Origin of the sequence: Pseudomonas sp. NY15372, assembly GCF_048068215.1 — a bacterium.
Lineage (GTDB): Bacteria > Pseudomonadota > Gammaproteobacteria > Pseudomonadales > Pseudomonadaceae > Aquipseudomonas > Aquipseudomonas guariconensis_A.
In genome coordinates, this window is record NZ_JBLUPY010000023.1 from 1 (window position 1) to 57671 (window position 57671).

General features: G+C 59.3%; 50 protein-coding genes and 1 pseudogene (1 of these 51 running past the window's edge). 17 read left to right on the forward strand and 34 right to left on the reverse strand.

Annotation, left to right across the window (positions count from 1 at the left end):
- The first annotated feature begins 264 nt into the window (after window positions 1–264).
- Both ACNFG0_RS15840 and ACNFG0_RS15845 read left to right on the forward strand, forming a co-directional pair.
- Window positions 265–1227: an alpha/beta hydrolase gene (locus tag ACNFG0_RS15840; RefSeq protein WP_416765548.1), complete on the forward strand. Its 963-nt coding sequence runs from the start codon at window positions 265–267 to the stop codon at window positions 1225–1227.
- A 201-nt stretch (window positions 1228–1428) separates the two neighbouring features.
- The gene (locus ACNFG0_RS15845; protein WP_196145783.1) at window positions 1429–2217 is read left to right on the forward strand and encodes a hypothetical protein; all 789 of its coding nucleotides are present in this window, start codon (window positions 1429–1431) and stop codon (window positions 2215–2217) included.
- An 89-nt stretch (window positions 2218–2306) separates the two neighbouring features.
- Here ACNFG0_RS15845 and prmB read toward each other — a convergent pair whose 3' ends face one another.
- Entirely contained in the window at window positions 2307–3215 is a 909-nt protein-coding gene (gene prmB, locus ACNFG0_RS15850) for a 50S ribosomal protein L3 N(5)-glutamine methyltransferase (protein ID WP_196155906.1), read from the reverse strand.
- A gap of 178 nt (window positions 3216–3393) precedes the next feature.
- Here prmB and ACNFG0_RS15855 point away from each other — a divergent pair, with 178 nt between their 5' ends.
- The 5 genes from ACNFG0_RS15855 to ACNFG0_RS15875 all read left to right on the forward strand — a co-directional run bounded on the left by ACNFG0_RS15855 (window position 3394) and on the right by ACNFG0_RS15875 (window position 6017).
- The gene (locus ACNFG0_RS15855) at window positions 3394–3984 is read left to right on the forward strand and encodes a cysteine hydrolase family protein (RefSeq protein ID WP_416765549.1); all 591 of its coding nucleotides are present in this window, start codon (window positions 3394–3396) and stop codon (window positions 3982–3984) included.
- 58 nt (window positions 3985–4042) lie between these two features.
- Entirely contained in the window at window positions 4043–4363 is a 321-nt protein-coding gene (locus ACNFG0_RS15860) for a hypothetical protein (RefSeq protein WP_084854952.1), read from the forward strand.
- 43 nt (window positions 4364–4406) lie between these two features.
- On the forward strand, window positions 4407–4967 hold the full coding sequence (locus ACNFG0_RS15865) for a Smr/MutS family protein (RefSeq protein WP_196145780.1): 561 nt from the start codon (window positions 4407–4409) through the stop codon (window positions 4965–4967).
- A gap of 70 nt (window positions 4968–5037) precedes the next feature.
- Window positions 5038–5583, forward strand: coding sequence for a GTP cyclohydrolase I FolE (gene folE, locus ACNFG0_RS15870; protein ID WP_196145779.1), 546 nt, complete (start codon window positions 5038–5040; stop codon window positions 5581–5583).
- Between the two features lie 62 nt (window positions 5584–5645).
- Window positions 5646–6017 carry a glutaredoxin family protein gene (locus ACNFG0_RS15875; RefSeq protein ID WP_416765550.1) on the forward strand — a complete coding sequence of 124 codons (372 nt, stop codon included), beginning with the start codon at window positions 5646–5648 and terminating at the stop codon, window positions 6015–6017.
- Between the two features lie 411 nt (window positions 6018–6428).
- Here the strand turns inward: ACNFG0_RS15875 and ACNFG0_RS15880 are convergent, their stop codons facing one another.
- Window positions 6429–7031, reverse strand: coding sequence for a glutathione S-transferase family protein (locus tag ACNFG0_RS15880; RefSeq protein WP_196145778.1), 603 nt, complete (start codon window positions 7029–7031; stop codon window positions 6429–6431).
- A gap of 144 nt (window positions 7032–7175) precedes the next feature.
- Between ACNFG0_RS15880 and ACNFG0_RS15885 the strand changes: the two genes are divergently transcribed.
- Entirely contained in the window at window positions 7176–8366 is a 1191-nt protein-coding gene (locus tag ACNFG0_RS15885; protein ID WP_416765552.1) for a benzoate/H(+) symporter BenE family transporter, read from the forward strand.
- A gap of 123 nt (window positions 8367–8489) precedes the next feature.
- On the opposite strand, the gene ACNFG0_RS15890 is transcribed toward ACNFG0_RS15885, so the two are convergent.
- The 3 genes and pseudogenes from ACNFG0_RS15890 to ACNFG0_RS15900 all read right to left on the reverse strand — a co-directional run bounded on the left by ACNFG0_RS15890 (window position 8490) and on the right by ACNFG0_RS15900 (window position 12038).
- Window positions 8490–9362: a methyl-accepting chemotaxis protein gene (locus tag ACNFG0_RS15890; protein ID WP_416765594.1), complete on the reverse strand. Its 873-nt coding sequence runs from the start codon at window positions 9360–9362 to the stop codon at window positions 8490–8492.
- Window positions 9351–10430: pseudogene (locus ACNFG0_RS15895) on the reverse strand (HAMP domain-containing protein); the annotation flags it as partial. The pseudogene ACNFG0_RS15895 and the gene ACNFG0_RS15890, both read right to left, overlap by 12 nt.
- 210 nt (window positions 10431–10640) lie before the next feature.
- Window positions 10641–12038, reverse strand: a complete 1398-nt coding sequence (locus ACNFG0_RS15900; RefSeq protein ID WP_416765554.1) for a PLP-dependent aminotransferase family protein — start codon at window positions 12036–12038, stop codon at window positions 10641–10643.
- 415 nt (window positions 12039–12453) lie between these two features.
- On the opposite strand from ACNFG0_RS15900, the gene ACNFG0_RS15905 reads away from it, so the two are divergent.
- Window positions 12454–13701, forward strand: a complete 1248-nt coding sequence (locus ACNFG0_RS15905) for an MFS transporter (RefSeq protein ID WP_416765555.1) — start codon at window positions 12454–12456, stop codon at window positions 13699–13701.
- A 94-nt stretch (window positions 13702–13795) separates the two neighbouring features.
- A complete protein-coding gene (locus ACNFG0_RS15910; protein ID WP_416765557.1) occupies window positions 13796–14641 on the forward strand; it encodes a lipopolysaccharide kinase InaA family protein in 846 nt (281 codons plus the stop codon).
- Between the two features lie 3 nt (window positions 14642–14644).
- Here the strand turns inward: ACNFG0_RS15910 and ACNFG0_RS15915 are convergent, their stop codons facing one another.
- Complete coding sequence (locus ACNFG0_RS15915; protein WP_196145772.1) at window positions 14645–15406, reverse strand: SDR family oxidoreductase; 762 nt, start codon at window positions 15404–15406, stop codon at window positions 14645–14647.
- Window positions 15407–15676: 270 nt separating this feature from the next.
- Here ACNFG0_RS15915 and ACNFG0_RS15920 point away from each other — a divergent pair, with 270 nt between their 5' ends.
- Complete coding sequence (locus tag ACNFG0_RS15920) at window positions 15677–16678, forward strand: NADP-dependent oxidoreductase (RefSeq protein WP_196145771.1); 1002 nt, start codon at window positions 15677–15679, stop codon at window positions 16676–16678.
- 398 nt (window positions 16679–17076) lie between these two features.
- On the opposite strand, the gene pyrF is transcribed toward ACNFG0_RS15920, so the two are convergent.
- The gene (gene pyrF / locus ACNFG0_RS15925; RefSeq protein WP_196155914.1) at window positions 17077–17778 is read right to left on the reverse strand and encodes an orotidine-5'-phosphate decarboxylase; all 702 of its coding nucleotides are present in this window, start codon (window positions 17776–17778) and stop codon (window positions 17077–17079) included.
- 182 nt (window positions 17779–17960) lie between these two features.
- Between pyrF and ACNFG0_RS15930 the strand changes: the two genes are divergently transcribed.
- A complete protein-coding gene (locus ACNFG0_RS15930) occupies window positions 17961–18128 on the forward strand; it encodes a DUF2897 family protein (protein WP_084854939.1) in 168 nt (55 codons plus the stop codon).
- 46 nt (window positions 18129–18174) lie between these two features.
- Here ACNFG0_RS15930 and ACNFG0_RS15935 read toward each other — a convergent pair whose 3' ends face one another.
- From ACNFG0_RS15935 to ihfB, 18 genes are all read right to left on the reverse strand, one after another.
- The gene (locus ACNFG0_RS15935) at window positions 18175–18522 is read right to left on the reverse strand and encodes a ComEA family DNA-binding protein (protein ID WP_196145769.1); all 348 of its coding nucleotides are present in this window, start codon (window positions 18520–18522) and stop codon (window positions 18175–18177) included.
- Between the two features lie 186 nt (window positions 18523–18708).
- A complete protein-coding gene (gene rfbA / locus ACNFG0_RS15940; protein ID WP_416765559.1) occupies window positions 18709–19590 on the reverse strand; it encodes a glucose-1-phosphate thymidylyltransferase RfbA in 882 nt (293 codons plus the stop codon).
- A gap of 5 nt (window positions 19591–19595) precedes the next feature.
- Entirely contained in the window at window positions 19596–20492 is an 897-nt protein-coding gene (gene rfbD / locus ACNFG0_RS15945; RefSeq protein ID WP_416765560.1) for a dTDP-4-dehydrorhamnose reductase, read from the reverse strand.
- The gene (gene rfbB, locus ACNFG0_RS15950; RefSeq protein WP_416765561.1) at window positions 20489–21559 is read right to left on the reverse strand and encodes a dTDP-glucose 4,6-dehydratase; all 1071 of its coding nucleotides are present in this window, start codon (window positions 21557–21559) and stop codon (window positions 20489–20491) included. Before rfbB ends, rfbD begins: the two co-directional genes overlap by 4 nt.
- A gap of 289 nt (window positions 21560–21848) precedes the next feature.
- Entirely contained in the window at window positions 21849–22394 is a 546-nt protein-coding gene (gene rfbC / locus ACNFG0_RS15955; RefSeq protein ID WP_416765563.1) for a dTDP-4-dehydrorhamnose 3,5-epimerase, read from the reverse strand.
- Between the two features lie 136 nt (window positions 22395–22530).
- A complete protein-coding gene (locus ACNFG0_RS15960; RefSeq protein ID WP_416765565.1) occupies window positions 22531–23769 on the reverse strand; it encodes an O-antigen ligase family protein in 1239 nt (412 codons plus the stop codon).
- A 22-nt stretch (window positions 23770–23791) separates the two neighbouring features.
- Window positions 23792–25177: an undecaprenyl-phosphate glucose phosphotransferase gene (locus tag ACNFG0_RS15965; protein ID WP_416765567.1), complete on the reverse strand. Its 1386-nt coding sequence runs from the start codon at window positions 25175–25177 to the stop codon at window positions 23792–23794.
- Between the two features lie 1026 nt (window positions 25178–26203).
- Window positions 26204–27118 carry a glycosyltransferase gene (locus tag ACNFG0_RS15970; RefSeq protein ID WP_416765569.1) on the reverse strand — a complete coding sequence of 305 codons (915 nt, stop codon included), beginning with the start codon at window positions 27116–27118 and terminating at the stop codon, window positions 26204–26206.
- An 18-nt stretch (window positions 27119–27136) separates the two neighbouring features.
- On the reverse strand, window positions 27137–28363 hold the full coding sequence (locus tag ACNFG0_RS15975) for a glycosyltransferase family 4 protein (RefSeq protein WP_416765570.1): 1227 nt from the start codon (window positions 28361–28363) through the stop codon (window positions 27137–27139).
- A 4-nt stretch (window positions 28364–28367) separates the two neighbouring features.
- Window positions 28368–29630 (reverse strand): hypothetical protein, encoded by a 1263-nt coding sequence (locus ACNFG0_RS15980; protein WP_416765571.1) that lies wholly within the window; start codon window positions 29628–29630, stop codon window positions 28368–28370.
- Window positions 29623–30729, reverse strand: a complete 1107-nt coding sequence (locus tag ACNFG0_RS15985; protein WP_416765572.1) for a polysaccharide pyruvyl transferase family protein — start codon at window positions 30727–30729, stop codon at window positions 29623–29625. The genes ACNFG0_RS15980 and ACNFG0_RS15985 overlap by 8 nt, the downstream gene beginning before the upstream one ends.
- A 1-nt stretch (window position 30730) precedes the next feature.
- A complete protein-coding gene (locus ACNFG0_RS15990; protein ID WP_416765573.1) occupies window positions 30731–31816 on the reverse strand; it encodes a UDP-N-acetylmuramate dehydrogenase in 1086 nt (361 codons plus the stop codon).
- Window positions 31806–33089 carry a flippase gene (locus ACNFG0_RS15995; protein WP_416765575.1) on the reverse strand — a complete coding sequence of 428 codons (1284 nt, stop codon included), beginning with the start codon at window positions 33087–33089 and terminating at the stop codon, window positions 31806–31808. The genes ACNFG0_RS15990 and ACNFG0_RS15995 overlap by 11 nt, the downstream gene beginning before the upstream one ends.
- A gap of 147 nt (window positions 33090–33236) precedes the next feature.
- Window positions 33237–34559 carry a Wzz/FepE/Etk N-terminal domain-containing protein gene (locus ACNFG0_RS16000; protein WP_416765576.1) on the reverse strand — a complete coding sequence of 441 codons (1323 nt, stop codon included), beginning with the start codon at window positions 34557–34559 and terminating at the stop codon, window positions 33237–33239.
- A 196-nt stretch (window positions 34560–34755) separates the two neighbouring features.
- Window positions 34756–35805, reverse strand: coding sequence for an LPS O-antigen chain length determinant protein WzzB (locus tag ACNFG0_RS16005; RefSeq protein ID WP_416765577.1), 1050 nt, complete (start codon window positions 35803–35805; stop codon window positions 34756–34758).
- 198 nt (window positions 35806–36003) lie between these two features.
- Entirely contained in the window at window positions 36004–37461 is a 1458-nt protein-coding gene (locus ACNFG0_RS16010; protein ID WP_416765578.1) for an MBL fold metallo-hydrolase RNA specificity domain-containing protein, read from the reverse strand.
- A 559-nt stretch (window positions 37462–38020) separates the two neighbouring features.
- Window positions 38021–38284, reverse strand: coding sequence for a LapA family protein (locus ACNFG0_RS16015; protein WP_196145753.1), 264 nt, complete (start codon window positions 38282–38284; stop codon window positions 38021–38023).
- Window positions 38285–38304: 20 nt separating this feature from the next.
- On the reverse strand, window positions 38305–38607 hold the full coding sequence (gene ihfB, locus ACNFG0_RS16020; RefSeq protein WP_196145752.1) for an integration host factor subunit beta: 303 nt from the start codon (window positions 38605–38607) through the stop codon (window positions 38305–38307).
- A 618-nt stretch (window positions 38608–39225) separates the two neighbouring features.
- On the opposite strand from ihfB, the gene ACNFG0_RS16025 reads away from it, so the two are divergent.
- A complete protein-coding gene (locus ACNFG0_RS16025; protein ID WP_416765580.1) occupies window positions 39226–39681 on the forward strand; it encodes an REP-associated tyrosine transposase in 456 nt (151 codons plus the stop codon).
- Between the two features lie 456 nt (window positions 39682–40137).
- Here the strand turns inward: ACNFG0_RS16025 and rpsA are convergent, their stop codons facing one another.
- The 7 genes from rpsA to mtnA form a co-directional block, all read right to left on the reverse strand.
- Complete coding sequence (gene rpsA / locus ACNFG0_RS16030) at window positions 40138–41814, reverse strand: 30S ribosomal protein S1 (RefSeq protein ID WP_084854918.1); 1677 nt, start codon at window positions 41812–41814, stop codon at window positions 40138–40140.
- Between the two features lie 124 nt (window positions 41815–41938).
- A complete protein-coding gene (cmk, locus tag ACNFG0_RS16035; protein ID WP_196145751.1) occupies window positions 41939–42625 on the reverse strand; it encodes a (d)CMP kinase in 687 nt (228 codons plus the stop codon).
- On the reverse strand, window positions 42622–44829 hold the full coding sequence (locus tag ACNFG0_RS16040; protein ID WP_328311697.1) for a bifunctional prephenate dehydrogenase/3-phosphoshikimate 1-carboxyvinyltransferase: 2208 nt from the start codon (window positions 44827–44829) through the stop codon (window positions 42622–42624). Before ACNFG0_RS16040 ends, cmk begins: the two co-directional genes overlap by 4 nt.
- 612 nt (window positions 44830–45441) lie before the next feature.
- Window positions 45442–46536, reverse strand: coding sequence for a prephenate dehydratase (pheA, locus tag ACNFG0_RS16045; protein WP_084854915.1), 1095 nt, complete (start codon window positions 46534–46536; stop codon window positions 45442–45444).
- Window positions 46536–47621, reverse strand: a complete 1086-nt coding sequence (gene serC / locus ACNFG0_RS16050; protein ID WP_196145749.1) for a 3-phosphoserine/phosphohydroxythreonine transaminase — start codon at window positions 47619–47621, stop codon at window positions 46536–46538. Before serC ends, pheA begins: the two co-directional genes overlap by 1 nt.
- Window positions 47622–47863: 242 nt before the next feature.
- Window positions 47864–50632, reverse strand: coding sequence for a DNA gyrase subunit A (gene gyrA / locus ACNFG0_RS16055; RefSeq protein WP_416765582.1), 2769 nt, complete (start codon window positions 50630–50632; stop codon window positions 47864–47866).
- A gap of 289 nt (window positions 50633–50921) precedes the next feature.
- Window positions 50922–51998, reverse strand: a complete 1077-nt coding sequence (mtnA, locus tag ACNFG0_RS16060; protein WP_196155930.1) for an S-methyl-5-thioribose-1-phosphate isomerase — start codon at window positions 51996–51998, stop codon at window positions 50922–50924.
- A gap of 109 nt (window positions 51999–52107) precedes the next feature.
- Between mtnA and ACNFG0_RS16065 the strand changes: the two genes are divergently transcribed.
- The 4 genes from ACNFG0_RS16065 (at window position 52108) to ACNFG0_RS16080 (ending at window position 55668) form a co-directional block, all read left to right on the forward strand.
- Complete coding sequence (locus ACNFG0_RS16065) at window positions 52108–53430, forward strand: TRZ/ATZ family hydrolase (protein WP_416765584.1); 1323 nt, start codon at window positions 52108–52110, stop codon at window positions 53428–53430.
- A 61-nt stretch (window positions 53431–53491) separates the two neighbouring features.
- Window positions 53492–54190 carry a bifunctional 2-polyprenyl-6-hydroxyphenol methylase/3-demethylubiquinol 3-O-methyltransferase UbiG gene (ubiG, locus tag ACNFG0_RS16070; RefSeq protein WP_416765585.1) on the forward strand — a complete coding sequence of 233 codons (699 nt, stop codon included), beginning with the start codon at window positions 53492–53494 and terminating at the stop codon, window positions 54188–54190.
- Window positions 54191–54192: 2 nt separating this feature from the next.
- Entirely contained in the window at window positions 54193–54864 is a 672-nt protein-coding gene (gene mupP / locus ACNFG0_RS16075; RefSeq protein WP_196145744.1) for an N-acetylmuramic acid 6-phosphate phosphatase MupP, read from the forward strand.
- Between the two features lie 63 nt (window positions 54865–54927).
- Window positions 54928–55668 carry a YciK family oxidoreductase gene (locus ACNFG0_RS16080; RefSeq protein WP_196155932.1) on the forward strand — a complete coding sequence of 247 codons (741 nt, stop codon included), beginning with the start codon at window positions 54928–54930 and terminating at the stop codon, window positions 55666–55668.
- A 99-nt stretch (window positions 55669–55767) separates the two neighbouring features.
- Here ACNFG0_RS16080 and ACNFG0_RS16085 read toward each other — a convergent pair whose 3' ends face one another.
- Complete coding sequence (locus ACNFG0_RS16085) at window positions 55768–56553, reverse strand: TenA family transcriptional regulator (protein ID WP_196145742.1); 786 nt, start codon at window positions 56551–56553, stop codon at window positions 55768–55770.
- Window positions 56554–56596: 43 nt separating this feature from the next.
- Window positions 56597–57671: the 3' end of an EAL domain-containing protein gene (locus ACNFG0_RS16090; RefSeq protein ID WP_416765587.1), read on the reverse strand. The gene runs 1382 nt beyond the window's last position; 1075 of the gene's 2457 nt are visible here — the last part of the coding sequence; the start codon falls outside the window, past its right edge; it ends in the stop codon at window positions 56597–56599.

Here is a 57671-nt window from a genome sequence, read left to right on the forward strand (position 1 = left end):
CGGATAGGTTGCCTGTACTGGCCCAATCGCCGGCCAGCCGGCGCCCCCATTCAGCCAGCAGGGGGCTGGTGGGGGCCGGCGTGCCGGCGCCGTCAGGGAGCCTGCACGGGCGCGGGGGGTGCCGGGTTGCCGGCTCCTTTAGTCAGCCTGCAGGGGCGGGGTGGGAGCCGGCTTGCCGGCTATTGGGCCAGTGGCTTGGAACCCACTTGCCGAACCTTCCACCGCCCCCCCGGTCCAACCGACATCCCTCCAAGTAGTAGCCCAATGATGTTGCGCTTCGCCGCCCTGCTCTTGCTGCTGTGCGCCAGCCTCGCCCAGGCCGCCGCCCCTACCGTTCTACAACGCCCCATCGACCTGGACACCGGCCAAGGCGTACTGCATGGCAGCCTGTTGCTGCCCCAGGAAGACACCCCGCCCCCGGTGGTGCTGATCATCGCCGGCTCCGGCCCCACCGACCGCAACGGCAACAATCCCGCCAGCGGCCGCCTGGACAACCTCAGGCGCCTGGCCCTGCTGTTGGCCGGTGAGCACATCGCCAGCGTGCGCTTCGACAAGCGCGGGGTGGCCGCCAGCCAACCGGCCACCCCGGACGAGCGCGACCTCAGCGTCGAGCGCTACGTGGCCGACGTCGTGGCCTGGGGGCGCAAGCTCAAGGCCGACTCGCGCTTCGGCCCATTGATCCTGCTCGGGCACAGCGAAGGCGCACTGATCGCCAGCCTGGCTGCCGAACAGGCCGGAGCCAGTGCGGTAATCACCGTGGCCGGCAGCGGCCGGCCGGTGGCGGATGTGCTGCGCGAACAACTGGCCCAGCGCCTGCCACCTGCGCAGCTGGCACGGGGCAATGCGGTGATCGACCGCCTGCAGGCCGGGCAGACCACCCTCGACGTGCCCGCCCCGCTGCGCGAGGTGTTCCGCCCTAGCGTGCAGCCGTACCTGATCTCGCTGTTGCGCCAGGACCCGGCGGCGGCCTTTGCCCGCCTGCCGATGCCGGCACTGATCCTCCAGGGCCGCAACGACGTGCAGGTGGACGTGGCCGACGCCGAGCGCCTGAAGGCGGCCAAGCCCGATGCGCAGCTGGTGCTGATCGAGGGCATGAACCACATGCTGCGCATAAGCCCGCGGGGCATGAGCCAGCAACGCGACAGCTACCGCAACCCGGAGCTGCCGCTGGCCCGGGAGCTGGGGGAGCGGATCGTCGCATTCGTTCGTCAGGTGGCACGGGAATAGATCGGGCTCAGGAAGTCGTTTTCGCTGCCGATAACGGGAGTTATCGAGGCGGTAATCGGTGTACAGGGGCCGCTTTGCGGCCCAATCGCGGGCAAGCCCGCTCCCACAGGGGCTGGTTGTGGGAGCGGGCTTGCCCGCGATTGGGCTGCACCGCAGCCCCTGTACGCCAACGCGCCCGCCGTGCATTCGAGGATACCCCTGATGACCGACGCCCCCGCTGCCGTTGAGGCGGACGAAGAGCCACACGCCCCGGAAAGCGCCCCGCTGCCGTGGGAAGACCTGGCCCCCGAACACTTCCAGCTGCTGCGCCTGGCGCCCTTGCCTACCGAGCGCACCAGCGGCGCCCGGCCTCTGCGCTTCGTCGAATTTGGCCATGCCGAACGCCACAGCAAGGAACACAGCCTGTTGCGCCTGGTGATCCGCCTGCCAGGGCAAAAGGTGCGCAAGGAGCAGAACCACTTGGACGTCCGTGTCGACCACGAGCAGCGCCTGGTGCGCATCGGCGGCGACAGCGGGCTGCAGCTCGAGCCGCTGAACCGCGGCCTGGGCCGCTTTTTGCTCGGCCAGGCGGTGCAATGGCTGCAGCGGCGCTGGTCGCATTACCAGGTGGAAGGCATGAGCCTGCCGAGCAAGGACGCCCTCAACGAAGACAGCCGCCTGCGCCGTGATCACGTGCTGCGCGGCGTGGGCCTGGACGTGGAATACGCCGACGGGCAACTGCTCAAGGCCCGGACCGTGGAAACCCCGGTGGGCCAGCTCAAGGGCGGCTGGAACGGCGAGAAGGTACAGCGCGTCGACATTATCGAGGCCGCGGGCATGCTGCAGCAGGCCGAACAGCAGCTGCTGGAAAAGGAAGCGCAACTGCGCGAACGCGATGAGCGGGTGGCCAAGTACCGGCGCGAGGACAGCGGGTTGCGCTTTACCATTACCTGCCTGGTGGCGTTTGCGGTGTTCCAGGCCGGGTTGTTGATTTGGATTGCCACGCGGTGAGCGTTTGGCCAAGGGGCCGCGTTGCGGCCCTTTCGCGGCGCAAGGCCGCTCCTACAGGGGGTTGCGCGCCGCTGTAGGCGCGCGCTTGATCAAACCCTGGAACGGAACAGCTCCCGATGCTGCCGGCACTGCTCGGCCGTCAGCATGAACACGCCGTGCCCGCCGCGCTCGAATTCCAGCCAGGCGAAGTCCACCTCAGGGTACAGCGCCTCGACATGCACCTGGCTGTTGCCCACTTCGACGATCAACAAGCCCTTCTCGGTCAGGTGCTCGGCCGCTTCGGCGAGCATGCGCCGCACCAGGTCCAGGCCGTCGTTGCCGCAGGCCAGGCCCAGCTCGGGTTCGTGGTGGTACTCGGCCGGCATGTCGGCGAAATCTTCGGCATCGACATAGGGCGGGTTGGACAGGATCAGGTCGAAACGCTGCCCCGGCAACCCGGCGAAGCCGTCGCCCTGCACGGTATAGACCCGCTCCTCCAGGCCATGGCGTTCGATGTTCTGGTTGGCCACCTCCAACGCCTCGAAGGACAGGTCGGCCAGCACCACCTCGGCCTCGGGGAACACGTCGGCGGCGACGATGCCGATGCACCCGGAGCCGGTGCACAGGTCGAGGATGCGCGCAGGTTCAGCCGCGAGCCAGGGTTCCAAGCGCTTCTCGAGCAGCTCGCCAATGGGCGAACGGGGCACCAGCACGCGCTCGTCGACCAGAAACGACATACCGCAGAACCATGCCTCGCCCAGCAGGTAGGCGGTCGGCACGCGGTCTTCGATACGGCGCTTGAGCAGGTGCTGCAGGCGCACCCGCTCGTCATCTTCCAACTGGCAATCCAGGTAGCTGTCGGCCACTTCCCACGGCAAGTGCACGGCACCCAGCACCAGCAGGCGGGCTTCGTCCCAGGCGTTGTCGGCACCGTGGCCGAAGAACAACTCGTGCTCATGGAAGCGGCTGACCGCCCAGCGGATATGGTCGCGCAGGGTGCGCAGACGGGATGTGATCACGGGGGACTCCTTTTCAGACAGGACAAAAGTCTAACAGCCCACCGCCACAAATGTTCCCCCCGAATCCCCCGCCGGTAGCCAGAAGCCAGTAACCATGCCGTCTGCAATGTCAACCATTCACATTGTCGCCGTTGCAGGGGAGAATAGGTATACAAAAGCCCTACCCAAGGAGCCCTTGATGTCCGTTCCAACCACGATGTTCCGCCTCAGCGGCCGCGACTACCCGCCGGCCAAGCTGGGCCAAGCCAGCCTGATCATCATCGATGCGCAAAAGGAGTACCTCAGCGGTCCCCTGGCGCTCTCGGGCATGGACGAGGCCGTGGCCAACATCGCCCGGTTGCTCGACGCCGCACGCAAAGCCGGCCGTCCGATCATCCACGTCCGCCACCTGGGCACCGTTGGCGGCCTGTTCGACCCCCAGGGCGCCCGTGGCGAGTTCATCCCGGGCCTGGAGCCGCGCGAAGGCGAGATCATCATCGAAAAGCGCATGCCCAACGCGTTCAAGAACACCAAGCTGCACGAGACGCTGCAGGAGCTGGGCCACTTGGACCTGATCGTCTGCGGCTTCATGAGCCACTCCAGCGTCAGCACCACCGTGCGCCGCGCCAAGGACTATGGTTATCGTTGCACCCTGGTCGAGGATGCCTCCACCACCCGCGATCTGGCCCTCAAGGACACGGTCATCCCGGCCGCGCAGATCCACCAGTGCGAAATGGCCGTGATGGCCGACAACTTCGCCTGCGTCGCCCCGACCGCCAGCCTGATCTGAGGCGGAACCCAAGGGCCGACCCCAGGTCGAATTCCGGATACCCACAGAGGACATCGGAATGAAGCTCAAAGGCAGTTTCGACGCCAAGCGCCTGCGCCAGCGCGAGCCGCGCAACTGGGGTGCGCGCCTGGCGGCCGGCCTGTCCGCCCTGGTGGCGACCCTGGGCATCCTTTTGGCCATGGCCGGCATTGCCGGCCTGTTGGGCAACTACGATGCCCTGGCCGAACTCAACGCCAACCGCCCCCTGGCCGTGACCCTCACGGTCGGGGGGCTGGTGTTGCTGTACCTGGGCGTGCGCTTCTGGCGCCGCAGCCGTATCCGCCTGCGCCGTGGGCACGGGCTGAACCTGGCGCCGCATCTGATGAAGAAGCACGACTGACGGCCCACACTCGCGTAAACTACGCCGCCCACGTGGAGGCAGCATGCAAGACGACGACTTTTCCCTGTTCCAGGCCGAGATCCGCGGCGTGAAACCGATCAAGCACGACCGCGCCGATGTCGGCAAGCCCAAGGCTGACCGCAAGCAGTTGGCCGGCCTGCGCCAGGCCGCGACGGTGCGCAGCGACCAGCCCCTGGTGATCGACGGCTTGTCCGACCAGTTCGTCATCGACGTCGGCGCCGAAGACGAGCTGATGTGGCGTCGCGACGGCGTGCAGGAAAGCCAGATCCGCAAGCTCAAGCTGGGCCAGATCCCGTTCGAGGGCAGCCTCGACCTGCACGGCATGACCGTGGAGCGGGCTCGCGAGACCCTCTGGGACTTCATCGCCGAAGCCACCAAGCTCGAAGTGCGCTGCGTGCGCGTCACCCACGGCAAGGCCGCGCGCCTGGACGGCAAGCGCCCGATGATCAAGAGCCACGTCAACACCTGGCTGCGCCAGCACCCGCAGGTGCTCGGCTTCGCCTCCTGCCAGGCCCGCCACGGCGGCACGGGTGCGGTGTACGTGATGCTCAAGCGGACCATGCTCGAAGGCCGCGACGAGTGACGCCGCGCTTGCAGCATGGCCCTGGCCGCCGTACCCTTCGTCTTTGCGATTAATCCCCACAGGTAGATCCATGTCCCTGGAACAGAACTACACCGAGATCCTCAGCCAGCTCGGCGAGGACGTCTCCCGCGAAGGGCTGCTCGATACGCCCAAGCGGGCCGCAAAGGCCATGAAGTACCTTTGCCGCGGTTATGAACAAACCCTGGAAGAAGTCACCAACGGCGCGCTGTTCACCTCCGACAACAGCGAGATGGTGCTGGTCCGGGACATCGAGCTGTATTCGATGTGCGAACACCACATGCTGCCGTTCATCGGCAAGGCCCACGTGGCCTACCTGCCCCAGGGCAAGGTGCTGGGCCTGTCGAAGGTCGCCCGCATCGTCGACATGTATGCCCGTCGCCTGCAGATCCAGGAAAACCTCAGCCGCCAGATCGCCGAGGCCGTGGAAAAAGTCACCGGCGCCGCCGGCGTGGCCGTGGTGATCGAGGCCAAGCACATGTGCATGATGATGCGCGGTGTGGAAAAACAGAACTCGACCATGATCACCTCGGTGATGCTCGGCGCATTCCGCAGCAATGCAGCGACCCGCAGCGAGTTCCTCAGCCTGATCAAGTGATCGGCCGATGATTGCGAGCCGACCCTTGGGGGTCGGCTTTTTCATGTCTTCAGGAGTTGCCCATGATCGTCAAAGCCTTGCGGGTCGGCCTCGGCCAGCTCATCGTGTTCGGCGACTGGATCAGCCGCCCGGCCAAGCGCAAGCGCGACGCCGCGGCCCAGGCGCGTGTCGAGCAGGAGGCCAAGGGCCTCGCGCTGTACCAGTTCCACGCCTGCCCGTTTTGCGTCAAGACCCGTCGCACCCTGCACCGCCTGAATGTGCCGGTGCAATTGCGCGATGCGAAGAACGACCCGGCGCACCGCCAGGCCCTGCTCGAAGGTGGCGGCCGGGTGAAGGTGCCGTGCCTGCGAATCGAGGAAGCGGGCAAGGTGACCTGGATGTACGAGTCCAAGGACATCATCGCCTACCTGGACAAGCGGTTCTCGGCGATCTGACCAGCCTGCGAAGGCCTACACCGGCCCAATCGCCGGCAAGCCGGCTCTCATAGAACAACGCATAACTATTTGATTTTGCAGGCCTTGTGGGAGGGGGGGGGGGGGGTGCGTGTGGGGGGGGGGGGGGGGCCGGGGTTTGGGCGGGCCCTTATAACCCGGGGGCGTGGCACGGGGTCCCCCTTTGATCGCGGGACAAGCCCGCTCCCACAGGGGGGCGGCGCTAGCCGCTTGTTCTCTGCCCGACAGCGCAGCCTGAAGGTCTGGGTAATCTCCCACAGATGTGGACTGCTCCCCAAGGGTTGGATTTTTTGTCCAACTTCTTGGGGGCAGTCCAGATGTAGGAGCCGGCTTGCGAAGTGTGGGAGCCGGCTTGCCGGCGATTGGGCCGGTGCAGGTAACGAAGTGCCTGGGTCAATCGAGCATCGGCACATGCCGCGGATGGCTCGCCACCCGCGCCAGCCAGGCCCGCACCGCCGGGTACTCGGCCAGGTCGAACCCGCCCTGCTGGGCCACGTGGGTGTAGGCGTACAACGCCACATCGGCGATCGAATACTGGTCCCCCACCAGGTACGGCGTCATCTGCAGTTGCTTCTCCATCACCTTGAGCGCCTTGTAGCCGCCCTTGTGCAGCTTGCGGTACTCCTCCACGCGATCGTCCGGCAAGCCCAGGTAGAACTGGATGAAACGCGCCACGGCGATGTACGGCTCATGGCTGTACTGCTCGAAGAACTGCCACTGCAGCACCTGGGTGCGCAGGCGCGGTTCGCTGGGCAGGAACTCGCTGCCGTCGGCCAGGTAGTTGAGGATGGCGTTTGACTCCCACAGGCAGGTGCCATCCTCGAGCTGCAGCACCGGTACCTTGCCGTTGGGGTTCATGGCCAGAAACTCGGGCGTCTCGGTCTCACCCTTGAGAATATCCACCGGATGCCATGTGTAAGGGCGATCCAGCAGGTGCAGCATCAGCTTGATCTTGTAGCAGTTGCCCGACTGGTAATCCCCATAAACCTTGTACATCACCCCTTCCCTCTCGTGCAGTTGCGCAATCGTGCCCAATAGTTGGCGACTGTACGGCTAAATGCAATGGTTGCTGTATTGCAAGCATTGCGCCGGGTCACGGTACGCTGAAAAAACTGCTTACACGTTTACAAGGACTTTCCCATGACCGATGCCACTTCCGCGCCGTTGCGCCCCCTGGCAGACAGTTCCCCGTCGGCGATCGTCGCCGGCTTCATCGCCATGCTCACCGGCTATACCAGTTCCTTGGTGCTGATGTTCCAGGCCGGCCAGGCTGCGGGCTTGACCAATGCGCAGATCTCCTCGTGGATCTGGGCCCTGTCGATCGGCATGGCGGTGTGCAGCATCGGCTTGTCGCTGCGCTACCGCACGCCAGTGACCATTGCCTGGTCGACCCCAGGTGCGGCGCTGCTGATCACCAGCCTGGGCGGGGTGAGCTATGGCGAGGCTATTGGCGCGTACATCACCTGCGCGGTGCTGGTGCTGATCTGCGGCCTGACCGGCAGCTTCGAACGCCTGGTGCGGCGTATCCCGGCGTCGCTGGCCTCGGCCTTGCTGGCCGGCATCCTGTTCAAGATCGGTAGCGAGATCTTCGTCGCCGCCCAGCACCGTACCGTGCTGGTGCTGGGCATGTTCTTCAGCTACCTGGTGGTCAAGCGCCTGTCGCCGCGCTATTGCGTGCTGGCCGCATTGCTGGTGGGCACGGCGCTGTCCGGCGCCCTGGGCCTGCTGGACTTCAGCAGCTTCCAACTGGAGGTGGCCAAGCCTGTGTGGACCACCCCGAGCCTCTCGCTGGCGGCGACCATCAGCATCGGTATCCCGTTGTTCGTGGTGGCCATGACCTCGCAGAACATGCCCGGCGTCGCCGTGCTGCGCGCCGACGGCTACCAGGTGCCAGCCTCGCCGTTGATCTCGGCCACCGGCCTGGCCTCGCTGCTGCTGGCGCCGTTCGGCTCCCACGGCATCAACCTGGCGGCGATCAGCGCGGCGATCTGCACCGGGCCGCATGCCCATGAAGACCCGAGCAAGCGCTACACCGCGGCGGTGTGGTGCGGAATCTTCTACGGCATCGCCGGGGTGTTCGGGGCCACGTTGGCGGCGCTGTTTGCGGCCTTGCCCAAGGAGCTGGTGCTGTCGATCGCCGCGCTGGCGTTGTTCGGTTCGATCATGAACGGGTTGAGCGTGGCCATGGGCGAGGTGCGCGAGCGGGAGGCGGCGTTGATCACCTTCATGGTCACGGCCTCGGGGTTCACGCTGTTTTCCATCGGGTCGGCGTTCTGGGGGATCGTGGCGGGGGTGTTGACCTTGCTGATACTGAGCCCGCGCAAGGCCTGAGCCGAGCGGTGCCTGTACCGGCCCTATCGCCGGCAAGCCGGCTCCCACAGGATACTCACCGCTCTTAGGACCCGTGGAGCACCTGTGGGAGCCGGCTTGCCGGCGATAGGGCCGGTGCGGCAATTACAGCCGGAAGTGCCCCACCATCCCTTTCAGCTCATCGCCTAACTGCGCCAGCTCCACACTGGACCGGGCATTGTCCTGCATGGCCAACGCCGCCTGGTCGGCACTGCCGCGGATCTGCGTGACGCTGCGGCTGATTTCCTCGGCTACCGAACTTTGCTGCTCGGCCGCCGCAGCGATTTGTTGATTCATCTGCTGGATCAACGAAACCGCCGCGGCGATGCTGCCCAGGGCACTTTCGGTGTGCAGGGCATCGGCCACGGCCAAGCGCACCAGCTCGGTGCTGCCGCGAATCTGCGCCACCGACTGGGCGGCATTGCCGCGCAGGCTGGCGACCAGGCGCTCGATTTCTTCGGTGGACTGCCGGGTACGCCGGGCCAGGGCCCTTACTTCATCGGCCACCACCGCGAAACCACGGCCCTGCTCGCCCGCCCGAGCAGCTTCGATGGCGGCGTTGAGCGCCAGCAGGTTGGTCTGCTCGGCGACGCTCTTGATCACTTCGAGCACATCGCCAATGGTGTGAATTTCGTCGCTGAGGCTGTCGATGCCAGCGCTGGCCGTCTCCGCCGCCGCCGCCAATTGCTCGATGCGCTGCATGCTCTGGCGCACCACCTGCTGGCCAGACTCGACCTTCTCATCGGCGCTCTGCGCAGCCTGGGCCGCTTCTTCGGCATTGCGCGCCACATCGTGCACGGTGGCGGTCATCTGCTGCATGGCCGTGGCCACCTGCTCGGTTTCTTCCTTCTGGCTGCCGACCTCACGGTTGGTCTGCTCGGTCACCGCCGACAACGCCTGGGCATTGCCGGCCAGCTGCTCGATGCCCTGCTGCAGGCCGCTGACGATACCGGAAAGCCCCGCCGCCATCTGCTGCATGGCCAAGGTCAGCTGGCCAACTTCGTCACGCCGGGTGGTTTCGGTGTCGAGGGCCAGGTCGCCTGCGGCGATGCGTTGGGCGCGGGCGATCACGCGCTTGAGCGGGCCGACCACGGCGCGGGTGATCAGCCAGGCGGCCAGCACACCCACCAGCAATGCCAGGGCGGTGGCCAAGCCGATGGCGACGGCCTTGCGGGCCAGCTCGCCCTGCATGGCCTGCTCCTGGGCAGCGTAGGCTTGGTCGACCCGCGCGGTGACCTGCTCGGCGCGGGCCTGAAGCTGTGCCTTGATGCCCTGCTCCTTGGCCAGCAGGTCGGTGTACTCGTTGAGCTTTTCGGAGAAGCTGGCGATGTGCCCGGCCACTTCGCCGAGCACGCTCTGGTAGCCGGTATCGGCCACCGAGCCCTTGAGCTGTTCGACCAACGCCCCGGCCTCGACGGTCTGGGCGATGCGCCCCTCGTTGACCGCCTCCTCGCCTTTGCGCCCCTGCTCCAGGCGCACCCGCGCCTCGTCCATGGCCTGCAGCATCAGCCGCGACACCTGGGCCACCTGCCCAGCCTGCTCGAGGAATTCGCTGCCCTGCTGGCCCTGGGACTGCTTGAGGGTGTAGGTGCCGTCGTCGGCCAGGCCCATCTGCAGCACATCGAGGTTGTTGGCCACGCTGGACACCGACCAGCTGGCCATGTCCAGGGCCAGCTCCTTGGCCTGCACCGCTTCGACGAAGACATCGAAGGCCTGGCCATAGGCGGTGAGGTCGGCTTGTGCTGCGGCCAGGGCAGGCAGGCTGCCGGCGCGTTCGACCAGGCTCTGCAGGTCGTTGCGCAGGGCTTCGGCTTCCTTGATGTCCGAACGCAGGGCGAAGGATTGCTCGTGCTGGCGCAGCTTGAGCAGGTCGGTGTTGAACTGGCTCATCTGGCGCAGACTGTCGAAGCGCTGGCCGACGCCGTGGAGGGCGAAGACACCGATGGCGGCGACCGCCAGCGTCAGCAGCAGGACCAGCGCAAAGCCCAGGCCGAGCTTGCGGGCCATGCCCAGGTTGGCCAGAACACCGTGTTGGGTTGCCCTCATTGCCTTTTCCCCCTGAGTTCGAGGGCCGCTGTGCGGCCCATCGCAGGGCAAGCCCGCGCCTACAGGGATCGCGCCCTCCTGTAGGAGCGGCCTTGTGCCGCGATGGCTGCAAAGCAGCCCTTTTTATTCAGCCAAGAGTGGCAACACCCGCCCCTCACCCACAAGACCCGGCCACCACAATGGTGTCAAATAGCTATGACCGTGTCGCTTTCAGCTTGCTGAAGGTCGCCCTGCGTACCGAAAGAACGCCTGGGCGCGCGGGTCCTGCCCGTAGGCGACGTTGATGCGCAGCCAATCGCTGGGCGCGCCCTCAGGGTCGAAGGCGCTGCCCGGGGTCAACAGCACCGCGTGTTCCAAGGCGATGCGCTCAAGGCTGGCGAAGCCTCGCCCCGGCGACCGGGCCCAGACGAACATGCCGCCGTAGGGCTCGCAGAACACCTCCCAGCCGAACGCCTCCAGTTGCCCCAGCACCTTGGCCATATGCTGCCCCAGGCGTACCCGCAGGCGCTGCACGCTCTTGCGGTAGCTGCCATTGGCGAGCATCTGCCCCACCACCTGCTCGGCGAAGCGCGAGGTGCCGATACCGGCGACCATCTTCAATTCGGCCAGGCGGGCAACCAGCGCGGCGTCGGCCACCAGGTAGCCGACCCGCAGGGAACTGCTCAAGGTCTTGGAGAAGCTGGCCATGTAGATCACCCGCTGCTCGCTGTCGAGGGTCGCCAGGCGGGTGGCCGGGCCGTCCTGGAAGTCGGCGTAGAGGTCGTCCTCGATGATCCGCAGGTCATGTTCCCGCGCCAGCTCCAGCAGGCGATAGGCGACCTTGGGGGTCAGGCTGGTGCCGGTCGGGTTGTGGTACAGGCTGTTGATGAACAGGCAGCGCGGGCGATGCTCGGCCAGCAGGCGCTCGAGGGCCGCCAGGTCCGGGCCGCTGGCCGTGCGCGGCACCGGCAGCATGCGCACCTGGTGCTGACGCAGCAGGTTGAACAGGTTGTAGTAGCCGGGGCTTTCCACCAGCACCGCATCGCCCGGGCGCAACAGGGTGCGCACCAGCAGGTCGAGGGCATGGCTGGCGCCCTGGGTGGTGAGGATGCGCTCCGGGCCAGCCGGAATGTCCAGGCGTGCCAGGCGCTTGTGCAACTGCTGGCGCAGGCTGGCCAGGCCCAGGGGTGGGCAATAGTCGAACAGGTCTTCTACGCTGCCGCGGCTGACCTGGCGGATGGCCTGGGCCAGCTCGGTGTGGGCGCGCCAGGCACCCGGCAGCCAGCCGCAGCCGAGCTTGAGCAGTTCACCGTGCCCTTCGCGGAATTGGCGCCAGCTGCCGTCGCCGGCCTCGCCCCAGGGTTGAGCATCTTCGACCTCGAGCCCGGGTTTGCGCTCGGCGACGAAAAAACCGGTGCCGTGGCGCGCCTCCAGCCAGCCACTGGCGACCAGGCGGTCGTAGGCCTCGATCACGCAGGATGCGCTGACCGCCAATGTGCGCGCCTGGGTGCGGATGGAAGGCAGGCGGGCGCCGGGGCGCAGGCGTTGGCGTTCGATCCTGGCTTGGAGCTGGTCGGTGAGCTGTTGCACCAGGGGGGTGGTGGATTGGCGGTCCAGGTGGATGGGCATGGCAAGTGTTCGCTGATTTTGTGCGAACAGTTAAGCATAAATGGGGTGGGAGTGTGCCTTGTGGGTGGCAGGGGCTGGGGGCACTGTTGTGTTCAACGGCCCAATCGCCGGCAAGCCGGCTCCCACAAGGACCCGCAAAATCAAATCGTTGTGCGTTGCTTTGTGGGAGATCACCCAGCCCTCCCGGGCTGCGCTATCGCGCAGAGAACAAGCGGCTAGCACTGTCCCTCTGTGGGAGCGGGCTTGCCCCGCGATCAAGGGCGAAGCCCTTGCCAGGCGACGGTGATATCGGGCCGGCCTAATCGCGGGGCAAGCCCGCTCCCACAAGGACCTGCAAAATCAAATCGTTATGCGTTGCTTTGTGGGAGCCGGCTTGCCGGCGATTGCGCCCGTTCAAACAACCAAGGATGCCAAGATGCCCACCCGCTCAGCCCCGGCCCGCCTGGCCTTCGCCCTCTGCCTGATCACCCTGGCGGTCAATCTCCAGGCCCCTTTGTACATCGCCTATGCCGACCTCTCCGGCCAAGGCGCGGCCGCCACCGCCGCGGCCTTCTCCGGCTACGTGCTAGGCGTGCTGCCGGTGTTGCTGGCCCTCGGCGGCCTGGCCGACCGCATCGGCCGACGCCCGCTGATCCTCGCCGCCCTGGCCCTGTCGATGGTCGCCACCGTGCTGATGCTGTTGGCACCCGGCCTGCAGACCCTGGGCATCGCTCGCCTGTTCCTTGGGCTTGGCACCGGCCTGGCCTCGGCGACCGCCACCGCCTACATGGGCGAATTCATGGCCGGCGGCGATACCAGCCGCGCCGCCAACTGGGTCACCGCCAGCACCTCCCTGGGCTTCGGCCTTGGCGCTGCACTGACCAGCCTGTTCCTGTTAAGCGGCCCAACCCTGACCCCTGGCAGCTTCCATCTGCAGCTGGCCCTCGCCGCCCTCGCCCTGGCGCTCGTCTGGCGCCTGCCCGACCCACGGCCTGCGCAACGCAGCGCCATGCTGCGCCTGCCTTTCTACCCCGCCGGCAGCCTGGCCTATGGCCTGGCCATCCTGCTGGCGTGGGCCTGTGTCGGGCTGGTGATCGCCTTGCTGCCCGGCATCCTGCGACAACACGGCCTAAGTGCCTGGTCGGGGTTCTCCACCTTCTGCGTGATCAGCTGCGGCTTGCTGTTCCAGCCCATGGCCCGCCGCCTGTCCAGCGCCCGCGCCACTCTGCTGGGGCTCGTGATCCTGCCGTGCAGCTATGCCCTGCTGGCGTGGGGCGCCGACAGCGGGCACTTGGTGGCCGTGCTGGCCGGCGCGGTGGCGGCGAGCAGCGCGTGCTACGGGTTCATCTACCTGGGTGGGCTGGCGGCGGTGAACCACCTGGCTGGCGCCGAGAAAACCCGTGCCAGTGCGGGGTTCTTCCTGCTGGCCTACCTCGGGTTCAGTTTGCCGGTGATCGTTACCGGAGTGCTCAGTGACCGGCTCGGTTCGCGTATGGCGCTGGTGGTGTTTGGCGCTGCGTTGGTAGTGGGATGCGTGGCGGTTGGAGTGGCGTTGATGATGTCGAGTGGGAGCGGGCTTGCCCCGCGATCAAGGGCGAAGCCCTTGCCATACCACCGCGAAAGCAGGCCAGGCCCAATCGCGGGACAAGCTCCCAACGTCGAACGACGCCCACGGAGGTTATAGACGGGCGCATGTAAATTAAAATTTGCACCACAAAGGTGAAATAACTGTAATATTACAAAGAGTGATGGCATTTTGATACTTACAAGGATGTAGCGTGGTCCGCAATACCCCAGAATGGTCCAATGATTTTCCGCATGTCGTGAAGCACCAACGCACCACTCTGCATTTCAAAGCCCCTCTGCGTCCCCATACCCGACATGCCCTCGAGCGGTTGATCGACCAGGCCAGCCGCAGCAAACGCATCAGCACGCCTCTCGATTGCCCGGAGCGAGCATTCTTCACCAAGCGTGAAAAGCTCGACTCACTGAAGAAGAAATGGCGCGTGCAAAGAGGTCGCCCAAAACGCAATGGCATGTTCGATTGGCCGCTCGAAGAACTGATCAACACGCAGGAGGCTTCGCGACGCGGCGCTCGTGTACCACCTTTGGTAGGGTATGGCTATAGCCGCTCCAAGCTCGGGCTAGTGCAGGACCTGTTCCTGATTACCCAACACTTGGATGAATATCATGATGGGCTGGCCTTACTGCGCCAGAGCCCAGAGGCGATCGACAACATAATCCAGGCCGCTTTCGAATTGCTGCACGCTCTCCATAGCCTGGGCATTACTCATATGGACCTATGGGCTGCCAATATCATGTTGCCCACCCGACCTGGCGCCCAGCCCCAAGCCATCGATCTGGAAAATAGCTTCCACGTTCCGACAGACTTTCTTGGTGAAACGCTGGGCTTCCAGTTCGGATTCTTCTATTTCCGCGAAGTCTATCGCTACATCACCGAAGCCGATTACGACACCCAGGTGGAACAAGCCCTCTCACAATATTTTCCCCATATCGACCGGGAGGCATTCGAGCGGGTGTACCAGATTGCCAAGCACCAGGACATCGGACGATTGGAGCGTCGCGATATCTTTCTCACAGGCACCGTCAACGCCCAGTACTGATTCTTAGATCGCCATAGCTCCACCATCCACCGCCAGGCTATGCCCCGTGGTGAACGCCGCCCCATCGCTGCACAAATACAACACCGCACTGGCAATCTCCTCCACCTTGCCGATGCGCCCCACCGGGTGCATCGCCGCGGCGAACTCTGCTTTGCGTGGGTCCGCCTCGTAGGCACGGCGGAACATGTCGGTGTCGATCACCGCCGGGCACACCGCATTCACCCGGATGCCCTTCTTGGCGTATTCGATCGCCGCGGACTTGGTCAGGCCGATCACCGCATGCTTGGAGGCGCTGTAGATGCTCATCTTCGGTGCAGCCCCCAGCCCTGCCACCGAGGCCGTATTGACGATGGCCCCACCGCCAGCGGCAAGCATCAGGGGCAGTTGGTATTTCATGCACAGCCACACGCCCTTGACGTTCACGCCCATGATCGCGTCGAACTCCGCCTCGCTGCCCTCGGCCAGGCGGCCCTTCTCGATCTCGATGCCGGCGTTGTTGAAGGCATAGTCCAGGCGGCCATAGGCCTCGATGACCTGCTCATGCAACGCGCGCACCTCGCTCTCACGGGTAACGTCGCAGGCCAGGAACAGCGCTTGCCCGCCTGCCTCGCGAATCAGCGCCACCGTCGCCTCGCCAGCTGGCCCATCGCGGTCGGCCACCACCACCTTCAAACCTTCGCCAGCGAACGCCAATGCCGTCGCCCGGCCTATACCTGCCCCGCCGCCGGTGACCAGGGCAACCTGGCCGGAAAAGGTCATGCTCATTGCTGGCTCCTGCATGCTGATTGTCGTGCAGGGAGTCTAGACAGATCGTGTAGCGGCTGGGCAGCAGGATCAGCCGGGTGGATCGGGGTGTATTTACAGAGGCTGTGGTGCTTGATCCGAAGAGCGCCTGGGGCTATCAAGTGGGTTGAACTGAAGAATCGTGTAGCCCCCATCGCGGGACAAGCCCGCTCCCACAGGGCTCAGCATCATCCCTGGGGCTTGCCCCGCGATTGGGCCCGCACTGCCAACCCGAGCCGAAGGGAACCTCTCATGTCCCACACCAACCGCCGCTTCCTGCTGACCCGCCGCCCCGTCGGCGCCGTACGCCGCGATGACTTCACCTACGAACAGGTGCCCGCCGCCGAGCCCGCCGAAGGCCAGGTGCTGGTCAAGAACCTCTACTTGTCCTTGGACCCTGCCATGCGCGGCTGGATGAACGAAGGCAAGTCCTACATCCCGCCCGTGGCTCTGGGCCAGGTGATGCGCGCCCTGGGCGTCGGCGAAGTGATCGCCTCCAGGCACCCCGACTTCCAGCCTGGCGACCACGTCAACGGCCCGCTCGGCGTGCAGGACTATTTCACCGGCGAACCCCAGGGCCTGTACAAGATCGACCCACGCCTGGCACCCCTGCCCCGCTACCTCTCGGCCCTGGGCATGACCGGCATGACCGCCTACTTCGCCCTGCTCGACGTCGGCCAGCCCAAGGCCGGCGACACCGTGGTCATCTCCGGCGCCGCCGGTGCGGTCGGTAGCATTGCTGGGCAGATCGCCAAGCTCAAGGGCTGCCGCGTGGTCGGCATCGCCGGTGGCGAAGAAAAATGCCGCTACCTCAAGGACGAACTCGGCTTCGACGGCGTCATCGACTACAAGGCCGAGGACGTACTGGCCGGCCTCAAGCGCGAATGCCCCAACGGTGTGGACGTGTACTTCGACAACGTCGGCGGCGACATCCTCGACGCCGTGCTCAGCCGCCTGAACTTCAAGGCCCGTGTGGTCATCTGCGGTGCTATCAGCCAGTACAACAACAAGGAAGCCGTCAAAGGCCCGGCCAACTACCTGTCGCTGTTGGTCAACCGCGCGCGGATGGAAGGCTTCGTGGTGCTGGACTACGCCAAGGAGTATGGCAAGGCCGCCCAGGAGATCGCCGGCTGGCTGGCCAGCGGCGAAGTGAAGAGCAAGGAAGATGTGGTAGACGGGCTGGAGACCTTCCCGGAGACGCTGCTCAAACTGTTCAGCGGGGAGAATTTCGGGAAGCTTGTGCTCAAGGTTTGAGGTATGTGCCCGTCAATGCCGGCCTAATCGCGGGACAAGCCCGCTCCCACACGGACCCAGTCGGCCGCAGCTTCTATGGCAGGCACCCTACCTGGGGAGATTTTCCAACACCATAGACTGCGCTGTCGTGCACAGAACAAGCGGCCAACACTGACCCCCTGTGGGAGCCGGCTTGCCGGCGATTGGGCCGCAAAGCGGCCCCAACCTCAAATCAACCGCGAATCTCAGCCACCACCACAGGGACCAGTCTGCCGCAGGTTTTATGGCAGACCCCTACCTGTGGAAGATTTCCCAACACCATAGACTGCGCTGTCGCGCAGAGAACAAGCGGCCAACACTGACCCCCTGTGGGAGCCGGCTTGCCGGCGATTGGGCCGCAAAGCGGCCCCAACCTCAAATCAACCGCGAATCTCAGCCACCACCGCGGCCAACGCCTGCGCCGGGTCCGCCGCCTGGCTGATCGGCCGCCCGATCACCAAATAATCCGACCCCGCATCCAGCGCCTGACGCGGCGTCAGGATTCGCCGTTGGTCATCCTGCGCACTGCCCGCCGGGCGAATGCCTGGGGTCACCAACTGCAGCGACGGATGCGCCGCCTTCAACGCCGGAGCCTCGAGCGCCGAACACACCAAGCCATCCATCCCCGCCTTCTCGGCCAGGGCCGCCAAGCGCAGCACCTGCTCCTGTGGGTCAACATCCAAACCGATACCGGCCAGGTCCTCACGCTCCATACTGGTCAGCACGGTCACGCCGATCAACAACGGCTGCGGCCCGCTACGCTTGGCCAGCTCTTCACGGCAGGCCGCCATCATGCGCAGGCCACCGGAGCAGTGCACGTTGACCATCCACACCCCCATCTCGGCCGCTGCCTTGACCGCCATCGCCGTGGTGTTGGGAATGTCGTGGAACTTGAGGTCGAGGAACACCTCGAAGCCCTTCTGGCACAGGGTCTCGACGATCCCCGAGGCGCTGCTGGTGAACAGCTCTTTGCCGACCTTCACCCGGCACAGGGCTGGATCGAGCTGGTCAGCCAGCTTCAGGGCGGCCTCACGGGTAGGGAAATCCAGGGCGACGATCAGGGGCGTCTGGCAGGCGGACATGGGCAGGGTCTCTTGGCAAGTCGAAAACGGCGCGCATTGTAAACGAAGTGGCGCCACCTTTGGGGGCCACGGCTCACGAGAATTGGCCCGGCACCCGGCCGCTCCTATAATTGAACCAACGGATACGCGGCAGGCTCGAAACTGAAGGAGCCCTGCCCTCCACGGTCTGCAAGGAGAACATCATGCCCTGGTATGCCTGGTTGATATTGATCATAGCCCTCGGCTCGATCGTGGGTGGCCTGTTGCTGCTGCGCGACACAGCCAAGAAACTGCCCCTGACCGAAGAGCAGTTGAAAAAGATCCATGAACGCAATGCCGAAATGGACGCCAAAGAGGCGAAAGACCGCTGATACTCCTTGATGGCCGACCCTACGGACCGGCCATCACCCCTATCGGTTACTCCGCGACCACCAGCTTGTCTCGGTTGCGCTCGAGCAGCGCATTGCCGATGCCCTTGATTTCCAGCAATTCGTCCACCGACGTGAATGGCCCATGGGCCTCACGGTAGGCCACGATCGCCTCTGCCTTGGCCCTGCCGATGCCGTTGAGTTCCTTTTGCAGAGTCAGGGCGTCGGCTGTGTTCAGGTCGAGCTTGGCAGGTTTGGCGTCCACCACCGAAGTGGCCACCTGGGTGGCGGCGAGCTCGGTGACAGGCGCGGTGGTGGGGTTGGGCGCGGCGCTGAGCGAGAAGGACAGGCCGGTGAACAGCGGGAGCAGCAGGTAGGAAAGGATGGTGTTGCGCATTGGGTGGCACTCCTGTGAGTTGAATGACGAGGCAGCATTTCCTGGCTGCCGGACACAACTTAGCCGTTCAGGAGGCGGTGGGATAGCGGTGCGTGAGGGGGAATAGTTACGAGATTTAGACGTTACGGCGTGTGTCCCACTTCCTGGAGAATGGTCCTACAGGAAGTGGGAGCGAAGCGCTTTGAATCAGTAGATCTTTTCTTGCAGCAAACGCTTCAAGTACTGGCCATAGCCATTCTTGGCCAACGGCGCAGCCAGGGCTTCGAGCTGCTCGGCACCGATCCAGCCCTGGCGGAATGCGACTTCTTCAGGGCAGGCCACCTTCAAGCCTTGGCGCCGCTCGATGGTGGCGATGTATTGGCTCGCCTCCAGCAGCGAATCATGGGTACCGGTATCCAACCAGGCGTAGCCGCGCCCCATGATTTCCACGGACAGACTGTTACGCTCCAGATAGGTGCGGTTCACATCGGTGATTTCCAGCTCACCACGAGGGGACGGCTTGATGCCTTTGGCGATCTCGACCACGTCCTGATCGTAGAAATACAACCCCGTCACGGCATAGCTGGATTTCGGCTGGGCAGGCTTTTCTTCGAGGCTGATCGCCTTGCCAGCCGCGTCGAATTCGACCACACCATAACGCTCCGGGTCATGCACGTGATAGGCGAACACGCTGGCGCCACTGCTGCGCTTGCCGGCATTGGCCAACAAATGCTGGAAGTCATGGCCGTAGTAGATGTTGTCGCCCAGCACCAGTGCCGACGGATCGTTGCCGATGAAATCTTCGCCAATGATGAACGCCTGCGCCAAGCCATCAGGAGACGGCTGTACCGCATAAGAAATATTCAGGCCCCACTGCCCACCGTCCCCCAGCAACTGCTCGAAGCGTGGGGTGTCCTGTGGAGTGGAAATGATCAGGATGTCCCGAATTCCCGCCAACATCAGTGTGGTCAGCGGGTAATAGATCATCGGCTTGTCATAGACAGGCAGCAACTGCTTGGAAATCGCCAGAGTCGCAGGGTGCAGGCGAGTACCCGAGCCACCCGCCAAAATGATGCCTTTACGTTTCATTGCCGTTATTTCCCTTGTATTTCCGTCAGCATCCGTGCCACACCCTGTTGCCATTCAGGAAGCCGCAGGCCGAAAGCTTTCTCAAGTTTATGTGTATCGAGACGCGAGTTGGCAGGACGCTTGGCCGGTGTTGGGTAGGCGTCGGTCGTCAATGCATTGACCGCTTCGGCAGACACCTTCAGCGCCACACCGGCAGCTGCCGCCTGCTCCAGCACAAAACGGGCGTAGCCACACCAGGTGGTCTCCCCTGCTGCAGCCAGATGATAGAGCCCAGATAACGCAGCATCACGACGGGTCGCGACAATTGCGTGCGCAGTTACGTCAGCGATCAGTTCAGCCCCTGTAGGCGCGCCGAACTGGTCATCGATGACGCCCAGAGTGTCGCGCTCCGAAGCCAATCGCAGCATGGTCCGAGCGAAGTTATTGCCGCGCGCGGCGTACACCCAGCAAGTACGGAAGATCAGATGCTTGCAGCCTGAGGCTTGTATCGCCTGCTCGCCCGCCAGCTTGCTCTGGCCGTACACGTTGAGCGGCCCTACATCGTCCGTCTCCCGCCAAGGCGTCACGCCCTGCCCAGGGAACACATAGTCGGTGGAATAGTGCACCAGCAACGCCCCGGAGGCCGCCGCCGCCTCTGCCAGCACGCCAACGGCCTCGGCATTGACCCGGAAGGCTTGCTCACGCTCGGACTCGGCCTTGTCTACCGCCGTGTAGGCGGCGGCATTGACGATCACGTCAGGCGCCCAGCCCTGTACGGTGCGGGCAAGGCCTGGCAGATCGGCCAAGTCACCACAATAGCCTTCACTGCGGGAATTGAGTGCCAGCACCTCGCCCAGCGGCGCCAGGCTACGCTGCAGCTCCCAGCCAACCTGGCCATCTTTGCCTAGCAGCAGGATCTTCATGCGTTGCGCCCGCTGTAGTTCTTCTCGACCCAGTCACGGTAGTTGCCGGACTGCACGTTCTCGACCCACTGCCAGTTGTCCAGGTACCACTGCACGGTCTTGCGAATACCGGTCTCGAAGGTTTCCGCCGGCTTCCAGCCCAGGTCACGCTCGAGTTTACGAGCATCGATGGCGTAACGACGGTCATGCCCCGGGCGATCGGTCACGAAGCTGATCTGCTCGCTGTAGGCCTTGCCGTCTGCACGAGGGTGCAACTCATCGAGCAAGGCGCAAACGCGGTTGACGATCTCCAGGTTCGGCTTCTCGTTCCAGCCACCGACGTTGTACACCTCCCCTACCTTGCCCGCTTCCAACACACGGCGAATGGCGCTGCAGTGGTCTTTGACGTACAGCCAGTCACGGATCTGCTGACCGTCGCCATACACCGGCAGCGCTTTGCCGCCCAGGGCGTTGACGATCATCAGAGGAATGAGCTTCTCGGGGAAATGGTACGGGCCATAGTTGTTGGAGCAATTGGTGGTCAGCACCGGCAGGCCGTAGGTGTGGTGATAGGCACGCACCAGATGGTCGCTCGCGGCCTTGCTCGCCGAGTACGGGCTGTTGGGCTCGTACTGGTGCTTTTCAGTGAAGGCTGGCTCGTCGGCAGCCAGGGAACCGTAGACCTCGTCAGTGGAAACGTGCAGGAAACGGAACGCCTGCTGGGCATCGCCGTCCAGGCCCTTCCAGTGGCCACGTACCGCTTCGAGCAGGCGGAAGGTGCCGACGATGTTGGTCTGGATGAAATCCTCGGGGCCGTGGATCGAGCGGTCTACATGGGATTCGGCAGCGAAATTGATCACCGCTCGTGGCTTGTGCTCAGCCAACAGACGCTGCACCAGCTCGAAGTCGCCGATGTCACCCTGCACGAACTGGTGCTGGGGGTTACCCTCCAGGCTCGCGAGGTTCTGCAGGTTGCCCGCGTAGGTGAGCTTGTCCAGGTTGATCACCGGCTCATCCGATTGAGCCACCCAGTCCAGTACGAAATTTGCGCCGATGAAGCCGGCTCCGCCGGTTACCAAGATAGTCATTTTTCAGGTCTTTTCAGTTGTTTCGCAAAAGTGGATGACGGAGCTTCCCGGTACCCGGCCAATATTGAGCTTTAATGTCCTGTTGATGGCCATCTGCACAAAAGATATGGCCAGGCCTTGACGTTCGCACGTCTGCTCATAATTCCGCGGAGGCTGCAGCTCCCAAGGGCTGGATACCTTACGGTCGGGATTGTAGCCTGAACAAGACAGAATTTCCGACCTGTAGCCAGCGCATCACCTGTATCGTTGCAAGCCTGCTGCTCTACTCAAGCCGGACCTGGACAAGGTATTAATCGAACAGATCCGCCTCACTGAGCGATTTGCCGATTTTGTCCTTCTCCGACAGCAGCGGCTCTTCGGTCATTGGCCATTGAATACCTACTTCGGCGTCGTTCCAGGCCAGGCAACGCTCATGAGCTGGTGCGTAATAATCGGTCGTCTTGTAAAGAAACTCTGCGGTCTCAGACAGCACCACGAAACCATGCGCAAACCCCTCCGGGACCCACAATTGGTGCTTGTTTTCCGCAGACAGATGCGCGCCGACCCAACGACCGAAGGTAGGCGATGAACGGCGCAAATCGACAGCGACGTCGAACACCTCGCCCTCCACAACGCGCACAAGCTTGCCCTGGGCATTCTGGATCTGATAGTGCAAGCCACGCAGTACGCCTTTGGCTGAGCGGGAATGATTATCCTGTACGAAGCTTACCGCTTTTCCGACGGCGTCGTCGAAGACACGCTGGTTGAAGCTTTCGAAAAAAAAGCCGCGTGCGTCACCGAACACCCGAGGTTCGAACAGGACAACTTCGGGAATGGCTAGAGGAGTTGCTTTCACGGAAAATGTCCTTTGAATATCTAATTTTATATATCAGCAGGTGTAGGGCGTTGCTAGCCATGAACTGGACGGAGCAGCCCCCCATCGCCCGCAAAATCATACTGGAAGATAATTAGTCTCCAAGACAAACTAGGGATCAGGTAATCTGCTCTGACCTCGGGCGAGACTTTGGCACTGCCAACAATATTGCCACAGGCAGCCAGAATACTGTCCAATAATCACCTGGTCGTGTATAGATTCGCTCGACATCAGTCAACATTGCAATTAGAGCAAAAACTAGAGCGGGGAATGCTAGGCGTACCCATGGGTTATCGCGCATGCTCCAAGCCTTGAAAAACAGCCCTAATAAGCCTGTGAGCATCAAGAGAAGTGAAACTAAGCCACTGTCGTAAACTTGTTGCAGGTAGAGGCTGTGCGCGTGTGGGGAGACTATTTTCCCATTAGGCCACAGATAAGCAAACGGAGTACCTAACCCCTGCCCGAACAACCAATGCCCAGACATGACCTGGAAATAGTAAGCCCAAATTGGCCCGCGCCCCGATAATTGGCGCTTTTCAACCTCAATAATTATTTGATCCCATAGCAATATCGAAATACCTGCAACCACCAGCAAGCAAATCCCGATAGCCCACATACCGCGTCTGGATTTATGCATAATCACGGACAACACACTGCCCCCTAACAGCGCAAACCATGCGCCTCGGGTTCCCGTCATTATTACATAAAGCGCTAAAATGCCAAAAACCATCAACCAAAGCAAAGCACCTTTAGTACCGGTGCGCTTATCCAACACCATCCCCATCGCCCAAACAGCGATAGCGCCATTAAAAATGCCCGCTGCTACCGGCCAGCCGTAGTTTACGAAATTACCGATTTCCATCCGGTATATCCGGAACGCCCGATACCCGATTGGTTTACCTAAGATACCATACTGATAAATCAAACTAGCCAGGGCACCAAGAAACACAACGAAAATGCCAGCAAATAGCGCACGACGTAACAATTCTTCGCTACGATTCAATAGTAACTGAATGGCTACCAAATAGAGGCCAATAAAAAGTCCTCGCTTCGCCAGCGATAAGCTATCAGTCTCGCCCCCCGTAGCCCATAACGTACTCAGCGCTCCCCAGCCAAGAAAAATTACCCAAGGAAGGTATTGTAGGTTAGGCCTTGAGCCACTTCGAGCAAGAATTTTATATAGCGAAAAAATCAGTGCTGGCAACAACAACCACAGATAGACCTGAGCATTACGACCACTGCCTGAGGCGAGCCACACTTTACCGCTAATTTGAACAAAAAGCCCCACAGCCAAGGCCCAAAGCATTACCCTTGACCATTTGCCCCCCGCTTTCAACGCGACAAAACTGCTAAACATATTTATTGCCTTACGCCACATTTCAATATGCGTTTTTATTTATAAACCCTTTAAATATGGTCATAAATATTATTTTCAAATCCAGCCAAAGCGACCAATTATCAATATACCAAAGGTCATACTCAACCCGCTTTTGCATCTTCTCCAACGTATCAGTTTCGCCGCGGTAGCCGCTAACCTGGGCCCAACCAGTAATACCGGGCTTGACCTTATGCCGCTGCATATAAGACTCTACTAGATCTTTATAATACTCATTATGAGATAATGCATGTGGACGCGGACCGACAATAGACATACGGCCTTGCAAGACATTGAAAAACTGCGGCAGTTCATCAAGACTTGTTCGCCGAAGAAACGCCCCTACCCGCGTGATTCGTGTATCATTTTTTGTTGCCTGGGTTACACTACCAGCGCTTTCACGATGCACGACCATAGAGCGGAACTTATAAACCTTAAAGCTCTTTCCGTTGATACCTGTACGATACTGCTTAAACAATACCGGACCTGCAGATGTTAACTTAATAGCAATTGCGATTAACAAACAAACGGGAGCTATTAATAAAGAAATCACAACCCCCAGCACTAGGTCCTCCAGCCGCTTCAGCAATCGAGGAGGGCCATCCATGGGGCTACAGCTCAAATCAAGAGAATAAAAACCCGCTATATGACTAACTTTATGATTGAGTAGAGGTATGTCATCCCACTCTGGAATAAACCGTACAGCCACAGTATGATGGCGCAGCGCATACATAATTGAACGAATACCACCACCTTCGCTTAGTGGCAAACACAGCCAAACCTCATGAACTCCCAGTTCATCGACCTTGGCGACCAAACTCTGCAACCAGTCCTCGTCCAAATTAAATGGCACGCTGTGAATAACCTTAAAACCATACTCATCGAGATTTTTGCCACTGCTCAACTGGCTCGCAGAACTACCACCGGAATCAACGAGCAAAACAGTTTTCAAATTCATCCCCGAAGCTCGCAATCTTCGAAGCAGCAAGAAAACCATCACTCGAAGCAGCAAGCTAAGTCCCCCCCCCGTAACAAGCATGCTACTGAACCAGATCCTTGAGTAGTTTTCGGAGACTTTTAAGAAAAAGGTTATAGAAAGCATAATTCCTGCCGCCGCAAGCCAACCCGCTAACAGCACACTAAACTGGCGTAAAAACGCATAGCCCCGCTGAGACCCATATACTCCTCCAACCCCTAGGCAAAGTACGACCACAATAGCTGTTAGTACAGTCGCATTATTGTAACGGCCACCCATATCAAGGTTACCGAATCGGTAATAGTGCGCCAGAAATCCAGCCACGAGGACAATGAAGAAATCCAAAAGCGCCACAAAAAAAGGCACAGGATAGCGCTCAGCAAAAGTTGGTTGATAACGAGGAATAGCTTGCATATCCTTTACAAAGACTCCAACGAAACGCGATAGTAGAAATTCACAAGGCTGCCCTTCACAGCTGCAACCGTAACCGAATGCTTCCAAAACCTATCCGGTAAGCATCCACTGCGGCATGCAAAATAGCTGAGCCCTGGGAACCTACCAGAAAAACCGTCATTTCCACAGCACCTAAGTGGACAAAAAATGCCGTTATAGCAAAGAAGTATGCTCAATGTCTTGTATAGGATACCCCAGCGGGAGCGACGGCGGGAAATCTTGCGATTTGGATTGACCAATCCATCGCGGAGGTGTTCAGTCCCAGAGAATCATAGTGCTTCCTGAACGCCCTCTGGCGGCATTTTGGAAGGACGTATTCGTGGCTCAGTCTGAATGGCCCTGCGAATCCGAGCCGAGCTCCAAGCTTCGGAAGAGTCGAATTGAAAGCCAGTCGCCCGCTACCGACTGAGCGTGAAGACCGGTATCCAATGGCGATCACGCACCACTACGCAGGATGCCTGGTGGAACCTGCAAGCCATGTAGTGCCAAACTGAGAGTCTCTGAGGCGATGGTGATCGAGTGCCATCGACGCACGATGATGCCTCTGGACAACATGCTGAGCCACTTCATGAATACTTTTCATAGCTGAGCCGCACGCCATAGGCCACTGTCTGCTACGCTACGGGATCAGCCAAGCTCCCAAAAAACGGCAACGTAACCAAACGCAGCAAATTCGAAGCGGAGATGGGGCTATCTGCACATCGATAATTCGGCTGCGTCTTGAGAGCGGCAAGCAGTACCTGTTCGTGGCAATTGATCGCGTAACGAAGTTCACTTACGTTGCGGTCTTCGACTCCGCGATCAAACGTAATGGCGTTGAATTTCTACGTCAGGTGGTGTAGTTACTTCCGCACAAGGGTTTGCGGTGGCGAAAATCCTTTAAGGTGTTCTGTAAAGTCTAGATAAAAACCAGAGCTATTCACTATCAATCCGTAGCAACTCATTCCGGGTCCGAACACCTAACCCGAGCAGCATATACATAACATTTTAATTTTGGCTATCCCAATAACGCTTATGCATGCTCAGTCTTTTGGAGAGTTTTACCGGAAATTTGCTTTCGTTTTTACCCAGCTTAAATCCAAGTAGCTTCACGGCGTTACGTAAAACTGCTACAGGCCAAAAGTAAATTTTTTTCAAACCAAGAAACTTTAACTCAGACTTTACAAAACGCAACCCTTCACCAGAGGCCCCGCCAAACGCGTCAGAAATCCATTTCTCCCTAGAATGAAAAACACCCTGGTCAAAGTATCGTGAAAATTCTTCTTTTAGAGTGTAATTATGGGAGTGTCTACAAACTGCATTTCCGGCATAATAGACTTTCCAGCCCGCCTGCAACATTTTAGCTCCAACATACATATCTTCTGACAAGATCACATGATCAGGAAAGCCTCCGGCGTCTGATAAAGCTTGAGCCCGATAAGCAGAAAATGAGTTAGACATAAAGGGTGTCTTTATACCAAGCCTAGGCACATCAGCTAAAGACTTTAATATTGATTCCGAAGGGTAGTTAAATAAACGAGCATGTTGTGATAGCAAATTCGCATCATAATGCGGAAGTTGTCGACCACAAACAGCCCCTACGCTTGGATCCACAAAGGGAGCTATTATGTTTTTTATCGCGTCAGAATCTTCTAAATACGCATCCTGAGTAAGGAATACATAAAAATCATAATCCGGCAAAGCAGAAACCATTCTTTGCCGGGTGCCGCCGTGATTAAACTCACTGCTTTGTATCACCAACAAATTTTCGACTCTAATTTCGGCGAGCTCTTTGGTTCCATCTGAAGAGTTTGAGTCGACAACATACAGGTCAAAGTTATAATTTTGCTGCTCCAATGAATCGAGCAATCTTGAAAAATCCGAAACGCCATTATACGTAGGAACAATACATGCCACACGCATATTAACCTTACTCCACCTTTATTCAGTATAATTTCGTGCCAATATTGCATTATAGCAGTTCACTAAATCGCTAACATGGCGCTCAAGCGTAGGCGGCTTTTCCCAGTAGCTCGTATAGGATGCCTGCCCCATCTGATCAGCCAATTCGGGAGAATTAGCGATTTTTACAATTGCATCCTCTAAAGCAGACACGTCACCGGACTCAAACAATATTCCAGTTTTTCCATCAATTATATAATCTTTACCTGCGCAGGCATCAGAGACAATGCAAGGAATACCTAATGCAGCAGCCTCAGCGACTACCATTCCTTGGGTTTCATACAAGTAAGATGGAAACACTATAGCTCTAGAATTTCGTACTACTTTCGGAATCGCATCCCGATTTAACCAACCAGTAAATTCTGCGGTAGGGTTGATTTCTTGTAGCTGTTGAATGAGCTCCCCTCCTCCAACAAATCTAGCCCGAATGCCTAGGTTTTGAGCAGCCAATGCAAATAGCTGGGCGCCTTTCTCTGGCGAAAAACGGCCTATATAAGTGAAAACATCAGACTCACTTGGCTTGGCTTGAGACTGCTTTTCAATATCGATCGGATTGGGTATGTGCCAATAACTAGAATTAGTTGGTAGATATTGTTTTAGAATTTCAAGACTAAAATGGGAAACATAAATAAAATCGGTGATAGCGCTTGGTACACCCGACTTATTCGTCACAATTTGTCTCGCAAAACGCCATAATTTTTGCGCATAACTCCTAGAGTCACAGTTACTCCCCAGGCATGCTATTGACATTGCATCAAGTTTACAAACAGATGACGCATTATAATTATAAAAGCCGCCATTTGGGCAAGCCGTGAAGTAATCATGCAAGGTCAAAACTATAGGTATATTTTTTTTCCGAACTGCAACAACAGCGCTACTTGTAAGTGACTTAACCCAGGTATGAAAGTGAGCAACTGTGTCTTGCGGTTCAAACCCCTCTAAAAAATCATTTAACAACTCAGAAACTTGCGTATTCCATACACCAACTACTGCTGCCTTTGCCTTACTTGGATGAGAAAGGAGATCGTATTGACGCAAATCCAAAAGTTTAATATTTGGATGATACAGTTCTTCTGCTGCAGGGCCTACCGCATAAATATAATGAACGTTATAGCCTGCATCAGCTAGTCCTTTGGCGCTTGCTATCGCGACTTGAGCTGCCCCACCTTGAATACAAGCATAATCATTAAAAATCAAAATATTCATAACGTCAAATCTCACGAAGCAACGCTTTGCTTTTTAAATATATAGTAAATGCAAAAAGAAACAAAAAAACACCGGGTGAAAAGTACCCCAGACCCCGGAAAAAAAACTCCACCAAAAATCCAAAAACCAATGCACTTGCTGCAACGTATTTTTTGGCAAGCAAACAATCGGTACCCCTCATTTTTTTTGATCGCCTGCTCCAATGATTTATAACAAAAATCACTCGAACCAACAAAACCAAGTAAGCCGCAGAAAGCAACAGGCCTAGAACTCCAAGTTCGGCAATAAGTTTAGCTGCGAGGAATCCAGCGTCAGCTACGTTAAAATATTGACCCGCATGACGATAAATAACTTCGGAAATTTCTGGCAGGAATGTATAGCTTGAACCGAGCATTTGGAAGCCAAGCCCTAACCCAAAAGTCCCCGTAAAGTTTGCATATGCCAAAGCCCAACCCTGTAAAAAAACTAAGGCCGTCAAATTTTCGGAGCCTGAAAAATCCAGCCTACTTTTAAAATATTCATTATCTAACAAGACAAAATAAAAGAAAAATCCTAAAATGGATGCGACAACAATTAACACTACCCAAAAATAAATCAACCTAACTCTTAATAGCAACAGCAATGAACACATGCAAACAAAGACCAAAAGAGTTAAGTTTGGCATTAGGATCGCTAGGGCAAGCATATTTACAATTAATATAGCGCTAGCAATAGCGCTAAGATTAACAATTACTCCGCAGGCTATCATACCTAAAAACAATGAATAATGACTTTCCTCAGAAAAAGGAAATACAGGTTTACTATATTCACCATATCTTAAAAAATCAGGCTGCCAAAAAAGCTTTACCCATCCGAGAATCAACAGAAGTGTCAACACAAATACTAGAGTTCTATTAAACGCATAAAACCCGACATTTATTACAGAATTACCAAGCACTACAGAAACAGCAATCACAAAGAAAAACAATAGCGATATAAGAGATTTATTTTCACCAGAACTTAAGTATATATGGGCACCAAAAATAAAAGCACAAACAAACATCGCGAAAAACATTAAAAAGCCGTTAGTAGAAAAGCGAAACTTAAAAAGATCTCGAAAATTAACTAACAAAATAGCCGTACATGCAAGCAATAAACCTGGAGCGAGCGAAGTGAATCCCATAGATACAAATAGTAGGTTAGGTAGAGCAAAAAGAAGTAATAATGATATAGTAAAATGAGGGCTTCTCAGTTTACTTACAACTACATCTTTTTGTGACTCAAGCATCTTTTAGTGCCCCCTCAAGAAACTCAAAAGATTTTTTCCGTAAGTCGTCCAGGCGCTTATTAGAATCACTAAAATCAATATCTTTAATATTTCTATTTAGAGCTTGTTCATCATAATGGCCAATAATTCTATCTTCCAACCCTACAGATTTAAGGAGACTGTTTATTCTATTTATACCTGTAGGAGGAGTTGTTACAATAAAAGGTATATTTAAATTAACAGAAAACGCTGTACCATGAAAAGAGTTTGTGATGACAAAGCTAGCATTGGAAAATAACTCAACAAATTCGTCGGGCCCTACATCCATCATATGACGATCGCAGCGATAGTTTATTACTGGGTCTTGATCAATTGAATAAACTTTCAAACCCAATAACGAAGACGTTTTTTCAACGACTTCTTTAAGAAGCTTATCTTTTTTTAAAGCGTATATAAGAATATACCCGGATCTATTTTCAGTTTTTTTTGAACACCCTGATAACCATTCGCTTTTATTCATCAAAAGTGTCGGATCTAGTACATGCTCGACGGAACGCCCTAGTATTTCCTGCAAAGTAACCGCGGTATCACTCTCGCGAACCGAAATAAATTGATATTTATTTAGATAGCTAGCGACAGACTTTATTTCCTGAGGAGAGTATTTGTAGGTCCCCATGCTGGAAGCATAAGAGATACGTTTTTTATCTTGTGCAAAGTCCAGAAAAAATCTTCCGTCTAAGCGCCCCAGGTCACTAACTATTTTTGGATTCCAAATTTGATCGCTTCCCGATACAAACACATCAAAATCCGAAACCAACTTTTTAAAATCTTCATCTGTTCGAATAATCCTAGTTACCGAAAGATTTTTTGCGTTAAATTCCGAAAACTTTTTGATTACCCTATAACGTGGAAATATGCGCAAAAGATCTTTACCCAGACGCAGCAGATCCCTTATACCCCAGCCGAATCTAAAAAGCTGCATACCCTTACTAGTATACTCACAGCGATAATCGATCACCGAAACCTGGCCGAATCTGCTCAAGCTCTGGGCGCATGCGTATACTTGCAGAGCCGCACCATAATTATTAGCCCAATGAATAGTAATCAGAGCAATTTTCAAGTTATAGCCCCTTTTCAGCAATGCTTGTAAAGATTTTTTTTGCGCTATCTGTTGTCTGATTCACTGGTGATTTGATAATTTCGTTTTCAATTGGAGTGCTAGGATTAAGATGCTTTCGCACTAAGGCTATATAGCAAAGAATATCTTCCGTGGTCGTGGTGCCATCATTTATGAGTATATTCATGGATTTAACTGATGGCGTATAGGCAGGGTATTCATTTCCTAGAAATGGAATTGCCAGGTTATTAAATACTTTATTATGAGGGCGCTTTCGTTGAATGAATTTTGAAATCGGATTTTTCAAAACAAGTTTAAACGCAACGCATAAAAGGTAGAATAACCTAGAGCCATTAAAAAATTCTTTATAAAAATCACCTCTAACTGAGAACATACTACCCAAATTGGGATAGGCAAACTCCTGATAGCTATGTCTAGCTATATGATAGGTTTCAATCTTTTTTGCAGATACTAAATGATCCACGGGAACCAACTCAAACTTCGCGGAAGCTATTATGTGATCTGGGTGCTTTTTAAAAAATGATGAACGGTTATTGAAATCACACTCTTCTTTCGTAAGGGTAACCATCTCTCCCTCTGGCGTTATTACATCCACGGTGACTAGACGATCCGAAATCGTATAACCATATGCCCCCGCGTTCATAAAAATCGCACCACCTAAGGTTCCAGGCACCCCTTCCAAACCTTCGACGCCACCCTTACCATTAATCAAGGCAACTCGTACAAAATCTTGAAGTGAATAGCCACATTCCAAATCGAATGTGCACCCATTTACAAAGATACCCGTCAAATTTTTTACTGTAACTATGACCCCATAACTTAAATCATCAAAAAAAATGACATTCGTCGAAAGCCCAATGAGCTTCCATTTAACATCATTTTTTTTAAAAAATTTAAGAAGAGTTTTCAATTGTTCTATGGATGAGGGGGCAACATAAAACGCAGCGACTCCTCCTCTCTTGAAATAAGTCTCGTATTTCAAAATAAAGTCGCGCTTGAATGGTATCGCTTGTGCCTGCAGAAAATCATGCAGCTGTTCAAAACCTAGGCCAAATGATTCACCGTTCATTATGAGTCTCCCCGAACACCTTTCGTTCCGCTCCATATAAATACAAAATTAATAGCAATAGATTGCTTAACAATGTTGTATAGGCAGCACCTATATTACCCCAAGTCGGGATTACAATAAAGTTCAAAATAAGATTAAATACCGCCACAGCCAACATATATTTAACTTTAATCCGAATATTCTGACTTGTAACTAGCGTTGCGCCAGCACTGAGCGCAATAGATATTAAAGGTGCAGAAACTGCCAGTATCCGTAAAAGATGAATTGACTCACGATAAGCCTCTCCGAAGACCAAGAGAATTAAAGGCTCGCTTATTAGCCAAATAAAGACCATGGCACCCGCCCCAAACAACAGCATGAGCATATTGCCTTTTCGATAGACTAAATAAAATTTTCCTCTATCGTTCGCTGACCATCGGTGGATTTTTGGCAACAAATATTTTTGATATAAAACACTCGGGAATAGATAAACGGCTGTCATCACTGTGAAAGCAACGTTATAGCTGCCCGCGGCTTCATTTCCGACCAAATAGTTTAATAAAATAATGTCACTTTGGAAATAAATCAGATGCGCAAACGCGCCAACTCCAAAAGGCCAAGACTGACTTGCAACCATTTTCCAAGTTGGGGAAATATCATAGATTTCGCTTTTTTGGACATGCCCTTTCAAATCAAGCCTGCCTCGCGAGATTCCAATAAGTGACTTTATACTCATTGAAATGCAGAGAATTGATACGAACGCGTAGATAATACCAACTTGAATGGGTGCAACATTTTTATCTAAAACAAGGAAAACAAGGCAGACCAAAGTAAACCTAGCGAGGTGCGGAAATATCTGCCAAAGAGCTAGTTTAGAAAAGTGCTCCTCCAATTGTAATTTACTGCTAACCAAGTCGCTGCATATTTGCCCAATAATGAATACTGACAGCACCATCAAGAGATGTTTATTAGAATTATGGTGCAGAGCCCCCCAGACATATAATCCGAGAACCACAATAGACGTACTTATAACTACAAATATAAAAGATGGGCGAACCCATCTTACTGCTTGCCAGCCTTCTCCCCCGAAAACTTTCAACCAAAGTGCGGGGACACCGATCCCTGCTAACGGAGCCACGAGAGTTACGGTAGCTAAAGCTGATGAAAAACTCCCAAATTGCGCTACATCTAAAAAACGCGCAATTATTACCTGAGTTAAAAAGGCCATTCCGGCTCCTGCCAGGGACCCAAGCCACAAAAAAGAAAGTAATTTTAATGATCTAAGCTTTAGCATATCTCAGCTCAATATTATCTACTACAACTTAGAAATAGGTCCGTAATCGAAAGTTAGAAGAATACATCTTCTAGTCCATAGCGGCCAGTTGCAATTCAGACTAATGGGAGGCCTGATGTTATCAGCCCTCCCACCTTCAAAAACTTATTAACCTTTATTTTCTATGACTGGTACACCTTGAATTTGAGAAATGTGGTTGCCGTGCTGCGAAAAACTAATCATGCAGCGTAAAAAAGCTACAAATATGCCGACAATTATTCCCAAAATTAGTGCAATAACAAAAATCAGCTTCTTATTAGGCCAGACCGCAGAATGAGGCTCTACCGCATACCGATCTATGCTGACTAATTGAACATTACTTAAATCCGTAGAAATCGAATTTAACCGGGCACGTTCTGCCCGCAGCGGCTCGATACCTTTTAAGAAAAGGTCCTCGTTATCTCGGCTGCGCAACATTTCAATGTTACGATTGTTTTCTAAAAGAAGAAGCTCTTTTCGAATGGCAGCTATTCGTGGGTCGGCAAAATCATCAGAAACCCTCTTGCGAAGTGCACTCTTCTCAGCTTCTAATGCATCTGTTCCCATAAAGTACAACGGCATTTGTTGGTTTATGACTTCCGTCCGGAAAACATTACCCGTCGTTTCCACGTCCGACTGGCCCATGCTAGATGGCGTTGAAGGCTTTTTCAGCCCCAAGGAACGTGCAATCATGATTGCTTCGTTTAGTTGTGATATTCTGTTTTCTCTACGCAGCTTCAACTGCAAACGCAACGCCCGCAATTCATCTTTCAGCTGAGCTATTTTTAAGTTATCCTCCTCAGCCAATTCTGCGATCCTTGAATCTTTATTAGCAAAGTAATCAACTCGAGCAGAATCCAAGTTAGCATCAACTTCTCTAATTCGATTACTTACAATAACTTTGAGATCTTGAGATACCTTTTGTCTTTCACTCTCGATAGCATATTGAACCAGACCATTCAAAGCGGTTTTACCATCCAAACCTTTTGGATAACGCATTTCCAAACCAATGTAGGGCTTTAAAGCGTTACTTTTGCTAGGGTCAGGCTGAATTAATTTCAAAGCTTTAAAATTAAACTCTTCAAAGGCCTGCTCCTGAGTCCGTCCATCAGTAGAAAAGGCCGCTTGAAGCTGAGGATTGGAACGGAAATAGCCTAAACGGGTATCATATGAGTCAAGAGCAGCGCCAACTCGCTTTAACGCTTCGTTTGGTGGAAGCGCATATACTTTAGAACGATTAATTTCATCTAAATCGTTTATCGCGGCAGGCCGCAATAAGGTGCTCACCTCGTAATCCGGTGTAACATTGAAGATATACAGGGCTGCTAGAATGATGCCACCAAAGGTAATAGCACTTATAAGAAGCTTTTGCTGCCAAATTGACCGCAAGATTATTAATAAATCTATTTCATCGTGATTGATGATTTTCGGTACCGAGTTAATGCTAGTCACAATCTTGCCTGCCAGTCAGTCCAAAGACTCATTCGCCTGACAGGTGCGACCACTCACCACTATGGCCTATATGCCATACCAGCTTATCGAACATCCCTGTCCTAGGCGGACGAAAGGATATCATTGTGACAGCTAACGATGCGAGATACCAGCAGATGGCCATCGAAGCGACTCATCTTCGCAGGACGGCCATCTTTCAACGCCTCCGAGAACGTATCAACAAGAAATGTGCAAATGCTAATGCTACACCAAAGGAAAATCCAAAAAACACACCAATGATAATAAGAATTGTTTTCTTTGGCTCAACCGGCTTATCGGGCGACTCAATTGCACCATCCTGTCTGTAAACCTGGATTACGCCGGGATCAATCTGCAACGTACGATAAAACGCCAACGCCTCTTGCCGTTGCCGCAAATTCTTTACGAACGCATCATCTGACGTACGCTTACGAAGGTTGTCAATTTCGGCCTCCAGAGCCTTGCTACCCCGCATGTACATCAGAGAACCGTCCATGCCAGCCGAGACCTCACTCGACAAGGTGTTCGAGATGATCGGTGGCTTCTCAAGGCCAATGGATTTGGCTACACGCAACGCTTCTGTCAGCTGGATAATCTGGTCTTCGCGCTGTTTCCGTGCGCTTTCCAGCGCGGCGTTGATCTGCTGCTCCAAGTTGTTAGCCTTGATCGTGGCGTCAGCCTTTACGTCCCTGACCACCTCTGCTCGCCCACGACGGCCCGCCATTTCCAGATAACGGACAACCCATTCGGCAGCTTGCTGGGGATCGGATACGTTAGCCTTTACGAAGAAACGATTAGGTGTTTCCTTGGCAGCGACACCAAGCGAAAGGACATCCTGGAACCGACCGTACAATTCATCCTGCGACCCACCACGCTCATCCTCAGGCAGGCTAGGCAGATAGACGCTCCGGAAGAATTCTCTGCGCAACGACTCCGACTGAAGATTCCGCAGATAAATGTCATAGACATCCTTCACCGTCAGCATGCTCAAACCCGTGTTCCCGCCGCGACCATAATTCAGCGGGGAGACATCATTTTGAGTCGGGGGTTGCACAAAAACCTTCGCCTCATACACAGGCTTGGCCAGAAACGCATACGCCACCGCAATCGCCGTCACGACCACGGTCGTCACGATGATCAACACCTTCTGCTTCCACAGTCCCTCGATCAGCTCAAAAAGGTCAATCTCGTCACCAGTACTACTCAGGCGCTCAGGTTCGTTGCGCATCTATTCTGTTTTTCCTTGGGTCACGTCTATCCGCATGCTCCGGTAGCCCATCAACCGACCGTCTGTCGGTCACGCGAGCCACTCAACTGAAGCGTAGCGTCAATTTGCCAACACGCTCAAGAATCGCCTTACGCCTTAAGCATTAATCAGTAGTAGAGGGAACTCGACCAAAGAAGTTCCCCGGTTTCCGACCAAAATTCACAGGGCCGCCAGACGGCACCCTGGGATTGTGACGGTCAGCTCACATCCCAACGCCTCGTAGCGTTGCCGCAGGGCTCGGGCCAAGGCCTGCTTCGCCCTCCCCTCTCCATGCACCAGCACAACACGCCTCGTTGGCTCACCCTGGCCCAGGGCAAACTGCACCAACCCTGCCTGGTCCGCATGCGCCGAATACCCTTCGAGCGTCATCACCTTGGCACGTATTTCATAGCGCACTTGATCCAGTTCGACCCATGCAGGCCTCTGCGCGCCACGGCTGGCCTGGATCACCGCACCCGGCGTACCCCTGGCCTGGTAGCCCACGAACATCACCTCATGCCGGGGATCCTCGAGCATGGCTTTCAGGTAGTTGACGATGCGCCCGCCCGAGCACATGCCATTGCCGGCGATGACGATGGCGGGTCGGCCGGTGCTCTTGAGGTAATTGACTACCTGTTGGTGCTTGGCGTGGGTATCGACACAGATCAGTTGGCTGAAACCCAGGGGCTTACGGCCTTTGCCTAGGCGTTGTCTGGCTTCGCTGTTCCAGTAGTCGTGCAGCTCGCGGTAGGCCTGGGTTACGCGCTGGGCCAATGGGGAGTCGAGGATGATGGGCAGTTGCGACCAGTCCAGCGGGTCGGTGCCGGGGTTTTCTGTTTCGGTCAGGAGGGCCTTGCGGTGGAGGATGTCTTCCAGCTCGTAGAGCAGTTCCTGTGTTCGGCCGAGGCTGAACGCAGGGATGAGGACGGTGCCCTGGTCTGCGAGGGCGCGGTCGATGGCGGCTTCCAGGCGCTGTTGGCGTTCGCTGCGATCAGGATGCAGGCGGTCGCCGTAGGTGCTTTCGAGCACTAGGATGTCGGCGCGTTCGGGTGGCTGTACCGGGCGCAAGAGCGGGCTGCCGGGGGCGCCGAGGTCGCCAGAGAAGACGACGCGGGTATCGCTTGTTCGTTGGGGGTAGCGGACGTCGCATTCGACATAGGCAGAACCCAGCAGATGCCCGGCGCGCTGGAGGCGGATGCGGCATTCGAGGGTGGGAGTTCTGGTGACGCTGTGCCATTGCTCGTACGGGACTGGCACTAGCAGGCGGCGGATGATTTCCAGGAAGCGGGCGATCTCGGCGGGGTCGCTGGAGATGCCGAGGCGGTAGGCGTCTTCGAGGATGAGGGGCAGGAGTTTTGCGGAGGGTTCGCTGCACAGGATCGGGCCGTGGAAGCCTGCGGCCAAGAGTGCGGGGATGCGGCCGACATGGTCGAGGTGGACGTGGGTGATGATCAGGGCCTGGATGCCAGTGATGTCGAAGCCGACGGGGGTGGCTTGGGTGTCGTCCGGGGGTGCGTCGGTGCCTTGTTCGAGGCCGCAGTCGATCAACAGGCTGGTGGTGGCGTCGAGGTGGAGCTGGTGGCAGGAGCCGGTGATGCTGCGGGTGCCGCCGTGGTGCGAGAGGCTGGGGTAGTCCATACCGGTGAAAGCTTCCCTGTCAGGATGTGGGGTGGGCTATTAGTCCATGGGGTTTGGATGCAGTTACAGCGTAGATTTCCCATGTTGGCGTAGGACGCTTCCTAGATTGTTTGGTGGGTGTTTGTCATGGGCGGCTGAGTGGTGTGGCGGTTCGATTTGTTTTGCGATTGGGCAGGGGGCGATATTGATGCTGCCTGGCAAGGGCTTCGCCCTTGATCGCGGGACAAGCCCGCTCCCACAGAGGTGCGTTGTTCTCTGTATCAGCGCAGGCCGAAAGGCTGGGTGATCTACCACAGAGGATCAGCACCGGCTGTTTGTTCTCTGCGCGACAGCGCAGCTCAAAGGGCTGGGTGATCTCCCATAAGAGCAGCGTTAGCCGTTGGTTTTCTGCTTGGAAGCGCAGCCGAAGGGGTGGGTTGTCTTTCAGGGGGCAGCGCTAGAGAGTGCAGGAAGTCTTTGATTGATGGGGAATTGTGGGGCCAGGGGAATGTTGGGGGATGGGAGAGGCCAAGCCCGCACCCACGGAGTCGAGGTGGGTTTGGGCTGTGCGGGAGGTGTGTCAGTTACCGGACAGGGCGGCCTGGCGGGCGGAGGCGCGGATTTTGCGCTTACTGCGCAGCACGCCGTAGGCGCCGAGCAGTGGGCCGACGGCGAGGCCGATGACCAGGGCTGCGATGACCAATACGGCGACTGGGACGGCGGGGGCGGCCCAGCCGAACAGGACCAGGGAGACAGTTTGCTGGTTCTCCAAAACGAAGAACAGCACCACGGCCGCCAACAGCAGCACGAACAACGCCGCCAAGGCGCGCTTGAGGTTACGCATCAGACTGCTCCTTCTGCCCCTCAGGTGTGGGCGTGTTCTTGTTCGTCTTCGTTAACGCGGTCACGCAGTTCCTTGCCGGGCTTGAAGTGCGGTACGTACTTGCCTTCAAGGCTCACCGACTGGCCGGTCTTGGGGTTGCGACCTACGCGGGGTGAGCGGTAGTGCAAGGAAAAGCTGCCAAAGCCGCGGATCTCGATGCGATCGCCGGTGGCCAGGCATTGGGACATCTGTTCAAGCATGGTCTTGATGGCCAACTCCACGTCCTTGGACGAGAGCAGCCCTTGATGGGTGACAATACGTTCGATCAGCTCCGACTTCGTCATATTTTTCCCTTCGTTATCAAGCAGCTAGATCATTGCTTAACCAGTTTGTAGCACGCTCTGGGAGATTTGAACAGGGTGGATCTTGACTTGATAAAAAAATTCAAGATTGGGTGAGCGCGGCTTGAGGGGTGCGGGGGATTTGAGATCGGGCGCCGCGTTCGCCGTGGTAGCGTCGGCGCCAGGGAGATCGAGTGCCGCGTTCGCCGTGACAGTGTCGGCGCCTGTGAGATCGAGCGCCGCCCGCGCGGCGCATCGCGAGCTGCGCTCGCTCCTACGTTTGTTTCGGGCCAGTTCATCCTGTGGGGTTTTCGCGCGGACGCCTTGGAGTTTGACGCGATATCGTGTCGTACGAACCAGGCGGTCGCGCGCGCCTGTCGCAGGCGGAACTGCCCAAAACAAACGTAGGAGCGAGCGCAGCTCGCGATGCGCGCCGCGTGGGCGGCGCGCGATTTGCGCAACACCACAAAACCCACGCCAATCACCCCAGGCCACCCCGCAACCTCATGCCGTACAGCTGTTACATCCGACGGTTATTTACAAGCAGCAAACCTCCATCGGGTCGAGGCCTGCATGGGCTGGCTACGCTGATCGAACACATACTCGCTCAAGGATGAATCAATGTCTAACCCTCATGGCTACAGGCTGCGCCGCGCAAGATGCTCGGTGCCAGGTAGGCTCTACATGCTGACCACCGTCACTCATCACCGCCAGCCTTTGTTTCACAACCTCTATTTTGCAAGATTGGTCATTCAGCACCTTCGCTACGCGGAAGAACAACACCACTGCCGATCACTGACCTGGGTCGTGATGCCAGACCATGTGCATTGGTTGATTGAATTGAAAGAAGTGACGCTTGGCGCACTCATGCAACGCTTCAAATGCCAGTCCAGCAATGCACTGCACAAGGCCGGAGCAAAAGCAGGGCCGGTCTGGCAGGCAGGCTATTACGACCGAGCCTTGCGTCGGGATGAGGATGTTTGCAAGGTTGCGAGATACATCGTTGCCAATCCGGTAAGGGCAGGACTGGTGGCTAGTGTTGGTGATTATCCACATTGGGATGCGGTGTGGCTTTAGGGGTATGGCGGTAGAAGGGCGGCGGCCGGTGAGATCGGGCGCCGCGTTCGCCGTGGTAGCGTCGGCGCCAGGGAGATCGAGCGCCGTGTTCGCCGTGACAGTGTCGGCGCCTGTGAGATCGAGCGCCGCCCGCGCGGCGCATCGCGAGCTGCGCTCGCTCCTACGTTTATTTCGGGCGAAGTATTTCTGTGGGATTTTCGCGCGGACGCTTTGGCGCCTGACGCAATTTCGTGTCGTACGAACCAGGCGGTCGCGCGCGCCTGTTACAGGCGTTACTGGCCCGAAACAAACGTAGGAGCGAGCGCAGCTCGCGATGCGCCGCGCGGGCGGCGCTCGATCTCACAGGCGACAACGCCCTCACGGCGGACACCTCTCCACCATCACGCTATCTCGCCATCCCAATAAAAAAAAGGGGCGACCCGAAGGTCGCCCCTTTTTTTACCGATCAAACAGAACTTAGTTCTGCTTGGCCATAGCTTCGCGCAGCAGCGCGGCCATGGTGGTGTCGGCAGCAGCTTCCGGAGCGTTTTTCAGGCTCTGGATAGCTTCGCGCTCTTCAGCGTCGTCCTTCGACTTGATGGACAGGCTGATGACGCGGGACTTGCGGTCAACGCTGATGATCTTGGCTTCGATCTCGTCGCCTTCCTTCAGGACGTTACGCGCGTCTTCAACGCGGTCACGGCTGATTTCGGAAGCCTTCAGAGTAGCTTCGATGTCGTCGGCCAGGGTGACGATGGCGCCTTTGGCGTCAACTTCCTTGACGGTACCCTTGACGATAGCGCCCTTGTCGTTCAGAGCAACGAAGTTGGAGAACGGATCGTCTTCCAGTTGCTTGATACCCAGGGAGATACGCTCGCGCTCTGGGTCGACCGACAGGATGACGGTTTCCAGCTCGTCGCCCTTCTTGAAGCGACGTACGGCTTCTTCGCCGGACTCGTTCCAGGAGATGTCGGACAGGTGAACCAGACCGTCGATGCCGCCGTCCAGGCCAATGAAGATACCGAAGTCGGTGATCGACTTGATGGTACCGGTGATCTTGTCACCTTTGTTGAACTGGCTGGAGAAGTCTTCCCATGGGTTGGACTTGCACTGCTTGATGCCCAGGGAGATACGACGACGCTCTTCGTCGATGTCCAGAACCATGACTTCCACTTCGTCGCCAACCTGAACGACTTTCGACGGGTGGATGTTCTTGTTGGTCCAGTCCATTTCGGAAACGTGTACCAGACCTTCAACGCCTTCTTCCAGCTCAGCGAAGCAGCCGTAGTCGGTCAGGTTGGTCACGCGAGCCTGTACGCGGGTACCTTCTGGGTAGCGGGCAGTGATAGCTACCCACGGATCTTCGCCCATTTGCTTCAGACCCAGCGAAACGCGGTTGCGCTCACGGTCGAACTTCAGGACGCGAACGTCGACTTCGTCACCAACGTTGACGATTTCCGACGGGTGCTTGATGCGCTTCCAAGCCATGTCGGTGATGTGCAGCAGGCCGTCGATACCGCCCAGGTCCACGAAGGCGCCGTAGTCGGTGAGGTTCTTGACGATACCCTTGACCTGTTGGCCTTCCTGCAGGGTTTCCAGCAGGGCTTCGCGCTCGGCGCTGTTCTCGGCTTCCAGCACGCTGCGACGGGAAACGACAACGTTGTTGCGCTTCTGGTCCAGCTTGATGACCTTGAACTCCAGCTCTTTGCCTTCCAGGTGGGTGGTGTCGCGCACAGGGCGGACATCGACCAGGGAGCCCGGCAGGAACGCACGGATGCCGTTAACGTCGACAGTGAAGCCGCCCTTAACCTTACCGTTGATAACGCCCTTGACCACTTCTTCGGCGGCGAAAGCTGCTTCCAGAACAATCCAGCACTCGGCGCGCTTGGCTTTTTCACGGGACAGCTTGGTTTCGCCAAAGCCGTCTTCGACCGCGTCCAGCGCAACGTGAACTTCGTCACCGACCTTGATGGTCAGCTCGCCAGCTTCGTTGATGAACTGCTCGAGCGGGATGACGCCCTCGGACTTCAGGCCAGCGTGAACGGTAACCCAGTCGCCGTCGATGTCGACAACGATACCGGTGATGATCGCGCCCGGCTGAAGATTGAGGGTTTTCAGGCTTTCTTCAAAGAGTTCTGCAAAGCTTTCGCTCATTTTAATTCCTGTAGATTCGGGCGAAACAGACGCCCATAGCCACATTCCAGACAATGTGGGTTTCGTTCATATAAAGGAAAGCCGGCAGGACGTTGACTGGTGACCCTGCCTGCTTCCCTGGTTATCAGAGCAGATCGCGCTGGGCGAGCTCGCTCCTGATACGTTGCAACACCTGCTCGATGGACAACTCGGTGGAGTCCAGCTGGATGGCATCGGCCGCTGGTTTCAACGGGGCCACCGCACGCTGGGTGTCGCGCTCATCGCGCGCACGGATCTCATCCAGCAGACTCGCCAGACTAACATCATCGCCTTTGCCCTTCAACTGCAAATAACGACGTCGTGCGCGCTCCTCCGCACTGGCGGTGAGGAACACTTTCAAGGGCGCGTCCGGGAACACCACGGTGCCCATGTCGCGGCCATCGGCGATCAGCCCGGGGGCTTCGCGGAAGGCGCGCTGGCGCTGCAGCAGCGCTTCGCGCACCGCCGGCAGGGAGGCGACCATGGAGGCGCCGGCGCCGACTGTTTCGGTACGGATCACGTTGCTGACATCCTCACCCTCGAGAATGATCTGCTGAAGCTTACCCGGTTGTGCGGCGATGAACTGCACATCCAGATGGGCGGCCAGGGCCTTGAGCAGCTCTTCGTTGGTCAGGTCCACGCCGTGGTTGGTGGCGTTGAAGGCCAGCAGGCGATACAGGGCGCCGGAGTCCAGCAGCCTCCAGCCCAGTTCGCGGGCGAGGATGCCGGCAACGGTGCCCTTGCCCGAGCCGCTTGGCCCATCGATGGTGATGACCGGCGCTTGGGAATTCACGGCTTGCCCTCTTCTGCGACGCGGATACCGACTTCGGCGCACAGCGCCAGGAAGTTGGGGAACGAGGTGGCGACGTTGGCGCAGTCATGGATGCGGATCGGCGCGCTGGCACGCAGCGAGGCGACGCTGAAGGCCATGGCGATGCGGTGGTCGCCGTGGCCATGGACTTCGCCGCCGCCGATCTGGCCGCCGTCGATGATGATGCCGTCCGGGGTCGGCTGGCACTTCACGCCCAGGGTCAGCAGGCCGTCGGCCATGACCTGGATGCGGTCCGATTCCTTGACCCGCAGCTCCTCGGCGCCACGCAGCACGGTGCGCCCTTCGGCGCAGGCCGCGGCGACGAACAGCACTGGGAACTCGTCGATGGCCAGCGGTACGAGGGCTTCGGGAATGTCGATACCCTTGAGCTTGGCACCGCGCACGCGCAGGTCGGCCACCGGTTCGCCGCCGACTTCACGCTGGTTTTCCAGGGTGATGTCGCCGCCCATCAGGCGCAGGATGTCGATCACGCCGGTACGGGTCGGGTTGATGCCCACGTGCTCGAGCACCAGCTCCGAGCCTTCGGCGATGGAGGCCGCGACCAGGAAGAAGGCAGCCGAGGAGATGTCGGCCGGCACTTCGATGCGGGTGGCACTGAGCTTGCCGCCAGCCTTGAGCGAGGCCACCGGGCCATTGGTCTGCACGTCGTAGCCGAAGCCACGCAGCATGCGCTCGGTGTGGTCGCGGGTCGGGGCCGGCTCGGTGACGGTGGTGGTGCCTTCGGCGTACAGGCCGGCCAGCAGCAGGCAGGATTTCACCTGGGCACTGGCCATCGGCAGGGTGTAGTCCAGGGCCTTGAGCTTGTGGCCACCGCGGATGGTCAGCGGCGGGCGGCCTTCAGGGCCGGTCTCGACCACCGCACCCATTTCACGCAGCGGGTTGGCCACGCGGTTCATCGGGCGCTTGGACAGCGACGCGTCGCCGGTCATTGTCACGTCGAACGGCTGGCCGGCCAGCAGGCCCGACAGCAGGCGCATGGAGGTGCCGGAGTTGCCGAGGTAGATCGGCCCGGGTGGCGGCTTGAGGCCGTGCAGGCCGACGCCGTGGATGGTCACGCGGCCGTGGTGCGGGCCCTCGATGACCACACCCATGTCGCGGAAGGCCTGCAGGGTCGCCAGGGCATCCTCGCCTTCGAGGAAACCTTCGACCTCGGTGGTGCCTTCGGCCAGCGAGCCAAGCATGATCGAGCGGTGGGAAATCGACTTGTCGCCCGGAACGCGGATCCGTCCGGACAGGCGGCCACCAGGTTGGGCCAGGAAAATCAGATCGTTGGCGTTCATAGCGTCCACATAGGCCCGGCGGGCCAGGATTTTACTGAAATGCTCGCGGGCAACCCGAGCGCGGGTGAACACACCCAGCAGTTGGTGCCCGTCCCCTGCATCGACCGCGTCGCGCAAGGCGTCGAGGTCGCTGCGAAATGTATCCAGGGTGCGCAGGACAGCCTCGCGGTTGGCGAGGAAGATGTCGTGCCACATGATCGGGTCGCTGCCGGCGATTCTCGTGAAATCGCGGAAGCCTCCCGCAGCGTACCGGAAGATCTCCAGGTTTTCATTGCGCTTGGCCAGGGAATCGACCAAACCGAATGCCAGCAGGTGCGGCAGGTGGCTGGTGGCGGCCAGGACTTCGTCATGGCGTTCCACCGGCATGTGTTCCACATCGGCGTCCAGCGCACGCCATAGGCGGTCGACCAGGGCCAGGGCGGCGGGGTCGGTTTCCGGCAGCGGCGTGAGGATGACTTTGTGGCGGCGGAACAGGGTGGCGTTGGAGGCCTCTACCCCGCTCTGCTCGGAGCCGGCGATCGGGTGGCCTGGGACGAAGCGCGGCAGGCGTTCGGCGAAGGCTTCGCGGGCGGCGCGCACGACGTTGCCCTTGGCGCTGCCGACGTCGGTGATGATGGCGTCGGCCAGGTCCAGGCGCGCCAGGTGGGCGAGGACCTTTTCCATGGCCAGGATGGGCACGGCCAGTTGGATGACGTCGGCACCGACGCAGGCGGCGGCCAGGTCCGCTTCGCAGCGGTCGACCACGCCCAGGGACACGGCCAGCTTGCGCGACTGGGCGTCCAGGTCGACGCCGACCACTTCGCGGCACAGGCCGCTTTCGCGCAGGCCCTTGGCGAAGGAGCCGCCGATCAGGCCCAGGCCCACGACCACCAGGCGGCCGATGATAGGGCCGGATTTGCTTGCTGTTACATCAACCACTAGCGCGAATCCTGTTCAGAACGGCGGATGTTTAGGGGCTGCTTTGCAGCCCATCGCGGGGCGAGCCCGCTCCTACAGGGGACTGTACGCGCCCTGCGGGAGTGGGGCTGCGTTGCAGCCCATCGCCGGCAAGCCGGCTCCCACAAGGGACGTGTACGTGACCCGCGGGTGTTGGGGCTGCTTTGCAGCCCATCGCCGGCAAGCCGGCTCCCACAAGGGAACGTGTACGTGACCTTCGGGTGTTGGGGCTGCTTTGCAGCCCACCGCCGGCAAACCGGCTCCTACAGGGGACGTGTACGTGCCCTGCGGGAGTGGGGCTGTTTTGCAGCCCATCGCCGGCAAGCCGGCTCCTACAGGGGACGTGTACGTACCTGCGGGAGTGGGGCTGCTTTGCAGCCCATCGCCGGCAAGCCGGCTCCTACAGGGGACGTGTACGTACCTGCGGGAGTGGGGCTGCTTTGCAGCCCATCGCCGGCAAGCCGGCTCCCACAAGGGCTGCACAAATCTGAAAGACTTGCACTGTACCTGTGGGAGCTGGCTTGCCAGCGATGGGGCGCGAAGCGGCCCCGGCGATCTCGATCAGAGCACCGCCTTCGGATACGAACCCAGCACCTTCAGCGCCACAGCCTCCTGGCTGATCTGCTCCAGCACCGCCTTGATCAACGGATCACGGTGGTGACCAACGAAATCGATGAAGAACACATACGTCCACTTACCGCTACGCGACGGGCGGGTCTCGATGCGGGTCAGGTCGATGCCGTTCTCGTGGAACGGCACCAACAGCTCATGCAGCGCACCCGGCTTGTTGCTCATCGACACGATGATCGAGGTCTTGTCGTCGCCGGTCGGCGGCACTTCCTGGTTGCCGATCATCAGGAAACGCGTGGAGTTGTCCGGGCGGTCCTCGATCTTCTCGGCCAGGCGGGTCAGCCCGTACAGGTTCGCCGCCATGTCGCCGGCAATGGCCGCCGAATTCCACTCGCCCTTGACCCGCTTGGCCGCCTCGGCGTTGCTGGAAACCGCCACGCGCTCGACATTCGGGTAATGGGCGTCCAGCCATTTGCGGCACTGGGCCAGCGACTGGGCGTGGGAATAGATGCGGGTGATGCTGTTGGTCTTGGTGTTCTCGCCCACCAGCAGGTGGTGGTGGATACGCAGCTCGACTTCGCCGCAAATCACCATGTCATGCTCGAGGAAGCTGTCCAGGGTATGGCTGACCGCACCCTCGGTGGAGTTTTCCACCGGCACCACACCGAAGTTGACGGCACCAGCCGCCACTTCGCGGAACACTTCGTCGATGGCCGCCATCGGGCGGCTGACCACGGCGTGGCCGAAGTGCTTCATGGCCGCAGCCTGGGTGAAGGTGCCTTCGGGGCCGAGGTAAGCGACCTTGAGCGGTTCTTCCAAGGCCAGGCAGGACGACATGATCTCGCGGAACAACCGCGCCATCTCTTCGTTGTCCAGCGGGCCCTTGTTGCGCTCCATGACGCGCTTGAGCACCGCAGCCTCACGCTCAGGGCGGTAGAACACCGGCTTCTCGCCTTCGGCCAGGGAGGCCGTCTTGACCTTGGCCACTTCCTGGGCGCAACGGGCGCGCTCGCTGATCAGCTCGAGGATCTTCTCGTCGAGGCTGTCGATGCGTACCCGCAGTGCCTTGAGTTCCTGTTCGGACATCAAGCGTGCTCCTTCTCGAATTCAGCCATATAGGCCACCAGGGCGTCGACCGCCTCCAGGCCCAGGGCGTTGTAGATGGAGGCGCGCATACCGCCGACCGAACGATGGCCCTTGAGGTTGAGCAGGCCACGGGCGTCGGCGCCGGCCAGGAAGGCTTTGTCCAGGCGCTCGTCGGCCAGGCGGAACGGCACGTTCATCCACGAACGGGCGTTGTGGCTGATCGGGTTGGTGTAGAACTCGCTGGCATCGATGAAGCCGTACAGGCGGTCTTTCTTGGCACGGTTGCGCTGCTCCATGGCCTCGACGCCGCCCTGCTCCTTGAGCCATTCGAACACCAGGCCCGAGAGATACCAGGAATAGGTGGCCGGGGTGTTGTACATCGAGCCGTTGTCGGCGGCGACCTTGTAGTCGAGCATGGTCGGGCAGCTGCTGCGGGCGTGGCCAAGCAGGTCTTCACGCACGATCACCACCACCAAGCCGCTGGGGCCGATGTTCTTCTGCGCACCGGCATAGATCAGGCCGTACTGGGACACATCGATCGGGCGCGAGAGGATGTCGGACGACATGTCCACCACCAGCGGCACGTCACCGGTTTCCGGCACCCAGTCGAACTGCAGGCCACCGATGGTCTCGTTGGACGCATAGTGGACGTAGGCAGCGTTGTGGGTCAGGTTCCACTCGTTCTGGCCCGGGATGGCCAGGTAGTCGTAGGGCTTGGCGCTGGCGGCGACGTTGACGTGGCCGAAGCGACGCGCTTCCTCGATGGCCTTCTTCGACCAGATACCGGTCTCGATGTAGTCGGCAGTGCCGCTTTCGGGCAGCAGGTTCAGCGGGATCTCGGCGAACTGCTGGCTGGCGCCGCCCTGGAGGAACAGCACCTTGTAGTTGGAGGGGATGGACAGCAGGTCGCGCAGGTCCTGCTCGGCCTTCTCGGCGATGGCCACGTAGTCGTCGCTGCGATGGCTCATTTCCATCACCGACAAGCCCTTGCCACGCCAGTCCAGCATTTCGGCCTGGGCACGCTGCAGGACAGCGTCTGGAAGCGCGGCAGGGCCTGCGCAGAAGTTAAAGGCTCGTTTGCTCACATCCACTCTCGCTCTGCCAAATGGTACAAATTCTTAATTCGGTACCAACCAGTTAAAACTGTGTCGCCTACCATGGGCCTGCTTTGCAGGCCATCGCCGGCAAGCCAGCTCCCACAGGGAAGCTCGCGCTGAACCTGTAGGAGCCCGGCTTGCCGGCGATGGGCCGCGCAGCGGCCCCAATGGCCTGGCCTAATCAGTCAAACGGGGCAACCTTGGTCGCCCCGCTCGGGTTTTACGCTTGCTTACTCCTGCTGGGCCTCTTCGGCGCCAGCAGCTTCATCATTGTCTGGCGCTTCGGCCTCGACGCCCTCCTCGTCCCCGTCGAGCAGCTCGTCGAGTTCTTCCTCCGACGGCTCTTGGATACGCTCCAGGCCCACCAGTGTCTCGTCGGTGGCCAGCTTGATCAGCGTCACACCCTGGGTGTTACGGCCCAGGCTGGACACCTCGCCGACGCGGGTGCGCACCAAGGTGCCCTGGTCGGAGATCAGCATGATCTCCTCGCCTTCCTGCACCTGGATGGCGCCGATCAGCAGGCCGTTGCGCCCCTTGGTACCCATGGCGATGACGCCCTGGCCACCACGGCCGCGACGCGGGAACTTGGACAGCGGGGTCCGCTTGCCGAAGCCACGCTCGGAGGCGGTGAGGATCTGCGCGCCGGACTCTGGGATCAGCATGGAAATCACCTGCTGGCCCTTGCCCAGCTTCATGCCGCGTACACCACGGGCGGTACGGCCCATTTCACGCACCACGCTCTCGGCGAAGCGGATCACCTTGCCGGCGTCGGAGAACATCATGACTTCCTTGGCGCCGTCGGTGATGGCCGCGGCGATCAGGGTGTCGCCTTCCTTGAGCTTCAGGGCGATCAGGCCGCTGGTACGCGGACGAGCGAACTGGGCCAGCGGGGTCTTCTTGACGGTACCGAAGGCAGTAGCCATGAAGATATAAGCGCCGGTCGGCTCGGCTACCCACTCAGGGGTGTCGCCATCTTCCTCGTCGACTTCCTCGGCCTCGATCACTTCCCCTTCGAGCACGGTGTCGTCGTCCTCCAGCTCTTCGTCGCTGTCGGCGTTCTGCTGCAGGGCCTCGAGGTCGATCTGCAGCATGGCGGTGATGCGTTCACCCTCTTCCAGCGGCAGCAGGTTGACCAGCGGGCGACCGCGGGCGGCGCGGGACGCTTCGGGAATTTCGTAGGTCTTGAGCCAGTACACCTTGCCCTTGCTGGAGAACAGCAGCAGGGTGGCGTGGCTGTTGGCGACCAGCAGGTGCTCGATGTAGTCCTCATCCTTCACGCCGGTGGCCGACTTGCCCTTGCCACCGCGGCGCTGGGCCTGGTAGGCGGACAACGGCTGGGTCTTGGCATAGCCGCCGTGGGAAATGGTCACCACGCGCTCTTCTTCGGGGATCATGTCGCCGTAGCTGAGGTCGTGGGTGGCGTTGAGGATCTCGGTGCGACGGGCATCGCCGTATTCGGCGCGGATCGCCTCGAGTTCTTCGCGGATCACTTCCATCAGCCGCTCGGCGCTGCTGAGGATGCGGATCAGTTCGCCGATCTGCTCGAGGATCTCCTGGTACTCGGCCAGCAGCTTCTCGTGCTCCAGGCCGGTCAGGCGGTGCAGGCGCAGGTCCAGGATGGCCTGGGCCTGTTCTGGCGACAGGTAGTACTTGCCGTCACGCAGGCCGTACTGCTCCGGAAGGTCTTCCGGGCGGCACGAGTCGGCGCCGGCGCGCTCGACCATGACCTGCACGGCGCTGGATTCCCAGGCGGTGCTGACCAGCGCTTCCTTGGCCTCGGACGGGGTCGGCGAGGCCTTGATCAGGGCGATGACCGGGTCGATGTTGGACAGCGCGACCGCCTGGCCTTCGAGGATATGGCCACGCTCGCGGGCCTTGCGCAGCTCGAACACGGTACGGCGGGTCACCACTTCGCGGCGGTGACGGACGAACGCTTCGAGCAGGTCCTTGAGGTTGAGCAGGCGTGGGCGGCCGTCGATCAGGGCGACCATGTTGATGCCGAACACGCTCTGCAGCTGGGTCTGCGCGTAGAGGTTGTTGAGCACCACCTCCGGCACCTCGCCGCGACGCAGCTCGATGACGATGCGCATGCCGTCCTTGTCGGACTCGTCGCGCAGCTCGGTGATGCCTTCGATCTTCTTCTCTTTGACCAGCTCGGCGATCTTCTCGATCAGCCGCGCCTTGTTCAGTTGGTACGGCAGCTCGGTGACGACGATCTGCTGGCGACCGCCGGCCTTGTCCTTGTCGATGTCCTCGATTTCGGAACGGGCGCGCATATAGATGCGGCCACGGCCGGTACGGTAGGCCTCGATGATGCCCTGGCGGCCGTTGATCAGGCCTGCGGTAGGGAAGTCGGGGCCGGGGATGAACTGCATCAGCTCGTCGATCGACACCTCAGGGTTGTCGATCAGCGCCAGGCAACCGTCGATGACCTCGCCCAGGTTGTGCGGCGGGATGTTGGTCGCCATGCCCACGGCGATACCGCTGGAACCGTTGACCAGCAGGTTGGGAATCTTGGTCGGCATGACCGCCGGGATCTGCTCGGTGCCGTCATAGTTGGGCACCCAGTCGACGGTTTCCTTGTGCAGGTCGGCCAGCAGCTCGTGGGCCAGCTTGGCCATGCGCACTTCGGTGTATCGCATGGCCGCGGCGTTGTCGCCGTCCACCGAACCGAAGTTGCCCTGGCCGTCGACCAGCAGGTAGCGCAGCGAGAACGGCTGCGCCATGCGCACGATGGTGTCATAGACCGCCGTGTCGCCGTGGGGGTGGTACTTACCGATGACGTCACCGACCACACGGGCGGATTTCTTGTACGGCTTGTTCCAGTCGTTGCCCAGTTCGCTCATCGCGTAGAGAACGCGGCGATGCACGGGCTTCAAGCCGTCACGCGCATCGGGCAGTGCACGCCCGACAATCACGCTCATCGCGTAGTCGAGGTAAGACTGTCTCAGTTCGTCTTCGATATTGACCGGGAGGATTTCTTTGGCCAGTTCGCCCATGAGAAGCCTGATTCCTTTTTCTGGTGAAACTTCGTCGTTTCCCTCGTAGGACGAACGAAGCTCGTCGCCGCAACGCACAGTGGTGCGACGACTTACGACAAATCAATGAGTTGAGCCATGGATCTGCGCAATGAAGGCCGCTTCAACGAGCGGGCCTGGAAACTGTCGGATGGTATCACAAAGGCGGGATGCGTGGGAGATATGGCAGGGGTCGGATTGAATGCTGTGTCGCCTGGGAGATCGCGCGGCGCGCGATCTCAAAACCGACAAATCGCCCCCGCCCTACACCTCAATGCAACCGCTTGCGACAGATCAACTGGGCGATCTTGGCCGTATCGGGCCGCTCGACCACGCCGCGTTCGGTCACGATCACATCGACCAGGTCAGCCGGAGTCACATCGAATACCGGGTTGCACACTTCGACTTCGGCCGCGACCCGGTTGCCGCCCACATCCAGCAATTCATCGGCTTCGCGCTCTTCCAGCGGGATATCCTCACCGGTGGCCAGGTTCAGGTCGATGGTGGTGCTCGGCGCCACCACCATGAAGCGCACGCCATGGTGCATGGCAGCCACGGCCAGCTGGTAGGTGCCGATCTTGCCGGCCACGTCGCCGTTGGCGGCGATGCAGTCGGCACCGACCACCACCCAGGTGATGCCCTTGGTCTTCATCAGGTGGGCCATGGCCGAGTCGGCGCACAGGGTCGCCGGGATGCCTTCGTGGGCCAGCTCCCAGGCGGTCAGGCGCGAGCCGTGCAGCCACGGGCGGGTCTCGCCGGCGTACACCCGCTCGACCATGCCTTCCAGGTAGGCCGCCCGGATCACGCCCAGCGCGGTGCCGAAACCGCCGCTGGCCAGGGCACCGGCGTTGCCGTAGGTGAGCAGGGTCTGGGCGTTGCCCTGGTGCCGGCGAATCAGCTCGATGCCATGCTGAGCCATGGTCAGGTTCGCTTCGCGGTCGCTTTCGTGGATGGCCATCGCCTCGGCCTCCATCACCGCCAGCACGTCCTCGTCGGCACGCAGCCGCTGCAGGCGTTCGCGCATGCGGTTGAGCGACCAGAACAGGTTGGCCGCGGTGGGGCGGGCCTCGGCCAGGGCGAGGAAGTCTTCTTCCAGCGCATGCTCCCAATCCTCGCCCTCGGCCAGGCGCTGGCGCACGGCAAGCACCAGGCCATAGGCGGCGCTGATGCCGATGGCCGAGGCCCCGCGCACCGCCATCTGGCGGATCGCCTCGACCACCGCGTCCACGTCGGTGCAGGCCAGCCAGTGCTCACGCGCAGGCAGCAGGCGCTGGTCGAGCAGACGCAAGGTGCCATCCCGCCACTGGATGCCGGTCACCTTCTCCGCCGCCAAAAGTCGCTCGCGCATCGCCTCTCCCCGTCGTTCGCTGATCAAAAGCGGCCGATTATAGCGAGCCTCTGTCACGGGCGCTCGGGTATACTGCGCGTTCTATTTAACAGAACCAGGTGCCCCACGCATGCCCACAGCCCCCTCCCCCCTTGACCTGCTGCTCGTGCCGAGCTGGCTGGTCCCCGTGGAGCCGGCCGGGGTGGTGCTCAAGGAACACGCGCTGGGCATCCGCGACGGCCTGATCGCCTGGCTTGGCCCACGCGACCGGGCGCCCGCAGCGCGGGAGGTGCGCGAGCTGCCCGATTGCCTGCTGTGTCCGGGGCTGATCAACGCCCACGGCCATGCGGCCATGACTTTGCTGCGCGGCTTGGCCGACGACCTGCCGCTGATGACCTGGCTCAAGGAGCACATCTGGCCAGCCGAAGGGCGCTGGGTCGACGAAGCCTTCGTGCGCGACGGCACAGACCTGGCCATCGCCGAGATGCTCAAGGGCGGCGTCACCTGCTTCGCCGACATGTATTTCTTCCCCCGGGAGGTCTGCGACCGAGTGCACCGCAGCGGTATCCGCGCGCAAATCGCCGTGCCGTTGCTGGACGTTCCCATCCCCGGCGCCCGCACCCCCGACGAAGGCCTGCACCTGGCCATCGAGCTGTTCGACGACCTGCGCCACCACCGGCGCATCAGCGTCGCCCTCGGGCCGCACGCGCCTTATACCGTCAGCGACGAGAACCTGGAAAAGATCCGCGTCATCGCCGACCAGCTGGATGCACCGCTGCACATGCACATCCACGAGACCGCCGGCGAAGTCGAGCAGGCCGTGGCCGACAGCGGCGAGCGCCCGCTGGCGCGCCTGGCCCGCCTGGGGTTGCTGGGCCCACGCCTGCAGGCGGTGCACATGACCCAGGTCAGCGACGAAGACCTGGCCCTGCTGGTAGAAAGCGACACCAGCGTGGTGCATTGCCCGGAATCGAACCTCAAGCTGGCCAGCGGCTTCTGCCCGGTGGAACGCCTGTGGCAGGCCGGCGTCAATGTGGCAGTGGGCACCGATGGCGCGGCCAGCAACAACGACCTGGACCTGCTCGGCGAAACCCGAACCGCGGCCCTGCTGGCCAAGGCGGTGGCCGGTTCCGCCACGGCCCTGGACGCCCACCGGGCGCTGCGCATGGCCACCCTAAACGGCGCCCGCGCTTTAGGCCTTGAGGCCGTCACCGGCTCGCTGGAGCTGGGCAAGGCTGCGGACCTGGTGGCCTTCGACCTGTCGGGGTTGGCCCAGCAGCCGGTGCACGACCCGGTCTCGCAACTGATCTACGCCACCGGCCGCGACTGCGCGCGGCACGTCTGGGTCGCCGGCCAGCCACTGCTCGACGACCGCTGCCTGACCCAGATGGACGAACCGGCCCTGACGGCCACCGCCCGCGCCTGGGGCGCGCGCATCGCAGGCAACGAATGACCGGCTGCCAGCCTAGGCTGGCGCCAGTAGCACTTTTATCGAAGATTCAGAGGACTGTTCCATGAGCAACGTCGACCACGCCGAAATCGCCAAGTTCGAAGCCCTGGCCCACCGCTGGTGGGACCGCGAGAGCGAGTTCAAGCCGCTGCACGACATCAACCCGCTGCGGGTCAACTGGATCGACGAGCGCGTGGGCCTGGCCGGCAAGAAGGTGCTGGACGTGGGCTGCGGCGGCGGCATCCTCAGCGAGGCCATGGCCCTGCGCGGTGCCAACGTCACAGGCATCGACATGGGCGAGGCGCCGTTGGCGGTCGCGCAGTTGCACCAGCTGGAGTCGGGCGTGGAAGTGGAGTACCGGCGCATCACCGCCGAGGACATGGCCGAGGAAATGGCCGGCCAGTTCGACGTGGTCACCTGCCTCGAGATGCTCGAGCACGTGCCGGACCCGTCCTCGGTGATCCGCGCCTGCCATCGCCTGGTCAAGCCCGGCGGCCAGGTATTCTTCTCCACCATCAACCGCAACCCCAAGGCCTACCTGCTGGCCATCGTCGGCGCCGAATACATCCTCAAGATGCTGCCGCGCGGTACCCATGACTTCAAGAAGTTCATCCGCCCGTCCGAGCTGGGGGCCTGGAGCCGCGTCGCAGGGCTTGAGGTGAAGGACATCATCGGCCTGACCTACAACCCGCTGACCAAGCACTACAAGCTCAGCAGCGACGTGGACGTCAACTACATGATCCAGACCCTGCGCGAGGAATGAGCATGCGTTTGCGAGCCGTACTCTTCGACATGGATGGCACCCTGCTGGACACCGCGCCAGACTTCATCGCCATCTGCCAGGCCATGCTGGCCGACCGCGGCCTGCCGGCCATCGACGACCAGCGCATCCGCGACGTGATTTCCGGCGGCGCCCGCGCCATGGTCGCGGCCACCTTCGCCATGGACCCGGACGCCGAAGGCTTCGAAGCCCTGCGCCTGGAGTTCCTGGAGCGCTACCAGCGCGACTGCGCCGTGCACAGCAAGCTGTTCGACGGCATGGCCGAACTGCTCGAGGACATCGAGAAAGGTAACCTGCTGTGGGGCGTGGTCACCAACAAGCCGGTGCGCTTCGCCGAGCCGATCATGCAGCGCCTGGGCCTGGCCGAGCGCTCGGCCCTGCTGATCTGCCCGGACCACGTGAAAAACAGCAAGCCCGACCCCGAACCGCTGATCCTGGCCTGCAAGACCCTGGACCTGGACCCGGCCAGCGTCTTGTTCGTGGGCGACGACCTGCGCGACATCGAGTCCGGCCGCGACGCCGGCACCCGCACGGCGGCGGTGCGCTATGGCTATATTCATCCACAGGACAACCCCAACAACTGGGGCGCCGATGTGGTGGTGGACCACCCGCTGGACCTGCGCAAGGTGATCGACAGCGCCCTGTGCGGCTGCTGACCTGACCGACCGACACCGCTCCCCAAAGGGCTCGCGTCGCTTCACAGATACAGGGAATACACAATGTTCGACTACACCGCCCGCCCAGACCTGCTCAAAGGCCGGATCATCCTGGTCACCGGCGCCGGCCGTGGCATCGGTGCCGCCGCCGCCAAGGCCTATGCCGCCCTGGGCGCCACGGTGCTGCTGCTGGGCAAGACCGAGGCCAACCTCAACGAGGTGTACGACCAGATCGAGGCCGCCGGCCACCCGCAACCGGTGGTGATCCCGTTCAACCTGGAAACCGCCCTGCCCCACCAGTACGACGAGCTGGCGGTGATGATCGAGGACCAGTTCGGGCGCCTCGACGGGCTGCTCAACAACGCCTCGATCATCGGCCCGCGTACGCCGCTGGAGCAGCTCTCGGGCGACAATTTCATGCGTGTGATGCACATCAACGTCAACGCCACCTTCATGCTCACCAGCACCCTGCTGCCGCTGCTCAAGCTGTCCGAGGACGCCTCGGTGGTGTTCACCTCCAGCAGCGTCGGGCGCAAGGGCCGCGCGTACTGGGGTGCCTATGGGGTTTCGAAGTTCGCCACCGAGGGCCTGATGCAGACCCTGGCCGACGAACTGGAAGGCGTGGCGCCGGTGCGCGCCAACAGCATCAACCCGGGCGCAACCCGCACGGCCATGCGTGCCCAGGCCTACCCGAGCGAGAACCCGCAGAACAACCCGCTGCCTGAAGAGATCATGCCGGTGTACCTGTACCTGATGGGGCCGGACAGCACCGGGGTGAATGGGCAGGCGTTCAACGCTCAATAAGGGCTCTGCCTGGGCTGATGCAATCGCCGGCAAGCCGGCTCCCACCCCGATCGTGCCATTCAGGAACCCGTGGGAGCCGGCTTGCCGGCGATTGGGCCGTCAGCCTGCCGCCAATGCGGGCCTCATCCGCCCTTGCTGGCGATTTTCCAGCTGCATGCACCGCTCAAGGAAGAGGAACATGCAGTCATAGCTTTTGCAGATGGTCCTGCGCAGCTCGTTCCTCAGCCCCAAGGTCGGGTTCTCCCCGGCCAGCGTGCAAATGATCTCCAGCGCCTCCCAGGGGTGCGCATCATCGTACTGGGCATGCAATTTCAGCCACTTCATCGCCCGCTTGCGAATCGCGTCTGGGAACCCTTGGGCATAGGTGTCGGTCGAGCACACCAAAGCCGCCCACTCACCCGTCGCGCCTTCGATGGCGTAGTTGGTGGCGGCCATCGACAGCGCCAGCGACTCGGTGGCGCACACCCGCCAGCACCAGTCGTTGAGGCCATTGAGCTCCGGCGGCACCTCCTGGGCCTGCAGGTCGGCCAGGCTCACGCCATGGGCCTGGCACCAGTGCAGCCAGTAGTCGGCATGGTTGAGTTCGACGCGGATGTTGCGCATCAGCCAGCGCCGCGCCATGTCCTCGCCGGGGTGGCGGGCATAGCGGGTCTTGGTGATGTTGTGGGCCATGTACAGGGAGAACTGCTCGACCACCGGCCAGCCACCGATCAGGTACTGGCGAATGGTCTGCTGCTTGAGCTCGCCATCGCGCAGGCGCTGGTAGAACTCATGTTCCACCACCCGCCGCTTGCTTTCGCGGCAGTCTTCGAGCAGTTGCTGGGCCCAGGCGGGGTAGCTTGCAGGGTCCATCAGAGGACCGATCCGAACGAATGTATCAATCACTTTCAAGCTCCTTGAATCACGTGATCATCCGGACGGCTCCTTTTTAACGAAAGGTCCCAGGCGCCCGGTGCAACAGGGGCCTTGCGGCTATTCGTTGGCGCTGCAGGCTGTCGCAGGTGAACACCTGCGGCCGCTCGATGAGGTAACCCTGGGCATAATCCACGCCGATCTCCTGCAACGCCTGTTCGATCAACGGCGTCTCGACGAACTCGGCGATGGTCCGCTTGCCCATGACATGGCCGATGTGATTGATCACCTCGACCATGGCGCGGTTGATGGGGTCATCGAGCATGTCTTTGACGAAACTTCCGTCGATCTTCAAGAAGTCTACAGGCAGATGTTTCAAGTACGCGAATGACGACATCCCGGCACAGAAGTCGTCCAGGGAGAACTTGCAACCCAGGCCCTTCAATTCGTTGATGAAGCGAATGGCACTGCCCAGGTTGGCGATTGCGCTGGTCTCGGTTATTTCGAAACACACCAGCCGCGGCGGTATGCAGAACTCCTCGAACAAGCGCTGCAGGTACTCCAGGAACTTGTCGTCGCCGATGCTCGAGCCCGACAGGTTGATGGCGCACATCGCCAGAGGCCCATCACGGCCTTCGTCCAGCGCCTGGCGAATAATTTGGAACACGTTGCGCACCACCCAGCGGTCCAGGGCGGTCATCATGCCGTAGCGCTCGGCGGCGGGGATGAAGCTGCTGGGCAGGATGGTACGGCCGCTTTCGTCATGCAGGCGCAGCAGGATCTCCAGGTGCCCCGGCCCTTCGATGGCGGTCAGCGGGGCGATCTCCTGGGCATACAAGCAGAAGCGGTTTTCCTCCAGGGCCACGTGCAGGCGCTGGATCCAGGCCATCTCGCCGAAGCGCAGGGACAGCTCGCTATCGTCGGGGTGGTACACCTGCACCCGGTTGCGCCCCTTCTCCTTGGCCATGTAGCAGGCCATGTCGGCAGCACGCAGGGAGGCCTCCAGCGTGCCGGCCGGCTGGGCGAGGTGCACCAGGCCGACGCTCACGGTGGTGACGAAGGGCCGGCCCTTCCACACGAAATGCAGGGTCTGCACAGCCTGGCGCAGTTGCTCGGCGATGCGCTCGGCCTGCTCCGGCGGGCAGTTTTCC

Excerpts from the sequence above, each read along its gene's own strand:
- mtnA (WP_196155930.1), bottom strand. The coding sequence starts at position 51,998 with ATGCGCGAGCGACTTTTGGCGGCGGAGAAGGTGACCGGCATCCAGTGG.
- gyrA (WP_416765582.1), bottom strand. The coding sequence starts at position 50,632 with ATGGGCGAACTGGCCAAAGAAATCCTCCCGGTCAATATCGAAGACGAA.
- rfbD (WP_416765560.1), bottom strand. The coding sequence starts at position 20,492 with ATGAAGATCCTGCTGCTAGGCAAAGATGGCCAGGTTGGCTGGGAGCTG.
- ACNFG0_RS16025 (WP_416765580.1), top strand. The coding sequence starts at position 39,226 with ATGTCTAACCCTCATGGCTACAGGCTGCGCCGCGCAAGATGCTCGGTG.
- ACNFG0_RS15915 (WP_196145772.1), bottom strand. The coding sequence starts at position 15,406 with ATGAGCATGACCTTTTCCGGCCAGGTTGCCCTGGTCACCGGCGGCGGG.
- rfbA (WP_416765559.1), bottom strand. The coding sequence starts at position 19,590 with ATGAAACGTAAAGGCATCATTTTGGCGGGTGGCTCGGGTACTCGCCTG.
- ACNFG0_RS15905 (WP_416765555.1), top strand. The coding sequence starts at position 12,454 with ATGCCCACCCGCTCAGCCCCGGCCCGCCTGGCCTTCGCCCTCTGCCTG.
- ACNFG0_RS15875 (WP_416765550.1), top strand. The coding sequence starts at position 5,646 with ATGATCGTCAAAGCCTTGCGGGTCGGCCTCGGCCAGCTCATCGTGTTC.
- ACNFG0_RS15855 (WP_416765549.1), top strand. The coding sequence starts at position 3,394 with ATGTCCGTTCCAACCACGATGTTCCGCCTCAGCGGCCGCGACTACCCG.
- ACNFG0_RS15975 (WP_416765570.1), bottom strand. The coding sequence starts at position 28,363 with ATGAATATTTTGATTTTTAATGATTATGCTTGTATTCAAGGTGGGGCA.
- ACNFG0_RS15965 (WP_416765567.1), bottom strand. The coding sequence starts at position 25,177 with ATGCAAGCTATTCCTCGTTATCAACCAACTTTTGCTGAGCGCTATCCT.
- ACNFG0_RS16005 (WP_416765577.1), bottom strand. The coding sequence starts at position 35,805 with ATGCGCAACGAACCTGAGCGCCTGAGTAGTACTGGTGACGAGATTGAC.
- rfbB (WP_416765561.1), bottom strand. The coding sequence starts at position 21,559 with ATGACTATCTTGGTAACCGGCGGAGCCGGCTTCATCGGCGCAAATTTC.
- ACNFG0_RS15920 (WP_196145771.1), top strand. The coding sequence starts at position 15,677 with ATGTCCCACACCAACCGCCGCTTCCTGCTGACCCGCCGCCCCGTCGGC.
- ACNFG0_RS15980 (WP_416765571.1), bottom strand. The coding sequence starts at position 29,630 with ATGCTTGAGTCACAAAAAGATGTAGTTGTAAGTAAACTGAGAAGCCCT.
- ACNFG0_RS16015 (WP_196145753.1), bottom strand. The coding sequence starts at position 38,284 with ATGCGTAACCTCAAGCGCGCCTTGGCGGCGTTGTTCGTGCTGCTGTTG.
- ACNFG0_RS15840 (WP_416765548.1), top strand. The coding sequence starts at position 265 with ATGATGTTGCGCTTCGCCGCCCTGCTCTTGCTGCTGTGCGCCAGCCTC.
- mupP (WP_196145744.1), top strand. The coding sequence starts at position 54,193 with ATGCGTTTGCGAGCCGTACTCTTCGACATGGATGGCACCCTGCTGGAC.
- ACNFG0_RS15935 (WP_196145769.1), bottom strand. The coding sequence starts at position 18,522 with ATGCGCAACACCATCCTTTCCTACCTGCTGCTCCCGCTGTTCACCGGC.
- ACNFG0_RS15930 (WP_084854939.1), top strand. The coding sequence starts at position 17,961 with ATGCCCTGGTATGCCTGGTTGATATTGATCATAGCCCTCGGCTCGATC.
- folE (WP_196145779.1), top strand. The coding sequence starts at position 5,038 with ATGTCCCTGGAACAGAACTACACCGAGATCCTCAGCCAGCTCGGCGAG.
- ACNFG0_RS15970 (WP_416765569.1), bottom strand. The coding sequence starts at position 27,118 with ATGCGTGTGGCATGTATTGTTCCTACGTATAATGGCGTTTCGGATTTT.
- ACNFG0_RS15865 (WP_196145780.1), top strand. The coding sequence starts at position 4,407 with ATGCAAGACGACGACTTTTCCCTGTTCCAGGCCGAGATCCGCGGCGTG.
- ACNFG0_RS15880 (WP_196145778.1), bottom strand. The coding sequence starts at position 7,031 with ATGTACAAGGTTTATGGGGATTACCAGTCGGGCAACTGCTACAAGATC.
- pheA (WP_084854915.1), bottom strand. The coding sequence starts at position 46,536 with ATGTCCGAACAGGAACTCAAGGCACTGCGGGTACGCATCGACAGCCTC.
- ACNFG0_RS16080 (WP_196155932.1), top strand. The coding sequence starts at position 54,928 with ATGTTCGACTACACCGCCCGCCCAGACCTGCTCAAAGGCCGGATCATC.
- ACNFG0_RS15890 (WP_416765594.1), bottom strand. The coding sequence starts at position 9,362 with ATGCAGCAGATGGCGGCGGGGCTTTCCGGTATCGTCAGCGGCCTGCAG.
- pyrF (WP_196155914.1), bottom strand. The coding sequence starts at position 17,778 with ATGTCCGCCTGCCAGACGCCCCTGATCGTCGCCCTGGATTTCCCTACC.
- ACNFG0_RS15990 (WP_416765573.1), bottom strand. The coding sequence starts at position 31,816 with ATGAACGGTGAATCATTTGGCCTAGGTTTTGAACAGCTGCATGATTTT.
- ACNFG0_RS15845 (WP_196145783.1), top strand. The coding sequence starts at position 1,429 with ATGACCGACGCCCCCGCTGCCGTTGAGGCGGACGAAGAGCCACACGCC.
- ACNFG0_RS15900 (WP_416765554.1), bottom strand. The coding sequence starts at position 12,038 with ATGCCCATCCACCTGGACCGCCAATCCACCACCCCCCTGGTGCAACAG.
- ubiG (WP_416765585.1), top strand. The coding sequence starts at position 53,492 with ATGAGCAACGTCGACCACGCCGAAATCGCCAAGTTCGAAGCCCTGGCC.
- ACNFG0_RS15960 (WP_416765565.1), bottom strand. The coding sequence starts at position 23,769 with ATGTTTAGCAGTTTTGTCGCGTTGAAAGCGGGGGGCAAATGGTCAAGG.
- rpsA (WP_084854918.1), bottom strand. The coding sequence starts at position 41,814 with ATGAGCGAAAGCTTTGCAGAACTCTTTGAAGAAAGCCTGAAAACCCTC.
- ACNFG0_RS15885 (WP_416765552.1), top strand. The coding sequence starts at position 7,176 with ATGACCGATGCCACTTCCGCGCCGTTGCGCCCCCTGGCAGACAGTTCC.
- ACNFG0_RS15995 (WP_416765575.1), bottom strand. The coding sequence starts at position 33,089 with ATGCTAAAGCTTAGATCATTAAAATTACTTTCTTTTTTGTGGCTTGGG.
- ACNFG0_RS16065 (WP_416765584.1), top strand. The coding sequence starts at position 52,108 with ATGCCCACAGCCCCCTCCCCCCTTGACCTGCTGCTCGTGCCGAGCTGG.
- ihfB (WP_196145752.1), bottom strand. The coding sequence starts at position 38,607 with ATGACGAAGTCGGAGCTGATCGAACGTATTGTCACCCATCAAGGGCTG.
- ACNFG0_RS15860 (WP_084854952.1), top strand. The coding sequence starts at position 4,043 with ATGAAGCTCAAAGGCAGTTTCGACGCCAAGCGCCTGCGCCAGCGCGAG.
- ACNFG0_RS16010 (WP_416765578.1), bottom strand. The coding sequence starts at position 37,461 with ATGGACTACCCCAGCCTCTCGCACCACGGCGGCACCCGCAGCATCACC.